The organism is Micromonospora kangleipakensis, assembly GCF_004217615.1.
Classification (GTDB): Bacteria; Actinomycetota; Actinomycetes; order Mycobacteriales; family Micromonosporaceae; genus Micromonospora; species Micromonospora kangleipakensis.
The window spans coordinates 1,014,386-1,071,203 of the sequence record NZ_SHLD01000001.1 but is presented as its reverse complement, the minus strand read 5'-3'; the positions used below and the strand labels follow the sequence as shown (position 1 = coordinate 1,071,203).

At 71.5% G+C, this 56,818-nt stretch carries 55 protein-coding genes, 3 tRNA genes and 1 pseudogene (2 of these 59 cut by a window edge); 28 read left to right on the top strand and 31 right to left on the bottom strand.

The genetic code is table 11. The features are described from left to right. The 8 genes from EV384_RS05180 to EV384_RS05145 all read left to right on the top strand — a co-directional run. On the top strand, window positions 1–228 hold the end of the coding sequence (locus tag EV384_RS05180; RefSeq protein ID WP_130330620.1) for a polyprenyl synthetase family protein. The gene continues 927 nt to the left of window position 1, outside the view; 228 of the gene's 1,155 nt are visible here — the last part of the coding sequence; the start codon falls outside the window, past its left edge; the stop codon is at window positions 226–228. Between the two features lie 28 nt (window positions 229–256). Then, a complete protein-coding gene (crtI, locus tag EV384_RS05175) occupies window positions 257–1,738 on the top strand; it encodes a phytoene desaturase family protein (protein ID WP_130330618.1) in 1,482 nt (493 codons plus the stop codon). After that, a complete protein-coding gene (gene idi, locus EV384_RS05170) occupies window positions 1,735–2,355 on the top strand; it encodes an isopentenyl-diphosphate Delta-isomerase (protein ID WP_130330616.1) in 621 nt (206 codons plus the stop codon). The genes crtI and idi overlap by 4 nt, the downstream gene beginning before the upstream one ends. After that, window positions 2,345–3,292 carry a MerR family transcriptional regulator gene (locus EV384_RS05165; RefSeq protein ID WP_130330614.1) on the top strand — a complete coding sequence of 316 codons (948 nt, stop codon included), beginning with the start codon at window positions 2,345–2,347 and terminating at the stop codon, window positions 3,290–3,292. Before idi ends, EV384_RS05165 begins: the two co-directional genes overlap by 11 nt. A gap of 77 nt (window positions 3,293–3,369) precedes the next feature. After that, complete coding sequence (locus EV384_RS05160) at window positions 3,370–4,161, top strand: polysaccharide deacetylase family protein (RefSeq protein ID WP_130330612.1); 792 nt, start codon at window positions 3,370–3,372, stop codon at window positions 4,159–4,161. A 155-nt stretch (window positions 4,162–4,316) separates the two neighbouring features. Then, window positions 4,317–4,389, top strand: a tRNA-Glu gene (locus EV384_RS05155). A gap of 32 nt (window positions 4,390–4,421) precedes the next feature. After that, window positions 4,422–4,495, top strand: a tRNA-Asp gene (locus EV384_RS05150). A gap of 102 nt (window positions 4,496–4,597) precedes the next feature. Continuing rightward, window positions 4,598–4,671, top strand: a tRNA-Phe gene (locus tag EV384_RS05145). 78 nt (window positions 4,672–4,749) lie between these two features. Here the strand turns inward: EV384_RS05145 and EV384_RS05140 are convergent. Further along, entirely contained in the window at window positions 4,750–5,025 is a 276-nt protein-coding gene (locus EV384_RS05140; RefSeq protein ID WP_207232239.1) for a tyrosine-type recombinase/integrase, read from the bottom strand. 354 nt (window positions 5,026–5,379) lie between these two features. Between EV384_RS05140 and EV384_RS05135 the strand changes: the two genes are divergently transcribed. From EV384_RS05135 to EV384_RS37190, 4 genes are all read left to right on the top strand, one after another. Further along, entirely contained in the window at window positions 5,380–5,772 is a 393-nt protein-coding gene (locus tag EV384_RS05135) for a hypothetical protein (protein ID WP_130330608.1), read from the top strand. A 386-nt stretch (window positions 5,773–6,158) separates the two neighbouring features. Next, complete coding sequence (locus tag EV384_RS05130) at window positions 6,159–6,611, top strand: VOC family protein (RefSeq protein ID WP_130330606.1); 453 nt, start codon at window positions 6,159–6,161, stop codon at window positions 6,609–6,611. A 143-nt stretch (window positions 6,612–6,754) separates the two neighbouring features. Then, window positions 6,755–7,681 carry a transposase family protein gene (locus EV384_RS05125; protein ID WP_423202886.1) on the top strand — a complete coding sequence of 309 codons (927 nt, stop codon included), beginning with the start codon at window positions 6,755–6,757 and terminating at the stop codon, window positions 7,679–7,681. Then, window positions 7,587–7,925: a DUF3349 domain-containing protein gene (locus EV384_RS37190; RefSeq protein ID WP_165440145.1), complete on the top strand. Its 339-nt coding sequence runs from the start codon at window positions 7,587–7,589 to the stop codon at window positions 7,923–7,925. Before EV384_RS05125 ends, EV384_RS37190 begins: the two co-directional genes overlap by 95 nt. Before the next feature lie 403 nt (window positions 7,926–8,328). On the opposite strand, the gene EV384_RS05115 is transcribed toward EV384_RS37190, so the two are convergent. The 8 genes and pseudogenes from EV384_RS05115 to EV384_RS05080 form a co-directional block, all read right to left on the bottom strand. Further along, window positions 8,329–8,862, bottom strand: a complete 534-nt coding sequence (locus tag EV384_RS05115) for a hypothetical protein (RefSeq protein ID WP_130330602.1) — start codon at window positions 8,860–8,862, stop codon at window positions 8,329–8,331. Window positions 8,863–9,147: 285 nt separating this feature from the next. Then, entirely contained in the window at window positions 9,148–9,612 is a 465-nt protein-coding gene (locus EV384_RS05110; protein ID WP_130330600.1) for a RusA family crossover junction endodeoxyribonuclease, read from the bottom strand. A gap of 372 nt (window positions 9,613–9,984) precedes the next feature. Then, window positions 9,985–10,980 carry a hypothetical protein gene (locus EV384_RS05105; protein ID WP_130329442.1) on the bottom strand — a complete coding sequence of 332 codons (996 nt, stop codon included), beginning with the start codon at window positions 10,978–10,980 and terminating at the stop codon, window positions 9,985–9,987. A gap of 669 nt (window positions 10,981–11,649) precedes the next feature. After that, window positions 11,650–12,543 (bottom strand): IS982 family transposase, encoded by an 894-nt coding sequence (locus tag EV384_RS05100; RefSeq protein ID WP_130330598.1) that lies wholly within the window; start codon window positions 12,541–12,543, stop codon window positions 11,650–11,652. Between the two features lie 62 nt (window positions 12,544–12,605). Continuing rightward, on the bottom strand, window positions 12,606–13,367 hold the full coding sequence (locus tag EV384_RS05095; protein ID WP_130330596.1) for an ABC transporter permease: 762 nt from the start codon (window positions 13,365–13,367) through the stop codon (window positions 12,606–12,608). 9 nt (window positions 13,368–13,376) lie between these two features. Then, a pseudogene (locus EV384_RS05090) lies at window positions 13,377–14,163 on the bottom strand (ABC transporter ATP-binding protein). Then, a complete protein-coding gene (locus EV384_RS05085) occupies window positions 14,160–15,023 on the bottom strand; it encodes a DUF4097 family beta strand repeat-containing protein (RefSeq protein ID WP_130330594.1) in 864 nt (287 codons plus the stop codon). The pseudogene EV384_RS05090 and the gene EV384_RS05085 overlap by 4 nt, the downstream one beginning before the upstream one ends. Window positions 15,024–15,095: 72 nt before the next feature. Next, the gene (locus tag EV384_RS05080; protein WP_130330593.1) at window positions 15,096–15,602 is read right to left on the bottom strand and encodes a toxin-antitoxin system HicB family antitoxin; all 507 of its coding nucleotides are present in this window, start codon (window positions 15,600–15,602) and stop codon (window positions 15,096–15,098) included. Between the two features lie 1,349 nt (window positions 15,603–16,951). On the opposite strand from EV384_RS05080, the gene EV384_RS05075 reads away from it, so the two are divergent. Further along, complete coding sequence (locus EV384_RS05075; protein WP_130330592.1) at window positions 16,952–18,043, top strand: IS630 family transposase; 1,092 nt, start codon at window positions 16,952–16,954, stop codon at window positions 18,041–18,043. A 183-nt stretch (window positions 18,044–18,226) separates the two neighbouring features. Here the strand turns inward: EV384_RS05075 and EV384_RS05070 are convergent, their stop codons facing one another. Continuing rightward, window positions 18,227–19,165 carry a hypothetical protein gene (locus tag EV384_RS05070; protein ID WP_130330591.1) on the bottom strand — a complete coding sequence of 313 codons (939 nt, stop codon included), beginning with the start codon at window positions 19,163–19,165 and terminating at the stop codon, window positions 18,227–18,229. 218 nt (window positions 19,166–19,383) lie between these two features. On the opposite strand from EV384_RS05070, the gene EV384_RS05065 reads away from it, so the two are divergent. Next, window positions 19,384–19,899 carry an SRPBCC family protein gene (locus EV384_RS05065; RefSeq protein ID WP_130330589.1) on the top strand — a complete coding sequence of 172 codons (516 nt, stop codon included), beginning with the start codon at window positions 19,384–19,386 and terminating at the stop codon, window positions 19,897–19,899. Between the two features lie 129 nt (window positions 19,900–20,028). Here the strand turns inward: EV384_RS05065 and EV384_RS05060 are convergent, their stop codons facing one another. Together EV384_RS05060 and EV384_RS05055 are read right to left on the bottom strand one after the other, a co-directional pair. Next, entirely contained in the window at window positions 20,029–20,736 is a 708-nt protein-coding gene (locus EV384_RS05060; protein WP_130330586.1) for a DUF2786 domain-containing protein, read from the bottom strand. 38 nt (window positions 20,737–20,774) lie between these two features. Continuing rightward, a complete protein-coding gene (locus EV384_RS05055) occupies window positions 20,775–21,164 on the bottom strand; it encodes a hypothetical protein (protein ID WP_130330584.1) in 390 nt (129 codons plus the stop codon). Window positions 21,165–21,330: 166 nt separating this feature from the next. On the opposite strand from EV384_RS05055, the gene EV384_RS05050 reads away from it, so the two are divergent. Next, the gene (locus EV384_RS05050; protein WP_130330582.1) at window positions 21,331–22,683 is read left to right on the top strand and encodes an ABC transporter substrate-binding protein; all 1,353 of its coding nucleotides are present in this window, start codon (window positions 21,331–21,333) and stop codon (window positions 22,681–22,683) included. Window positions 22,684–22,736: 53 nt separating this feature from the next. Here the strand turns inward: EV384_RS05050 and EV384_RS05045 are convergent, their stop codons facing one another. Next, window positions 22,737–23,480 carry an enoyl-CoA hydratase/isomerase family protein gene (locus tag EV384_RS05045; protein WP_130330580.1) on the bottom strand — a complete coding sequence of 248 codons (744 nt, stop codon included), beginning with the start codon at window positions 23,478–23,480 and terminating at the stop codon, window positions 22,737–22,739. Beyond that, complete coding sequence (locus tag EV384_RS05040) at window positions 23,477–24,334, bottom strand: 3-hydroxyacyl-CoA dehydrogenase family protein (RefSeq protein WP_130330578.1); 858 nt, start codon at window positions 24,332–24,334, stop codon at window positions 23,477–23,479. Before EV384_RS05040 ends, EV384_RS05045 begins: the two co-directional genes overlap by 4 nt. 167 nt (window positions 24,335–24,501) lie before the next feature. Here EV384_RS05040 and EV384_RS05035 point away from each other — a divergent pair, with 167 nt between their 5' ends. Next, on the top strand, window positions 24,502–24,798 hold the full coding sequence (locus EV384_RS05035; RefSeq protein WP_130330576.1) for a hypothetical protein: 297 nt from the start codon (window positions 24,502–24,504) through the stop codon (window positions 24,796–24,798). Between the two features lie 39 nt (window positions 24,799–24,837). Here EV384_RS05035 and EV384_RS05030 read toward each other — a convergent pair whose 3' ends face one another. Beyond that, window positions 24,838–25,620: a class I SAM-dependent methyltransferase gene (locus EV384_RS05030; RefSeq protein WP_130330574.1), complete on the bottom strand. Its 783-nt coding sequence runs from the start codon at window positions 25,618–25,620 to the stop codon at window positions 24,838–24,840. Between the two features lie 54 nt (window positions 25,621–25,674). On the opposite strand from EV384_RS05030, the gene EV384_RS05025 reads away from it, so the two are divergent. Continuing rightward, window positions 25,675–26,055 (top strand): PPOX class F420-dependent oxidoreductase, encoded by a 381-nt coding sequence (locus EV384_RS05025; RefSeq protein ID WP_130330572.1) that lies wholly within the window; start codon window positions 25,675–25,677, stop codon window positions 26,053–26,055. A 90-nt stretch (window positions 26,056–26,145) separates the two neighbouring features. Here the strand turns inward: EV384_RS05025 and EV384_RS05020 are convergent, their stop codons facing one another. Both EV384_RS05020 and EV384_RS05015 read right to left on the bottom strand, forming a co-directional pair. Next, on the bottom strand, window positions 26,146–26,355 hold the full coding sequence (locus EV384_RS05020; RefSeq protein WP_007073996.1) for a BldC family transcriptional regulator: 210 nt from the start codon (window positions 26,353–26,355) through the stop codon (window positions 26,146–26,148). 252 nt (window positions 26,356–26,607) lie between these two features. After that, window positions 26,608–27,447 carry a DUF8083 family protein gene (locus EV384_RS05015; protein ID WP_130330570.1) on the bottom strand — a complete coding sequence of 280 codons (840 nt, stop codon included), beginning with the start codon at window positions 27,445–27,447 and terminating at the stop codon, window positions 26,608–26,610. A 174-nt stretch (window positions 27,448–27,621) separates the two neighbouring features. On the opposite strand from EV384_RS05015, the gene EV384_RS05010 reads away from it, so the two are divergent. Then, the gene (locus tag EV384_RS05010) at window positions 27,622–28,704 is read left to right on the top strand and encodes a Glu/Leu/Phe/Val family dehydrogenase (RefSeq protein WP_130330568.1); all 1,083 of its coding nucleotides are present in this window, start codon (window positions 27,622–27,624) and stop codon (window positions 28,702–28,704) included. Between the two features lie 301 nt (window positions 28,705–29,005). Beyond that, window positions 29,006–29,224 carry a DUF3073 domain-containing protein gene (locus EV384_RS05005; RefSeq protein ID WP_130330566.1) on the top strand — a complete coding sequence of 73 codons (219 nt, stop codon included), beginning with the start codon at window positions 29,006–29,008 and terminating at the stop codon, window positions 29,222–29,224. Between the two features lie 139 nt (window positions 29,225–29,363). Here the strand turns inward: EV384_RS05005 and amcA are convergent, their stop codons facing one another. The 5 genes from amcA to EV384_RS04980 all read right to left on the bottom strand — a co-directional run bounded on the left by amcA (window position 29,364) and on the right by EV384_RS04980 (window position 34,046). After that, a complete protein-coding gene (gene amcA, locus EV384_RS05000; protein ID WP_130330564.1) occupies window positions 29,364–29,600 on the bottom strand; it encodes a multiple cyclophane-containing RiPP AmcA in 237 nt (78 codons plus the stop codon). Further along, window positions 29,569–30,672 carry a cyclophane-forming radical SAM peptide maturase AmcB gene (amcB, locus tag EV384_RS04995; protein ID WP_242623946.1) on the bottom strand — a complete coding sequence of 368 codons (1,104 nt, stop codon included), beginning with the start codon at window positions 30,670–30,672 and terminating at the stop codon, window positions 29,569–29,571. Before amcB ends, amcA begins: the two co-directional genes overlap by 32 nt. A 124-nt stretch (window positions 30,673–30,796) precedes the next feature. Beyond that, window positions 30,797–31,951: a phosphoribosylformylglycinamidine cyclo-ligase gene (gene purM, locus EV384_RS04990; RefSeq protein WP_130330560.1), complete on the bottom strand. Its 1,155-nt coding sequence runs from the start codon at window positions 31,949–31,951 to the stop codon at window positions 30,797–30,799. Window positions 31,952–32,016: 65 nt separating this feature from the next. Further along, on the bottom strand, window positions 32,017–33,558 hold the full coding sequence (gene purF, locus EV384_RS04985; protein WP_130330558.1) for an amidophosphoribosyltransferase: 1,542 nt from the start codon (window positions 33,556–33,558) through the stop codon (window positions 32,017–32,019). Window positions 33,559–33,722: 164 nt separating this feature from the next. After that, window positions 33,723–34,046 (bottom strand): sterol carrier family protein, encoded by a 324-nt coding sequence (locus EV384_RS04980; protein WP_423202944.1) that lies wholly within the window; start codon window positions 34,044–34,046, stop codon window positions 33,723–33,725. A gap of 188 nt (window positions 34,047–34,234) precedes the next feature. On the opposite strand from EV384_RS04980, the gene EV384_RS04975 reads away from it, so the two are divergent. Next, the gene (locus tag EV384_RS04975; RefSeq protein WP_130330554.1) at window positions 34,235–36,292 is read left to right on the top strand and encodes a carboxypeptidase regulatory-like domain-containing protein; all 2,058 of its coding nucleotides are present in this window, start codon (window positions 34,235–34,237) and stop codon (window positions 36,290–36,292) included. Window positions 36,293–36,716: 424 nt separating this feature from the next. On the opposite strand, the gene EV384_RS04970 is transcribed toward EV384_RS04975, so the two are convergent. From EV384_RS04970 to purS, 4 genes are all read right to left on the bottom strand, one after another. Then, window positions 36,717–37,472 (bottom strand): 2-phosphosulfolactate phosphatase, encoded by a 756-nt coding sequence (locus EV384_RS04970; protein ID WP_130340251.1) that lies wholly within the window; start codon window positions 37,470–37,472, stop codon window positions 36,717–36,719. Window positions 37,473–37,476: 4 nt separating this feature from the next. Beyond that, window positions 37,477–40,260 carry a phosphoribosylformylglycinamidine synthase subunit PurL gene (purL, locus tag EV384_RS04965; protein ID WP_242623945.1) on the bottom strand — a complete coding sequence of 928 codons (2,784 nt, stop codon included), beginning with the start codon at window positions 40,258–40,260 and terminating at the stop codon, window positions 37,477–37,479. A 64-nt stretch (window positions 40,261–40,324) separates the two neighbouring features. Then, window positions 40,325–41,008 (bottom strand): phosphoribosylformylglycinamidine synthase subunit PurQ, encoded by a 684-nt coding sequence (gene purQ / locus EV384_RS04960; RefSeq protein WP_130330552.1) that lies wholly within the window; start codon window positions 41,006–41,008, stop codon window positions 40,325–40,327. After that, window positions 41,005–41,268, bottom strand: coding sequence for a phosphoribosylformylglycinamidine synthase subunit PurS (gene purS / locus EV384_RS04955; protein ID WP_130330550.1), 264 nt, complete (start codon window positions 41,266–41,268; stop codon window positions 41,005–41,007). The genes purQ and purS overlap by 4 nt, the downstream gene beginning before the upstream one ends. Before the next feature lie 579 nt (window positions 41,269–41,847). On the opposite strand from purS, the gene EV384_RS04950 reads away from it, so the two are divergent. Beyond that, on the top strand, window positions 41,848–42,309 hold the full coding sequence (locus tag EV384_RS04950) for a YbjQ family protein (RefSeq protein WP_207232238.1): 462 nt from the start codon (window positions 41,848–41,850) through the stop codon (window positions 42,307–42,309). Between the two features lie 105 nt (window positions 42,310–42,414). Here EV384_RS04950 and purB read toward each other — a convergent pair whose 3' ends face one another. The 4 genes from purB to EV384_RS04930 form a co-directional block, all read right to left on the bottom strand. Next, on the bottom strand, window positions 42,415–43,839 hold the full coding sequence (purB, locus tag EV384_RS04945) for an adenylosuccinate lyase (RefSeq protein ID WP_130330546.1): 1,425 nt from the start codon (window positions 43,837–43,839) through the stop codon (window positions 42,415–42,417). A 202-nt stretch (window positions 43,840–44,041) separates the two neighbouring features. Then, window positions 44,042–45,970, bottom strand: coding sequence for a hypothetical protein (locus tag EV384_RS04940; RefSeq protein ID WP_130330544.1), 1,929 nt, complete (start codon window positions 45,968–45,970; stop codon window positions 44,042–44,044). Next, window positions 45,967–46,482, bottom strand: coding sequence for a SigE family RNA polymerase sigma factor (locus tag EV384_RS04935; RefSeq protein WP_130330542.1), 516 nt, complete (start codon window positions 46,480–46,482; stop codon window positions 45,967–45,969). The genes EV384_RS04940 and EV384_RS04935 overlap by 4 nt, the downstream gene beginning before the upstream one ends. 102 nt (window positions 46,483–46,584) lie before the next feature. Further along, on the bottom strand, window positions 46,585–47,877 hold the full coding sequence (locus tag EV384_RS04930) for an acetyl-CoA C-acetyltransferase (RefSeq protein WP_130330540.1): 1,293 nt from the start codon (window positions 47,875–47,877) through the stop codon (window positions 46,585–46,587). A gap of 54 nt (window positions 47,878–47,931) precedes the next feature. Here EV384_RS04930 and EV384_RS04925 point away from each other — a divergent pair, with 54 nt between their 5' ends. From EV384_RS04925 to EV384_RS04915, 3 genes are all read left to right on the top strand, one after another. Then, window positions 47,932–49,317, top strand: a complete 1,386-nt coding sequence (locus tag EV384_RS04925; protein ID WP_130330538.1) for a 3-oxoacyl-ACP reductase — start codon at window positions 47,932–47,934, stop codon at window positions 49,315–49,317. Then, window positions 49,317–50,411, top strand: coding sequence for a MaoC/PaaZ C-terminal domain-containing protein (locus EV384_RS04920; protein WP_130340249.1), 1,095 nt, complete (start codon window positions 49,317–49,319; stop codon window positions 50,409–50,411). Before EV384_RS04925 ends, EV384_RS04920 begins: the two co-directional genes overlap by 1 nt. Window positions 50,412–50,475: 64 nt before the next feature. Further along, window positions 50,476–51,087 carry a DedA family protein gene (locus EV384_RS04915; protein WP_130330536.1) on the top strand — a complete coding sequence of 204 codons (612 nt, stop codon included), beginning with the start codon at window positions 50,476–50,478 and terminating at the stop codon, window positions 51,085–51,087. A 34-nt stretch (window positions 51,088–51,121) separates the two neighbouring features. On the opposite strand, the gene EV384_RS04910 is transcribed toward EV384_RS04915, so the two are convergent. Then, window positions 51,122–51,760 (bottom strand): TetR/AcrR family transcriptional regulator, encoded by a 639-nt coding sequence (locus EV384_RS04910; protein WP_207232237.1) that lies wholly within the window; start codon window positions 51,758–51,760, stop codon window positions 51,122–51,124. A 79-nt stretch (window positions 51,761–51,839) separates the two neighbouring features. Here EV384_RS04910 and EV384_RS04905 point away from each other — a divergent pair, with 79 nt between their 5' ends. From EV384_RS04905 to EV384_RS04890, 4 genes are all read left to right on the top strand, one after another. After that, window positions 51,840–52,292 carry an SCP2 sterol-binding domain-containing protein gene (locus EV384_RS04905; RefSeq protein ID WP_130330532.1) on the top strand — a complete coding sequence of 151 codons (453 nt, stop codon included), beginning with the start codon at window positions 51,840–51,842 and terminating at the stop codon, window positions 52,290–52,292. A 1-nt stretch (window position 52,293) separates the two neighbouring features. Next, the gene (locus EV384_RS04900) at window positions 52,294–53,508 is read left to right on the top strand and encodes an acyl-CoA dehydrogenase family protein (protein ID WP_130330530.1); all 1,215 of its coding nucleotides are present in this window, start codon (window positions 52,294–52,296) and stop codon (window positions 53,506–53,508) included. Between the two features lie 313 nt (window positions 53,509–53,821). Then, window positions 53,822–55,387 carry an AMP-binding protein gene (locus tag EV384_RS04895; RefSeq protein ID WP_130330528.1) on the top strand — a complete coding sequence of 522 codons (1,566 nt, stop codon included), beginning with the start codon at window positions 53,822–53,824 and terminating at the stop codon, window positions 55,385–55,387. A 102-nt stretch (window positions 55,388–55,489) separates the two neighbouring features. Further along, a protein-coding gene (locus EV384_RS04890; protein WP_130330526.1) for a N,N-dimethylformamidase beta subunit family domain-containing protein crosses the window boundary here: on the top strand, window positions 55,490–56,818 show its 5' portion. The gene runs 201 nt beyond the window's last position; the window shows 1,329 of its 1,530 coding nt (coding positions 1–1,329); its start codon is at window positions 55,490–55,492; its stop codon lies off the right edge, out of view.

Below are 56,818 nucleotides of genomic sequence, written 5' to 3'. Positions count from 1 at the left end.
CCGACCCAGCGCCGGGCGCTGGACCGGGCCGGCTCGGTCACCGGGGCGCGCGAGGTGGCCCGGCTGGCCGAGGTGGTCGCCGACACCCGGGCGGCCGCCCGGGTCGAACGGATGATCTCCGACCGGGTGGCCGAGGCGCTGACCGCGCTCGGCACCGCGTCGATCGACGAGACCGCGCGCACCGCGCTGACGGGCCTCGCCACCGCCGCCACCACGCGGCGGGCATGATGGGCAACTTTGTGAGGGAGGTGATCACGTGCGAACCGTGAACGGACGTACGGACCGGGTCGTGGTCGTGGGCGCGGGCCTGGGCGGGCTGGCGTGCGCGCTGCACCTGGCCGGGAGCGGCCGGCAGGTGACCGTCCTGGAACGCGAGCCGGTGCCCGGCGGCCGAGCCGGCCGGCTCAGCGTCGACGGATACGAGTTCGACACCGGCCCGACCGTGCTCACCATGCCCGGCCTGATCGCCGAGGCGCTGGGCGCGGTCGGCGAGGAACTCTCCGACTGGCTCGACCTCACCCCGCTCGACCCGGCCTACCGCGCCTACTACCCGGACGGCTCGACGCTGGACGTGATCACCGACACCACCCGGATGGCGGCCGAGATCGCGCGGGTCTGCGGCGCCCGGGAGGCCGACGGCTACCTGCGCTTCGTCGACTACGCGCGCCGGCTCTGGGAGCTGGAACGGAACGACTTCATCGAGCGCAACCTGGACGCCCCGACCGACCTGCTCACCGGCAACCTGCTGAAGCTGGTCGCCGGCGGGGCGTTCCGGCGGCTCCAGACGAAGATCAACCAGTTCTTCCAGGACCCGCGTACCCAGCGGATCTTCTCCTTCCAGGCGATGTACGCCGGCCTGGCGCCGCAGGACGCGCTGGCCATCTACGCGGTCATCGCGTACCTCGACTCGGTTGCCGGCGTGTGCTTCCCGCGCGGCGGCATCCACGCGGTCTCCCGCGCGATGGCCGGCGCGGCCGAGAAGCACGGCGTGCAGATCCGGTACGGCACCACGGTGAGCCGGGTGGAGACCGCCCACGGCCGGGCCACCGGGGTGGTGACCACCGACGGCGACTTCGTCCCGGCCGACGTGGTGGTGCTCAACCCCGACCTGCCGGTCGCCTACCGGGACCTGCTCCCCCCGGCCCGGGCGCGGAAGCTCACCTACTCGCCCTCCTGCGTCGTGCTGCACGTGGGCTCCAAGCAGGGCTATGACCAGATCGCCCACCACAACATCCACTTCGGACGGTCCTGGAAGGGCACGTTCGACGAGGTGATCCGGCGCGGCGAGCTGATGACCGACCCGTCGCTGCTGGTGACGAACCCGAGCCGGACCGACCCGGCGGTCGCCCCGGCCGGCCGGCACACCTACTACGTGCTCGCCCCCGTGCCGAACCTCCAGCGGGCCCCGTTCGACTGGCGCGGCGACCTCAGCCGCCGCTACACCGACCAGCTCATCGACACCCTCGAGGAGCGCGGCTACGTCGGCTTCGGCGAGGGCGTCGAGGTGCTGCGCACCATCACCCCCGCCGAGTGGGAGGAGCAGGGGATGGCCGCCGGCACCCCGTTCGCCGCGGCGCACAGCCTGTTCCAGACCGGCCCGTTCCGCCCGTCGAACCTGCACCGCACGCTGGACAACGTGGTCTTCGTCGGCTCCGGCACCCAACCCGGCGTGGGCGTGCCGATGGTCCTCATCTCCGGCAAGCTCGCCGCCGGCCGCATCACCGGGGCCACGTCATGACCGCCCGGGAGGAGCACCTGGTCGAGCTGGTCGACGACACCGGGCGCCCGCTCGGGGAGACCACCGTGGCCGCCGCCCACCAGCCGCCCGGTCGGCTGCACCGCGCCTTCTCGGTGCTGCTGGTCGACCCCGACGGCCGGGTACTGCTCCAGCGCCGGGCCACCATCAAGACCCGGTTCCCGCTGCGCTGGGCCAACTCCTGCTGCGGCCACCCGCTGCCCGGCCAGTCGCTGGTCGAGGCCGCCAACCGCCGGCTCCGCGAGGAGCTGGGCGTCGAGCCGGTCGCCCTCACCGAGATCGGGGTGTACGTCTACTACGCCGAGGACCCGGCCACCGGCCGCGTCGAATTCGAGTACGACCACGTCCTGCGCGCCGACGTGCCGGCCGAGCTGCCCACCCTGCCCGACCCCGACGAGGTGGCCGAGCTGCGCTGGGTCGACCCCGCCGAGCTGGAGGCCGACCTCGACGTCGACCCGCGCGCGTACGCACCCTGGCTGGGCGGGGTGGTGAACCGACTGCGGCGCTCCGCGCACCCTGAGCCGGGCACCCCCGGCGCCGCCGCGATCCCGTCCGGCGTTCCGGCGGATGAGGCGTCGGAGCGGTCAGGTGGCCGATGAGGCGCTGAGCGCGGGGGCCGTCGCGCGCCGGTTGGGCGTCGCGGTCACCACGCTCCGCACCTGGCACCAGCGCTACGGTCTCGGTCCCAGCCAGCACGTACCGGGACACCACCGGCGTTACACGCCGGCCGACCTCGCGCGCCTGGAGATCATGCGCCGGCTCACCGCGGAGGGGGTGACCCCGGCCGACGCGGCCCGCTGGGCCCGCCAGGCGCCGGCGGAGAGCGACTTCGACGTCGCCGGGCCGCCGGCCCGGCTGGGCGCCACCCGGGACGGCGGTGGGATGACCATCCCGGTCGGCCGGGCCGGGCCGGTCGCCCGTGGCCTGGCCCGGGCCGCCATGCGGCTGGACTCGGTGGCCATCGGCGAGACCATCGCGCACGCCCTCGCCGCCGACGGCGTGGTCGCCACCTGGGACGGGCTGCTCCGCCCGGTCCTCGCCGGAATCGGTGAACGGCACGCCGCCACCGCCAGGCTGATCGAGGTGGAGCACCTGATGTCCCGGTGCGTCTCGGAGGCGTTCGCGGCGGCGGCCCGGGCGCACCCGGTCAGCGGGCCGGCCCGGATCCTGCTCTCCTGCGCCGACGAGGAGCAGCACAGCCTGCCGCTGGAGGCGCTGGCCGCCGCGCTGGCCGAGGCCGGGGTGGGCTACCGGATGCTCGGCGCCCGGGTGCCGGTGGCGGCGCTGGTCGAAGCGGTCAACCGGACCGGGCCCGCCGCCGTCGCGGTGTGGTCGCACACCCGGGCCACCGCCGACCCGGGCCAGCTCTCCGCCCTGCTCGCGGCGCCCCGCCGGCCGCTGCTGGTGCTCGCCGCCGGCCCGGGCTGGCTGGCCGACACGCTGCCCGCCGGGGTGGTCCGTCCGGTCGACCTGGGCGAGGCACTCTCGCTGGCACTCGCGGTACGCGACTCCCTGAACCAGTCGACAACGGACTGACCGCCCCTCCCGCTCCCGGGCCGCGTCCCGTACCGTCGGGGCGTCCGCCTACCCCGACCCCCTCTCGGGAGCGACACATGCGTTCACGCGCCGTGCTGGCGTTCGGCCTCAGCCTGGTCCTGTTCCTGGCCGGTTGCGGCGACCCCGCCCACAACCCGTCCCAGGCCGGACCGATGCCCTCGGCCGCCGCGACCCCGCCGGCGCCGAAGCCGACCGCCTCGCCGCGCCCCAGCCGCACCACCCCGCCGAAACCTCGGCTGCGGCCGATGCCCACCACGCTCCCGGCCGGGCTGCAGCGGACCAGCGGCGACCAGGCGGTGGCGCTGACCTTCGACGACGGGCCGGACCCGAGGTGGACACCCCAGCTCCTCGACCAACTGAAGGCCGACCACGTCACCGCGACGTTCTGCCTGATCGGCAGCCGGGCGAAGCGCTACCCGGAGCTGGTGGCCCGAATCGCCCGGGAGGGGCACCAGCTCTGCAACCACAGCTGGCGCCACGACATCAACCTCGGGCGGCGACCGGTGGCGGAGATCCGGGCCGACCTGGTCCGCACCGACAAGGCGATCAAGGCGGCCGTACCGAACGCCCGGGTCCCGTACTACCGGCAGCCGGGGGGCCGGTGGACCCCGGAGGTGGTGGCGGTGGCCCGCAAGCTCGGGATGCGCTCGCTGCACTGGAGCGTCGACCCGCAGGACTGGGACCACCCGACCGCGAAGACGATCGCGAAGCGGGTCGGGTCCGCGGTCCGCCCCGGCGCGATCGTGCTGATGCACGACGGAGGCGGCGACCGCCGACCCACGCTGGCCGCCTGCCAGCACCTGATCCCCGACCTGAAACGCCGGTACGGGATCTCCCGGCTCCGCTGACACCGCCCGTGAGCTGCCGTTTTACCCGTAGGTGTGCCGCCTGCCATACCGGTTTGGTCCACCGGCCGGCCATCACGTATGCTTTCCAAGCCTCCGGCGGGGCCGGATGGGAGCAAGTCCGCTTGAAGTTGCGAATGTGCAATGATGGCGGGGCCGCCCTCATCGTCTAGCGGCCCAGGACGCCGCCCTTTCAAGGCGGTAGCACGGGTTCGAATCCCGTTGGGGGCACGGTCCGGCTTCGGCCGGATGCAACAGAGCTAGGTCCTGTGGAGCAGTTGGAGTGCTCGCCGCCCTGTCAAGGCGGAGGTCGCGGGTTCAAGTCCCGTCAGGACCGCAAGCGCTGACGCCGCGTGAAGGTTGCGCGGCGTTCTGCGTATCGGAGCATGTGACCCTCCCGGCGGACGACCCGCCGTCCGGGTAGCATGAGCCGCAGCACGGCCAGGTAGCTCAGTTGGTACGAGCGTCCGACTGAAAATCGGAAGGTCGGCGGTTCGACCCCGCCCCTGGCCACATAGCCTTTCGCCGGGCTACAGCAGCGCCGACCAGCGGAAACGCCGGTCGGCGTTCTGCTTTGCAGATCCGTACGTGTCATCGGATGTCCGTTTCGTCACCGCGCTGACGGCAGTCTGACGACAACGACTCCTTGCCGATGCGCTCATCGAGCCGGGCCAGCGCGCGGTACTTCTCCTCCAACGATGTGTGTGCGTAGATCATCATGGTGACGTCCAGCGCGGAGTGGCCCGCGATCTCTCGGACGATGTGCGGCGGGACGCCGAACTCCAGCAGCAGGGTTTCGCAGGTGTGGCGCAAATCATGGAAGCGGAGCCGAACCCCAGCCGCGTGTCCTCGCGGAATCTTCCACAACGACAAAATTGCCGTATTTGAGTGGTATTTGGACTATCTCCACCAAGGAAGAGATGGCAAGGGCGAAGAAGGGGCCAGTCGAGTTGCGGATCTGCTGAATTCTCTACCGGGCAGGGGAATACCGCACTACTTCGAGGTGAGGCCACGATGGGCGAACTTCGGCGGTGATTCGTACGATGCCGACCATTACCGCTATTACCAAGATCTTCCGTCATATTTTCGCCGATCTGGTTAGTTCGAGCCGTGACAATAGACTGGATCGGATCAGTCACCACGGCTGTGGTTGGTCTCGCAGGCATCGCTGGCACCGCCTGGGCCACCGCCCAGCAGAGGAGGTCGGCATGGGAGTTGTCCGTGGCGGAACAGCAGCGCTTGCAGTCACAGAGGTGCCGCGAGGAGTACGTTTCCTACCTGCGCGCATTGGAGTCGGCGTTCGATCTTCAGAGCAAGATCCGTCACCAGTTTGCCGCTGGTGAGATCACGCAAGACAGCCGCCAGGCAGCTGATGCCAAGCTCGTAGAGCTGATTGAGCATGTTGTACGGCTTCGGCTTTGCGCCCCCGACCCGGTCGTCATCGAAAGGGCGGACAACCTTCGGAAGGTGGTCGCCGGCATGTTCGAAGAAACCCTTGCCAATGGTGGTGCGCTACTGGACATGTATGCCGAAGCGCAGCAGGAGTTGACGGATGCGATGCGTGCCGACCTCGACCGTCAGGAGCGAGCCACTGCTGCAAGATCCGGCACCTAAACGGTTCGGTACAGCCGTCGAGCAGCCAAGCGAGCAGCCAAACCGGCGAGCACGAGCGGACGACCGCGGACCCGGACGTCACCTTTGGCATGAGGCTCAGGCGGTAGGCCAGCGTCGTGGGAGCGACTCGTAATGAGTAGGTCGAGACGTAACCAGGCTGCACCGGCTGACGGTTGCCGCACCTGGGATGCTGGCTGTCATGCTGCCGCCGTACCTACTGCCCGTCCTAGAGGTCTTGCAGAGGGCGTACCCGAGCGGACTGAAGTGATCTCAGCAAGGGGGTTGGACGGCGGTCACACCTCGTGGTCTGCTGGCCGTTGGTGCTGGTGGAATCGGCCGTCGCCAGACCAGGAGACGCTGCTCGTCATGTCTGGCACGCTGTGGGCATGACCGAGGAACCGAAAGATCGTTCCGGCCCGTCCGGCGACACGGTATCCGCTTCACCATCAGTGATCTCTGTGATGCTGATCGTTCCAGACGCAGAGGCTGCGGTTGCCTGGTACAAGACCGCACTGGACGCGACAGAGTTGTGGAACCTTGGTGGCGTGGCCGGCCTTGAGATCAGTGGCGCCCCCTTCTTTCTCCACGAGGTCAATCCCGAGAACCCCACGGAGATCAGTCCCGGCCAGGCGGGCGTCACGAGCACCCGCATCGAGGTGTTCGCCGATGATCCCGACTCCGTCATCGAGCGCGCGCTCGCCGCCGGCGCAACCGCCGGAGCGGGAATCGAGGATCACCGCGTGCCCTGGGGGACGCACCGTCAAGGTGGCTTCACGGACCCGTTCGGTCACAAGTGGTCCGTAGGCGATAAGTCACCCCTGCGCCCGTTCCCAGGCTGATCAAGGGCCGGCCTTCAAATGCGACCCGCTGGATCGCGCACCGCCTCATGTCGCGCGGAGTGGGCCGGCTCTGATGTGAAGTATCACTGCCGTAGCTGGCGTCTGAAAATAGGTCGACACGGACCAAGCGTCCATAGTGGACGGTGCTGGACCTGGGCGTGGAGCCCTCGGTAGAAGAGGTCTGCCAAGATCTACTTCACCAGTCAGGACTCCACGTGATCGCCTATCGTGCCATGCTCGACGTACCCAGGGAACTCGTGCACTACCTCGCCCGCCTACTGGCCGCCGAGCGCCGAGCCCGCGGCACCCGCACCGGCACCGGCACCGGCACCAGGGCATTGACCTGCTTCCGCCAAGCGCTGATGGTGCTGGTCTGGTTCCGCAAAGGCGAGGACAAGCCCCTGCTCGGCGCCGGGTTCGCCGTATCGAGGGCCACCACCTACCGCTACATCGCCGAAGCCATCACGGTCCTATCCGCCCAGGCTCCGGACCTACACACCGCCCTGACCCGGGTCGCCGACGAGGGCTGGTCCCACGTGATCCTCGACGGAAAACTGTTCGACACCGACCGCCTCACGGAGACCACCACCAGCGTCAAAGGCGAACCGATCGACGCCTGGTACTCCGGCAAGCACCGCGACTTCGGCGCCAACATCCAAGCGATCATGCGCCCGGACGGGCTCCCGATCTGGACCTCCGACGCGGCACCCGGCCACCTGCACGATTTCACCTGCGCCCAGCTCCATGACATCACCGGCGCGCTGTACTGGGCCGCCTCCCAACTGGACCTGCCCACCCTCGCCGACTCCGGCTACGAGGGCGCGGGCCAAGGCATCCACACACCGGTCAAACAACCCGCCGACGACGGCCGCCTCGGCATCGACAACCGCACCTATAACCGGCTCCTGCGATCCCTGCGCGGCCTCGGCGAACGCGGCTTCGCCCTGCTCACCGGCCGATGGCACGCCCTGCGCCATACCACCGCCAGCCCTCGAAGCGTCGGCGACATCGTCCGCGCCGCACTCGTGCTCACCCAATTCGAATACCGATACCTACCCAATTGTCGTTGAGATCACCTCACTGCCGGCCAGGGACTACCTGCCACTTCTGGCTGTCCTTGAGGCTGGCCTGTGCGAGGAGAACCTGGCGGCCGTCGTTGCCGAGCTCATCGACGGCGAGACGGTGGTTATCGCCAACGACGCCGCTGCCGCCGCGTCGCTGCGGCGCCCGCCGCCGCAGGAGGTCGAGAGGGTCCGCAGGCGGCTGGTTTCGGCGGGCTACCCGGAGGAGGACTTGTACCCGGACGACTGGTGAGGGCGGAAGGGATACACATCTTGCCAACGGGAGGCGGCGCAGGACTCTTCGCCGCACAGCACAGAAGTACAGCAACGAACGCGACCGCTAGAGCCGCAAACCAGCCAGTAGCCGCTCATGAGCTGCGCACGGAGCCGCGAGCGACCCCCTTCCCGGCAATCCATAGGTTCAGGGCCAGGTGACTGCGCCTGCTCTCTGGACCACTCTCGGAAGCAGCAAGGAAGCACCGAACGTGCCGCCTGCGGTCGACACGTCACGGCAGCAGGCGGGATGGTAGCCGAGCTGAGAGGCACGGGATGACAACCGATGGCAGCAGACGATGCACCGCACCGGCGTTCGGGACGAAGAGCTCAAGCTCCTCCCGCAAGACGGCCGGCGGTGGAAGACCCGCGCATCGCCTCGGCTATCCGCGATGAGTGAACCCTCGCGGGTCGCGCTGCTGCCGGGACGGGTAGAAGCGTCCATAGACCGGGGGGAGAAACAACAGGATCAGGACGATGACCGCCGCGCCCACGAGCAGGGGTGGCGCCAGCGCGTCGCTGATCAGGACCCAGGTTGGCGCGAAGGTATGCCGAGGCGCGATGTTGTTCGGGTCGTCCGGGTCCCCGGCGAAGGAGCCCCTGCCGTTGATGAACATCAGGCCGCAGCAAAGCGCGAACGGGGCGGTCAGGATGCACGTCGTCACATGTGCCCACGTCCTGCCGCGCACGAGCCCTGCTATCGACAGGAGCAGGCCAGCCACGGCTAGGACGGACAGCCCCGTGGCCAGTTGGTCAAAGACTTGGGCGCCGAGGTCTGCAAGGCCATTCCGGTTGGCGGCCACCTCCGGTGGCACGTAGTAGACCACGCCCCAATGCGCAAGGTCGTAGATGATCGTCGCGGCGTTGAGCACCAGGCCGAGCACCAGCAGACTGACCGCGACCGCCGGTGCGAGCACGGGCCATCGCGATATCGACGTCACGGCAAGTCTCGCCGGCAACAGGCGCTCATGAAAATCACTCGACGGACCATACACAAACCGAACTGGTTGGCAACGCAGGTCGATCAACGTCTGACATCAACGCTGACACCAACGGTGGCGGGCCGAGGACGGACATGTTCGTACGGATCTTGCCTCTGGCTCGGACCCAGTGGACGTCAGCGGACGCTGTAAGTCTTGCCGAAAGCGCCTTGTAAACGAGACGTAGGCGGTTCAGTTGAGGGGATGGGGTGCCGAACTCGATCATTGTCCGGCTGCCGGCCCGGGAGCCGCGCCGACCGCTAACGGATGTATTCGTACTGTGTAAGACGGCTGCTCGGCCCATTCCTCCGTGTACCGGATCTGCCTGACCTGGCGGTCATCGAGATAGAGGGCCACCTGCCTGAGGGCGCCCAGATGGGCCAAGTCGAGGTTGCCGGTGGCCTTGACTTGCAGCACGTCGCCAACACCGCCGAGGTAGTTCGTCGCATCCGAGGGTGCTTGATTAGGCCCGCGTACCACCAGGTCAAGCGCGATCTGGCAGGCCAACGGGGACCACCCCAGTCGTGCCGCTGCTTGCCCGGCGGCGTTCAACAGCGCGCGGACCCGCGCGGCGTGGCTGTGACCCGCCGACAGCAGCGAAGTGGCCTCGTTCTTGGTTGGCGGCCATCCCGGCACGTCAAACGCGATCTCCGCGGTTCCCTCGGTGCCATCGGGGAGGTCAGTCATGTCCTCGATTGAACCAGGGTGCATCGGAATTTCCTGGCCGCGTGGATAGCAGTACTTGGACGGCGAGCGATGGACTGGATAGATCATCTGGCACAAGCCGGGCACAATTGACGCCGACAAGGGCCATCAAACGCTGTAAGGCAGCGCGCGACCTCGCGCCGGTCAGCAGGCCGATTCCACCCGATTGCGGATGATCACCTGACTACCAGAGGGGTTCAGGGTTCGAGTCCCTAGCGGCCCACTCGTAGGTCGGGAGCTGCAGTGAACATAGCTCCGAACCAGCTTTTAAGACTTGGCGCTCCGCTGCCAGCCGGATCCCACCTCGTGAGCCAGCCGTACACGTGGGCTCGGGCTCGGTCGGCCCTGGGTCTGTCAACGGCGACGAAGCCTGTCCAACAGCGACCTTTGCCGCGGCGGTGGCGCGGGTGGTCCGCCAAGCGAGACGCTTCCATTGCCTGGCCACTCCTGGGATGCAGCGGTCAGATCCACTGCATGGTTAAGGGTTTCGTTTGGCATGCCTGGGGTTATGTAAACCAGCTGCGCCACGGAAACGCCAATTGTGAGTGGTCTGGTCTCGGCCGCTTCACGCATCATCAGGTATCTGGTCTCGACCAACCCGGCGACGTCTGAGCGGCATGCTGGGTCCACCCAAGCCGCGGTGATTAGCGCATAGAGCGCGGCTTCGGTAATCCAGTCCTCGACACCGTAGGCCAGCTCGATCAACATTTGTCGCCTGGTCGATGTCGGCCACGGTTGCTCCGGTCGATGATGCAGCAGGCCCAGGCAGCACCACGCCTGGATGTAGCGCTCCCACAAGCCTGGCAGGCGATCCCATCGGCCTGCCGGCATCTGCGGCGGATGAACCATGCTGGCCAGCAGGTCCTCTGCCTCAATGTCTGCAAGCGGACCGGCCGCGTCATACATCATCGGCGGTGGCGCCCACGGCAGGCCGGCAAAGTGAGCTGCGATAGCGGCAGAACCAGCGGTGCTCGGCGGGCTCAACGCCGGCGACGCGTTGACACCGTCGAAACGCCACTGCACGATGCCGGGCTTCAACGGTTTCCGCGGATCGGGCTGCCCGGGATCGCCCATAGCGATGACCGCCTTTGGCCACCAACGGCGGAAGGTGGTCAGGGCACTGGGCACCTCCATCGAGGAGATACCGAGCTCGCAAGGCATTGAGCGGGTCTTCGGGTCAGTCTGGGCGAGAATCTTGATGCACGACTCGGTGGCAGCCGGGACACGGCCGAGCCACGGCAAACCTTCGCAGCTGGTGACCAGCTCGAGACGTTCATGGCTTTGCGCTGGTTTGGCTCGTAGGCGATCAGCCAGAGCGATCAGGCTTGCCGCATTGATGTCTTCAGGCATGTCGCCTCCCCGTGAACGCGCAAGGCAACATCTTAGGCCGCAGGCGGCCGGAGTGATCGACGTACAGCACAGAAGTAACAGCAACGCGAGCGACCGCAGGAGCCGCGACGGGTCCGAACCGTGCCTTCCGATGTCGCACGGCACCGCACGAGACTGCGCCGCCGTGACCTACGGACCAGAAGGTGCCGCGTCAGCATAAAGTCAGCGAACGCTGTGCTGCGCGACCGACTCCAATGGTCACAGCCGGCATGACACCGAAGGCAGGACCACAGGGAACGACACCCGCTGACACTGGCCGACAACGCCGACCAGGCTCCCCCCGGCGGGGGTCGAAGCTGCGTCTCGCCCTGGTCGCTGTACTGCACGGAAGTAAAGCAACTCACGCCGGCCGCGCCCCACCGCTTCCGACTGGTGCAGCCCGCTTGACCTCGGGCGGAACCGCACCAGGATCAACCGCCGCGAGTTCGGGACGAAGAGGTCGTCGGTTCGAATCCGGCCACCCCGACCAGAGGTAACCGCAGGTCAAGGCCCCTCCGTGGAGAGGCCTTGATTCGTTCCTGGCCATCACCGGTCGGCCGGAAGCAGCGAGAAGGCATCAAACGACGCGAGCACCCTGCGATCCCGGCGCTACCAAATGCGCAGGGCTAGACGAGTAAGTCCTAATCCTGGTCAGTGGTCGTAGGCGATCAAGGACCTGGTCAGGGGTTGTCCGGTGGTGGGGTTGTGCCAGATGGCGGCGGTCATGGCCAGGAGTCGTTGCGCGACGCGGGCGGCGACGCCTTCGATGCTGCGGCCGCCGTGTAGCTCGAGGTCAAGTTGGCCCTTGAGCGTGTCGTTGACCGATTCGATGAGTTGCCGGATCGGTTTGAGCAGGTGCTCGTCGGGGCGTGGGGTGCGGTTGCGATAGGAGGGTCGCAGCAGCCGCACCCCGCGCTCGGCCAGCCAGCGGTCCAGCTCGGCGGACACATAGCCCTTGTCCGCGATGATCAGCAGGCCTGGGCGTTCGGCCAAAAGGTCCGGGTCGTGTTCGAGGACGGCGGTCAACACCTGCCGTTCGTCGACTTTCGGGTTGGCCAGGGCCCAGGCGACCGGCAGGCCGGCCGGGGTGCAGACCAGGTGTAGCCGCAGACCCCAGAACCAGCGTGAGTGGGACGGGCAGTAGCCGTAGCTGGCCCATCCCGCTAACCGTGAGCGGCGTGCGGTGGGCCGGGACCGGCCGCACTCGACCGGGGTGGAGTCGACCACCCAGGCGGAGTCGGTCCACAGGTCGGTGTCCGCAGCGACCGCCCGGATCGCCCGCTTCAGTAGCGGCAAGGCGGCTCGTAGGCGCTTGTTGTAGCCGGACTGGCCCGGCAGATAGGGAAACGCTCCGGGCAGATGCGCGGGGACGAACCGCAGCCAGCGGGCCTCGGACCGGACCCCGAGCAGCACCTGGGCCACCGCGAGGGTCAACAGTTCGGCGTCTGACAGCTTCGGTGGCCGACCGGACCTGCGGGGCCGCCCCAGCCAGTCGTCGATCTTCACGTACAGTGCGGTGAGAAGGGTGTTGATGTCTGTCGTCACAAACGGATCATCAACACCCTTCGCTGCGTTCGCAGCCCCGGACCGACTTAGGAATTACTCGTCTAGGAGATCTTCCGGCGGTAAGTGACCATGGCAAAGATGTACGCGACGATGAGGATGCCGACACACCAGGCGAGGGCGATCCAGATGTCGGTGCCGACCGGCTGCTGTGTGGACAGGTCGCGGACCGCGTTGACGATGGACGTCACCGGCTGGTTCTCGGCGAAGGCGCGCACGGGGCCGGGCATGGTGTCGGTGGGCACGAATGCCGAGCTGATGAACGGCAGGAAGATGAGCGGGTAGGAGAAGGCGCTCGCGCCGTCCACGGACGTCGCGGTGAGACCGGGGATGACGGCGAGCCACGTCAACGCCAGGGTGAACAGGATCAGGATGCCAGCGACCGCGAGCCACGCCAGCACTCCCGCTCCCGAGCGGAAGCCGATGAGGAGGGCGACGCCCACGACGACCACGAGCGAGATCAGATTGGCGACCAGCGAGGTCAGCACGTGCGCCCACAGTACGGACGACCGGGCGATCGGCATGGACTGGAATCGCTCGAAGATGCCGCTCTTCATATCCAGGAAGAGCCGGAATGCGGTGTAGGAGATGCCCGAAGCAATCGTGATGAGCAGAATGCCGGGCAGCAGGTAGCTCACATACGAATCCGACCCGGAGTTGATCGCGCCGCCGAACACGTAGACGAACAGCAGCATGAACGCAATGGGCATGATCGTGGTCGTGATGATGGTGTCCAGGCTGCGCGTGATGTGGCGCAGGGAGCGTCCCAGCAGGACGGCGGTGTCGCCGAAGAAATGCTTGGTCATCGTGGTTCCTTACTTGTCCGTGCCGGCGTTGCGGTCGCCGACGATGGCGAGGAAGACGTCCTCGAGGGTGGGCTGCTTCTCGACGTATTCGACCTTGGCGGGTGGGAGCAGCTGCTTGAGTTCGGTGAGGGTGCCGTTCACGATGATCCGACCCTGGTGGAGGATCGCGATCCGGTCGGCGAGTTGTTCGGCTTCGTCCAGATACTGCGTCGTGAGCAGCACCGTCGTACCCTGTCCGGCGAGTTTTTTTGACGGCCTGCCACACCTCGATGCGCCCCTGGGGGTCGAGCCCGGTCGTCGGTTCGTCGAGGAAGATGATCGGCGGATTCCCGACGAGGCTCATGGCGATGTCGAGGCGGCGGCGCATGCCACCCGAGTAGGTCGCCACCTTCCGCGCGGCCGCGTCGGTCAGCGAGAAACGCGCGAGCAGGTCATCGGCGATCTTGCCCGGGTTCTTGAGGTGCCGTAGCCGGGCGACCAGCACGAGGTTCTCGCGGCCGGTGAGGATTTCGTCGACAGCGGCGAACTGTCCGGTGAGGCTGATGGACTCCCGCACGTTCGCCGGTTGCTTGGCGACGTCGAACCGATGGACGCTGGCGGTGCCCGCGTCAGCCTTGAGCAATGTGGACAGGATCTTCACGACCGTGGTCTTCCCCGCCCCGTTCGAGCCGAGCAGGGCGAAGATGCTGCCCCGCGCCACGTCGAAGTCCACGCCTCGCAGCACATGCAGCTTGTTGTACGACTTCTGCAAGCCCTGCACCTGGACCGCGGGCCCTTGGACCTGATTGGGGATCATTTCGATGCTTCCCTTCGGGGGGTGGTGATGCGGCGGATGATGACGTTGCCGTAGTTCGCGTGCAGGTGAAGTTCGACCGCGCGGTCGCTGGCGGCGGCGGCCGGGTCGGGGGTGAGTTCGTTGCGGACCCGGCCGTGGGCCGAGCCGGCGTCGATCCAGGCCGCGATGCCGGTCGGGACACCGACGTCGACATCGGCGTGGCCGTTGTCGAGCCGGATCGTTCCGCCGCTCACTTCCCGGATGCGGATGGGTCCGTGGGCGCTGCGCGCGGTCACGTCGCCGAGGGCCCGGTCGATGGTCAGTGCCCCGGACGTGGCGGCTTCCACGTCGCCGGCGGCGGTACCGAGCTCCATGGTTCCGTGCGAAGCGCGCAGCCGAGCATCGCCGTGAACCTCGGCAATGCGCACCACACCATGGCCGGCGGTGACGTCGAGCCGGCCGGTCACCTCGGCGATATCGGTGCTGCCGTACGGCGCTTCGAGGACGAGGTTGGCGACGGTGTCGGCGGTGACGCCGCCGTACTTCGCGACGATGCGACAGTCCCCCAGCACGCCGCGGGCCCGGACCGACCCGTAGGCGGTCTCAATCGTGACCCGCGACCCGGTCGGCACCTCACACCGGACATCGACCGAGTCGCTCTTGCCGAACAGGTTGAGCCGACGCGGGACCTTGACCCGCAACACACCACTGTCGAACGAGACCGTGGCCTCGCGGGCGAGTGACTCATCGCCGCTGCGGCCGGGTTTGCTCGGCACGACCTCGGCGACGGCATCGGTGCGATCCGAAGCGACGATGTCGACGAAGCCGACACCGGCCGTGACGTCCAGGTCGATCGGACCGGAAACGTCGTAACTGGGCATGACTGACCTCCACATGGGCGTGCCGGATCAGTCCCGCCTCGCGACGGGACGATGAAGGGGGATGGATAGGGACTAGCGGGCCCAGCCGGTGAAGCTGTCTCCCTGCTTGGTCTCGCGCCGCGGGGGGCGGCGGACGTTTGGTTCCAGGGCGGCGGCGATCGCGCGGACGAACCACGAGTTCACCGAAATCCCCTCCTCGGCCGCGGCCTGCTCGACCCGGGCCTTGAGCCGGTCTGGCAGCCGCAGCGTGGTCCGAGAGGTCACCGTGTCGTCGAGCGGCTCGGCCGGTACGGCGACCTCGGGTGTGGACGGACCAGTTGCATCCGTCTCCGACGCCTCGGGACGAGTCACCATCAGGTGTGGATCACGCCCCCGCAGCACGACATCGACCGACCCGGGTGCGATCTCACGGGTGATCTCGCTGGCCGCGTCGCTCAGGACCCCCAGCACCATCAGCCGTACCGCGGCGTCGAGGGCGGCACTGAGCTGCTCGGCGACGGCCCGGGCGTCCGCGTCACGATTCTCGGCCGCCGCAGCCAGCTGCGTCTGGAGTTCGGAGACGTACCGGTCAAGGTCCATGACACCATGGTAGGCCCCCGATGGTGTCATGGCAAGGCGGAGTGACACCGCCTGACACCATCGCGTGGTGTCAGACACGCTGACCCTCATACCCGACGGCGTGCGCCCCGCTAGCGTGCACCGCGCTTCACGGCCCGCTGTCGGACCGGACTGATCATGACGACGGCCCCAAATCACGACGCCGCACCGTAGGCAGCAGAGAGGCAGCAAACTCGTCGGTACGGCGCAGCGAGGGACGCGATAGGACCGCAAACGACCTGCACGACGGCACAGCCGACAGCGACAGACAACATCGGTTGCCACACCGTCACGGCGTTCGGGACGAAGAGGTCGTGCCGCCGCTGCCAGCCGAGGCAGCGACAAGGCAGCGAAGCCCCAAGCGACAGGCGCAACATGGGCTGCCCATGACGACAGCATGACGGCAACAGGAGCCGACGCCGAGCACGTGGCCCTGCACCTGGCGGTCGGCCGCGGATCGCCGGAGTGCCCGCGACCACTGCCGCGTGGATCTGAAAATCGGAAGGTCGGCGGTTCGACCCGCCCTGGCCACATAGCCTTTCGCCGGGCTACAGCAGCGCCGACCAGCGGAAACGCCGGTCGGCGTTTTGCTTTTGCGCCCCGGAAGCCCGGCCGTCCGGTCTGACCCTCGTTGACCCCGGAATCCCGCTGATGGCCGCCCCTTGTCGCACGTAGATCGCACGGCCCCTCGTCATGCCGGTCGGCCGGGAGAGCGTCGCCGACCCCTGCCTTGCAAAGATCGGGACTGCTGTCGGCGGCCGTCGGTGGCTGACGTTGACCTGCTCGCCGAGTCGTCCTGCGTCTGCCTATGACCGGCTGGGTCGGCCGGCTTGGCTGTACGGATGGGTGTACGGCGACCATCTGATCCGTAGATCCCCAAGACCACTCCGGAGCCGTTCGGCAAGTCCGCGTCGCCCTGGTCGCCGCGATCTCGGCAACTGGATCGCCGGTGGCGGTCTACCAACCGGGTGAGGAGCCGGATCCGGCCCGGGTGGCCGGGGTGGACCTGGGGATCATCCACCCGTACGCCGTGGCCGGCCCGGACGGGGAAGGGTTGCTGGTGAGCTGTTGTGTTGCCGGAGGTGGTCACGCACCGTCGAGCCGGCCGGCACCTGCCCGGTGCCGGCCGGTCCCGACGTGACCCCCGCCGCCCACCCCGGGCGGCGCGAGGATCAGTTGGCCCGCGGAGGCCCGCCCCACCCACCGGTGGGGAGTCGCTCGCCCCCAAGGCGAGGATCCACAACACCCACCGCAAACCCGGTGAACGTTAGTGGACACCGCACTAGTGCGGTGCGCCAGAAATTCGCCTGATAAGTGGGTATGGTGGTGGGATGCCGAGGACTGGGCGTCCCACCCCGCCGCTGACGTTGACCGATGAAGAACGTGCGACGTTGACCCGATGGTCGCGGCGGGCGAAGACGGCGCAGGTCCTCGCGATGCGTTCCCGGATCATTCTGTCCTGTGCCGATGGCGGCTCGAACACTGATGTGGCGGCGGCTGTGGGCGTTCATCTGTCCACGGTGGGCAAATGGCGTCGGCGATTTTTGAAGCTGCGCCTGGACGGAGTGATCGATGAGCCGCGACCGGGCCGTCCTGCGTCCATCGGTGTGGACCGGGTCGAAGAGGTCGTCGTCGCCACCTTGGAGCAGACGCCACGTAACGCCACCCACTGGTCGCGTACCTCCATGGCGGAGAGGTCCGGACTGTCGAAGTCCACCGTCGGGCGGATCTGGCGGGACTTCGGCCTCAAGCCGCATCTGGCCGACACGTTCAAGCTCTCCACGGATCCGCAGTTCATCGAGAAGGTCGTCGACGTGGTCGGGCTCTACCACAACCCGCCCGAACGGGCCGTGGTGCTCTGCGTGGATGAGAAGTCGCAGATCCAGGCCCTGGACCGGTCCCAGCCGGTGCTGCCGATGATGCCCGGCATGCCCGAACGGCGCACCCACGACTACGTCCGCAACGGCATCACCAGCCTGTTCGCCGCGTTCAACATCGCCGACGGCACCGTCATCGGCGAACTGCACCGCCAGCACCGCGCGACCGAGTTCAAGAAGTTCCTGGCCACGATCGACAAGGCCGTGCCAGCCGATCTGGACGTGCACCTGGTCTGCGACAACTACGGCACCCACAAGACCCCCGCCGTGCGGGCGTGGCTGGCCCGCCATCCCCGCTTCCACATGCACTTCACACCGACCGGTTCCTCCTGGATCAACCAGGTCGAACGCTGGTTCGGCTACCTCACAGAGCAGAAGATCCGCCGCGGCGCCCACAAGAGCGTTCACAGCCTGGAAGCCGACATCCGCACCTGGATCGCAGACTGGAACACCAACCCCAGGCCCTTCACCTGGACCAAAACCGCCGAGGAGATCCTCGAATCACTGGCACGCTTTTGTAGGCGAATTTCTGACGCACGACACTAGCCGCGTGAGCGGATCTCCGAGGAGGGCCGGGGGTTCGGGGCGGAGTCCCGAGGGCTTCAAAGTCCTGTCGTTTCGCAGGGCGGCCGCGGCGCGACCCTGGCCGATCTCACGAATACCGGAAGCCTCTCACCTGCGGCCAACGTGGTGAGGGGCTCGCCCTGGTCGGAGCGCACCGGGCAGTCGTCAGCGCTTCGGGCGCTCCTGCCGATGCTGGCCCATGCCGCTCTGGATCGCCTCCCAGACGCTCCGGCCGGCCTGTCGCAGCGTCTCGCCGGCCTGGCCGGCCACCTGGGCCGTCCCCGGGCCGCCCGGCGGCCGCGCACCGGCCCGTCCACCCTCGGGGCCCTCGCCCTCGGCGCCACCCGACGGCTCCCCGGTCTCCGCCCCACCCGCGGCCGGTCCGCCGGCCGTCGGACCCCCCGACGGCTGCTGCCCCGCACCGGCACCGCCACCAGAGGGGCCGGCCTGCCCGCCACCGGAGGGCCCGGCCTGACCGCCGGCGGGCGGCCCGGTCGGTGGCTGCGGCGGCCGGGCGCCGGACGGCGGTGACGGTGGAGTGGGCGTGGGCTCGCCGGCGCGCTCCCGCAGCGACCGGTCCGCCACCGCGCCGACCCCGCCGACCTGCTGCCCCACCTGACCAGCCTGCTGACCCGCCTCCTGCACGGCCTGGCCGGCCTGCTGCACCGCCTGGCCGAGCAGTGGGCTCGTGCCCCCGGCGAGCTGCTGGGCGGACCGGTTGACGTCGTCGATGCTGGTCTGCACCGTCCGGGCCAGCGCCTCGAGAACCTGCGGATTGCGGTCGATCGTGCTGAGCGCCCGGTCCAGGATCGTCACCAGCTTCTCCAACCGCACCTTGAGCATCGCCTCGGCGTGCACGCCGGTGATGTCCAGCTCCACGCCCTCCAGGTGCACCCGGACCCCGGCATCGATCTGAAGCAGGTTGGCCAGCCGGGCGCGCAGCGACAGGTCGGCGTCGAGCCCGTCGACCGCCAGCCGGATCGAGTCGACCGACACCTTCGGGATATCGAGCAGGACGTCCGGCTCGGTCGAGCCGGTCTGGTGGTGAGCCAGCCGGTCGCTGGTCGGGTCCGGTTCCCGTTCGGTCGCTCCGCTCTCGCTCATGCTCTCCGCTCCAAGCTGGCCCGATCCGCCGGGCCGGATCAGCCGCGGTTACCCGCTTTCCGGGCGGCCACCCGTGGCGGCGCAGGCCCGGCCGTACGCGGGGAAAGGGTCCGGAGGGCCACCGGCCACGGCCGGCCGGGAGAGCGGTCTCACGCTGTCCGGAAGCGGGCACACCGCGAAGCTGCACACCCGGGCATCAGCCGGTATGGTCCGGGCCTATGGGACAGGAGATGGCCGATCCGGATGAGGTCCGTCAGGATGTCGCTCGGTTCTCGCTACGCAGCAGCCTTCTCACCCCAGCCTCCGCGGAGCAGGCGTTCGCCGTGTTCACCGGGGCGCTGACCGACTGGTGGGTACGCGAGTACACCTGGTCCGGTCCGGAAGCGCTGGCCGAGCTGGGGATCGAGCCACGCGCCGGCGGCATGCTCTACGAGATCGGCCCGTACGGCTTCCGGGGCGACTGGGGCCGGGTGCTCACCTGGGACCCGCCCCGCCGGCTGGTCTTCACCTGGCAGCTCGGCCCCGACCGGGTGCCGGTGCCCGATCCGGCGCGGGCCAGCGAGGTCGAGGTCCTCTTCGTCCCCGAGGGCGACGGGCTGACCCGGGTGGAGGTCGAGCACCGGCACTTCGACCGGCACGGCGAGGCGGCCGAGGGCTACCGCAAGGCGTTGACGGCCGGCTGGCACGAGCTGCTCTGCCGCTACCTGGCCACGGTGGCCCGCACCGGCTCCTGATCCGACCGGTGAGGGCCTCAGCCCAGGTGGGGGCGGCGGCCACCCGCTTCGGGACCACCATCCGCCACGCCTCCACGACCGGCATGAGGAACTTCGCCGGCTCGGCGGCCACCAGCCCGGCCCGTTCCGTCACCATCCGATGCCCCGCGCCGACGCCGGGCCGGTGGTCACCCTGGCGCCGTCCAGGTCGGCCCGCCGGCCCGCCTCGACCCCGGAGCCGAAGCCGGTGCCGGCCAGCCGGCGGGGCGCCGCGGTCCGCAGCCGCGGGTAGACCTCGGCGAGCCGGCGCCGCACCCGGTCGGAGCGGTCGGCCAGCACCAGCGCCATGGAGGGTGCGCCGGACCCGGCGACCGCGCCGGCCTCGGCGGCCCGCAACCGGTCGCCGACCACATGGGCGAAGCCGGCCAGCCAGGTACGGCGGAAGGCGGCCGGATGTTCACCGGCCGGTGCGACGGCGCCGGCCAGCCCGTGCGCGGCCTGCACCAGCAGCGAGGTGAAGAGCAGCTCGACCCGTTCCAGGTCGCTGGCGAAGCCGAACAGGTGCATCGCGAAGCCGTCGCCCTGGCGGCGGCGTACGCAGCGGCAGCGCAGCGGGTCGGCGACCGCGGCGAGCAGGCCGGCCTTGTCCCGGGCGTACGGGGCGACCACGTCGACCACCCGGTCACCGACCGGGTCGGTGGTCGGGTCGCGGGCGGCGAGCAGCGCCCGATCCACGCCGTAGCGGGCGATCAGCTCGGTGGCCTTGGCGGTGAAGGCGGCCGACTCGGCGGGCGTGCAGGCCGGGTCCTCCGCCTGGGCGAGCAGCTTGCGGACCTTGCTGAGCATCGCCTCGGACATGCACCAGAGGTATCACAGCGGTAGGACGCGCCGCGCGGTCAGTCGGCCCGGCTGCGCAGCGTCGCCACGGTCGAGCCGGCGAGGGTGAGCAGGCAGTCCGGCAGCAGCCCGTCGGCCATCGCCGCGCCGAAGAGCGCCTCGCCGGTGTCGGCGTCGTCGTTGGCGTACGCGCTGACGAAGCGGGCCACCCAGCGGGTGTCGTAGTCGGCCTGGTCGATGCCGGGGAAGTCGAGCGCGCAGGCCCCGGCGGGGGCGACGTCGCCGACCATGGTGCCGGCGAGGCACCAGGCCACCCCGTACGCCCCGGCGAGTCCGGCCCGGTCGACCACCGCGTCGAAGGTGCCCACCACCGCGTCGCCGTCCCCGGCGAGCGCCGAGCGGAGCACGGCGGTCGCGTCGTCCAGCGTCTGCTGTGCTTCGTCGGTCACGTGCGGCACAGTAGGACGGCCGGTCAAGCGGTCACCAGGGCACGGTCCGACCGTCACGCTCCGTAAGGCAATTGGTCGGCCTCCCGACCGCACCGACCTCCACGGTCCCGCCGTCCGCGCCGGCACGCTAATGTGCCTGCGGACCGTTGGCGGAGGAAGGACGACCATGCTCGTATCACGCGGTTCGCGCGCGGCCGTGATCACGGCCTGTGCGGGGCTACTGCTCGCCACCAGCGCCTGCGGCAGCGACACGACCGGAGACGGCGCCACCACCACCCAGGCGCGCCTCTACGGCACCGATGGCAACATGCTCAACTCGTACGCGGCGGAGCTGAAGGACCGCGCCGATCTCGTGAACGGGATGAAGGGGACCACCCCACTGACCCCGCTCTCCGAGAACTTCAAGGAACGGCTACTCACCGTAGACCCGAAGCTCAGCGACTACCTCTACTCCGCCGAGACGTACGACGCGGTGGTGATCAGCGCGCTGGCCGCTCAACTCGCCGGCAGCACCGATCCGGCCGCGATCGCGAAGCAGATCGTCGGAGTGACCACCAACGGTGAGCGTTGCGAGGACCCGGCGACCTGCCTGGAGCTGGCCCGGCAGGGGCGGGACATCGAGTACCGGGGGGTGTCGCTCACCCGGGCCGGGTTCACCGACGCCGGCGAGCCGGCCACGGCCAGCTACGCCACCCTGCACTTCGACGACCAGAAGATCGACGACGGCAAGACCGAGTTCGTCGGCGCGGGCGACGAGTCGGGGGTGAGCACCAAGGCACCGCCGCGGGCGAAGAAGCAGCGCGGTGGCACGTCGGACAAGAGTGACGGCTCCCCGCTGGTCCTCGGCGGGCTGCTGCCGAAGACCGGTGACCTGGCACTGGCCTACCCGCCGATGGCGGCCGGCGCGGCGCTGGCCGTCAAGGAGGTCAACGCGGTCGGCGGGGTGCTCGGCGAGCCGATGGTCTGGATCGACGGCGACGATGGCACCGACCCCGCGGTCGCGAAGGCGACCGTCGCGTCGCACATCCAGGAGGGCGTGCCGGTCCTCATCGGCGCGGGCGCCTCGGGCATCTCCCGCGCGGTCCTGCCGGACGTGGTCGCCGCCGGCCGGGTGCTCTTCTCCCCGTCGAACACCGACGCCGGGCTGACCACGGTGGCCGACAAGGGTCTGTACTTCCGTACCGCCCCGCCGGACAGCCTCCAGGGCCGAGCCCTGGCCGACGTGATCCTGCGCGACGGGCCGCACAAGATCGTCATCGTGGCCCGGAAGGACTCCTACGGCGAGGGCCTCCAGGAGAACGTGCGGGCGGAGCTGGAGCGGGCCGGCATGGGCGCCGACAAGGTCAAGCTGCTGACCTACGTGCCGCCGGCTGGCGTGAAGCCGCCGCCGGTGGACTTCAGCTCCGGGGCCAAGGAGATCAAGGACTACGGGGCGGACGCCGTACTGATCATCGGCTTCGGCGAGTCGGCGCACGTGGTGACCGCGCTGGCCGACGCCGGGGTGCAGATCCGGCACTGACCGACGACGAAGGCCGCACCGGGCGAACCGGTGCGGCCTTCGTCGTGTCCGGGTCAGCGGGAGCGGCGCCGCTCCAGGAACTCGGTCATCCGCCGGCGCTTCTCCTCGTCCTCGAAGAGCACCGCCTGGCTGACCAGGTCGAGCTGCGGATGGGCGGCGGGCGGGGCGTCCACGGCCAGCTTGGTCAGCCGCAGCGCCAGCGCCGAACCCTTGGCCATCTCGTCGAGCAGCCCGTGCGCGGTGGGCAGCAGCTCGACGGGCTCGGCCACCACCCGGTTGACCAGCCCGATCCGCAGCGCCTCGTCGGCGTCGACCCGGCGGCCGGTGAAGAGCAGCTCCTTGGCCCGGGCCTCGCCGATCAGCGCCGGCAGCCGGTGCGTCGCACCCGCGCCGGCCAGGATGCCCAACCGCACCTCGGGCTGCCCGAAGATCGCCCGGGCCGTGCACACCCGCAGGTCGCAGGCGTACGCCAGCTCGGCGCCGCCGCCCAGCGCCGGACCGTCCACGGCCGCCACGGTCGGCATGGGCAGTGCCCGGATCCGGGCGAAGGCGGCCGAGTTGATGGCGGCGAGGGCGTCGAGGCGGCCCCGCTCGCGGAGCTGGCCGATGTCCGCCCCGCCGGCGAAGATGCCGTCGGCCCCGCCGGTGAGCAGCAGCAGCCGCGGCCGGGCCTCCAGCTCGGCGCAGACCGCGTGCAGCTCGCCGATCAGGTCGGCGTCGATGGCGTTGCGCTTCTCCGGCCGGTCCAGGGTCACCACGAGCCGGTCGGGCAGCTCCTCGATCCTCAGTCCGGTCACTTCTTCACGCCGCCTTCCCAGGTGTAGAAGCCCTGGCCGGACTTCTTGCCCAGCTTGCCGGCGGCCACCATCTCCGCGAGCAGCGGCGGCGGCGCGAACCGGTCCCCGTACGCGGCCTGGAGGGTGCGGGCGATGTCGAGCCGGACGTCCAGCCCGACCAGGTCGGTCAGCTCCAGCGGGCCGACGGGGTGCCGGTAGCCGAGCACCATGGCCTTGTCGATGTCGGCGGGGCTGGCCACCCCGTCGGCGACCATCCGGATCGCCTCCAGCCCGAGGGTGACCCCGAGCCGCGAGGTGGCGAAGCCCGGCATGTCGCGTACGACGACGGGGTCCTTGCCCAGCCGGCCGGCGAGCGCGACGGCCGCGTCGGTGGTCTCCGGCGCGGTGGCCGGGCCGACCACGATCTCCAGCAGCGCCATCGCCCAGACCGGGTTGAAGAAGTGCAGCCCGAGGAACGCCTCCGGCCGGTCCAGGCCGGTGGCCAGCTCGGTGATCGGGATGCTGGATGTGTTGCTGCCCAGCAGGGCGGGGCGCCGCGCGGCGGCCTCGCGGAGCACCGCCCGCTTCAGGTCGAGCCGCTCGGGGACGGCCTCCACGATCACGTCGGGCCCGGGCGCCACCTCGCCCAGCGCCGGGCGCAGGACCACCCGCTCCCGGTGCCCGGCGGCCTCCTCCGCGCCGAGCTTGCCGCGCTGCACCGCCCGCTCCCAGAGCGCGGCGAGCCGGACCGACGCGTCCGCCGCCCGCCCGGGGTCCACCTCGACCAGCTCGACGGCGTAGCCGGCGCCGGCCGCCACGTAGGCGATCCCGAGCCCCATGGTGCCGGCCCCGACGACCACAAAACGACCACTCATGACGTCCCCTCGCTGCGGGCGGCGACGCGCGGGGTGTCCGCCACGCCCGGCCGCTCGCTCCGCTCGTTCCTGGGTGCGACCCTAGGCGGCACCGGTTCGTCGGGGATGCGTGGGGGCGCGCCGGATCGGGTACAGACGGCCGTCAACCGAGGGAAGGACCAGCCGACATGAGCCAGGCACCGGAGAACGCCGCCACCACCGAGGACACCGGGACGGTGGAGACCCGCGGCGACGAGCGGGTGGACCTGCTGCGCGCGGACACCAACAACGACGGGAAGACCGACGTGTGGGTGGTGGACACCGACGGCGACGGCAAGGCTGACCTGTTCCAGTTCGACACGGACGGCGACGGCAAGGTGGACATCACCATGGTCGACATCGACGAGGACGGCACCCCGGACGAGGTGGTCGACGGCGACGGCGGCCTCCCGCCGGAGGAGCACTCCCCGACCGTCCAGGTCTGAGCCACGACGCCGGCCCCCGGGTACGCCCCGGGGGCCTCGTCACGCCCCGGTCAGCTCGAGGGTCGCCAGGTAGTAGGGGCGGTCGGCGTCGTCCACGTCGACCAGTCGCCACGCCGAACCGTGGATCAGCTCGGCCAGCTCGTCGACCGAGCACACCAGATAGTCGAACCACTCGGTGCCGAGCTCCCGGTAGCGCAGCCGCAGCCGTAGCTGCCCGCCGAGCCGACCGCGCCGCCGGTTGAGCTCGTGGTAGCCGGTGTGCACCGGGTCCCTGGTGCCGTACGGGTCGGTGCCGTGCGCGATGATCCGCGCGCCCGGTCGGGCCAACGCGGCGAGCGCGGCGAGGAACCCGGGTGCCCGCTCCCGCCCCTCGATCAGGCCGAGGTTGTTGCCGAGCAGCAGGAAGGTGTCATACCGGCGGCCGTCGACGACGTGCTCGTCCACGGTGCCGAGCACCAGGTCCCGTACGCCCCGGTGCCGACACACCCGCAGCGCCCCCGCCGAGGTGTCCAGCCCGGTGACCGGCGTCCCGCGCTCCTGGAGGTGCAGCGCGATCCGGCCGGCACCGACGCCGACGTCGAGCGTCCGGCCGCGGACCCGGTCCACCGCCCGGTGGTCGTGCGGCGGCCACGCCTGCGGCGGGTCCAGGTAGTGGGCGGCGGGTGCGCCGTTGACCAGTCCGTCGTCCCGCTCGATGATCTCGATGACCGGCCGGGGCAGCCGCCCGCCGGCCAGCGGCCGGGGTCCGATCCCGGTGGCCACCGCGTACGCGTCGCGGATCATCTCGCCGAACACGTCGCCGATCGTCGGTTCCCCCGTCACGGCGCTCACGCTATCCGGGCTGCTAACGGTTGTCGCGGCCGTATCCTGAGCGACGTGACCGACCTGGACCGCCTCGCGGCGGAGAAGTACGTCCTGCTGACCACCTTCCGCAAGGACGGCCGGGCGGTGTCGACCCCGGTGTGGGCGGTCCGGGACGGCGACGCGCTGGCGGTGTGGACGGCGTCGGACTCCGGCAAGGTGAAGCGGATCCGGCACGACGGCCGGGTGACGGTGGCCCCGTGCGACGTGCGCGGCAACCCGCGCGGCGAGGCGGTGCCGGGGCACGCGACGATCTGCGACCTCGCCGGCACCCGCCGGGTACGCGACCTGGTGAAGGGGAAGTACCGGCTGCTCGGCCGGCTCGGCCTGCTCGGCAGCCGGCTGCGTCGGGGCGAGCGGGGCTCGGTCGGGCTCCGGATCACCCTGGACGAGTGACCCCGGACGCGATTCAGGGGCGGCGGATCGTCGCTGTCGCGTACGTCCGGCCGCCCCTGAATCGGAACGCCTGATGAAACGTCCGGGTTGTCAGTCCCCCTGACGCTGCTGCGGGATCTGGCCCTGCAGCAGGGCCCTGACCTCCGACTCGCGGTAACGGCGGTGGCCGCCCAGGGTCCGGATGGCGCTGAGCTTGCCAGCCTTGGCCCACCGGGTCACCGTCTTCGGGTCGACACGGAACATCGACGCCACCTCGGCCGGCGTGAGTAGCGGCTCTGGTTCGTGCGTTCGCGATGCCATCGGGTCACTCCTCCACGTGTATAGACATCGGCCGGGGTCCCGCCGGCCGACGCGCCTCCCATGGTCCGGCTAGTCCCCGATGTCCGACATGGGCCGAACGGCTGAAGGTCCCTAGACGGACGGATGAACCATGCCCGATTTTTACGACTTTTACACCGCAGAAGGTGCCTTAATCGGACTCATGATCACGGTTCGTGATGCGTCAACCACGAGACACTCTCGAATTGGGAGCGCTCCATGGGTGATTTGCGGTTAGTTACACCGCTCCAACAACTGCACCGCGCGCCACCGGGCGACCAGCTTGTCGTACGCCGCCGAGGCCTCCTCCGCCTCGCCCCGGGAGAGCCCGGCCAGGCCGGTCGCCACCAGCTCGGTCGAGTCGTCGGCCGCCAGGGTGTCGTCCGGCAGCAGCTGCACCAGGCCGCCGTAGTCCAGCTCCACCACCGACCGCGGGTGGAACTCCTCCAGCCACCGGGCGGCCTCCTCGACCGCCTCCGTGATCGGCGCCTCGCCGACCGACTTGCGCAGCACCGACAGCGCCCGGGACGACCGGCGGCGGGCCTTGGAGATCTCGGTCCGGTAGCGCAGCGCCCGGCGACCGGGGTCGGTGACCAGGTGGCGCTCCGCCGACTCGAAGAGCACGAACCAGCGCAGCGGCACCCCCCAGGTGGCGATCTGCTCGTGCACCCGGGGCACCCCGTGCTCCAGCACCCGCGCCCCGCTGCGCCAGTCCTCCACCACCGCCTTGGCCTGCCCGGCCAGGATCGGCGGGACGAACGCGTCGGCCAGCACCGACGGCACCCCGTCCCGGGCGCTCAGCGCCGCCTCAGCCACCCGGATCCGCAGGTTCCACGGGCAGACCAGCAGGCTGTCGTCGGTCTCCAGCACGTACGCCTCGTCCGGCAGGTCGGGCAGGCGGGTCCAGCCCGCGCCGAGCGCCTCGATCACCGCCGTCCGCTGCCGGACCGGCCCCTCCAACGGGGCCACCGCGCGGCCCTCGTTGACGTACCGGCGCCAGAACGACTGGCGGTCCCGGTCGAAGGCGGTCAGCGGCTCGTACACGCGCAGATAAGAAGCGAAGAGCGACGGCACGGCGCGATCCTCCCACGAGACGGAACCCGCACGCCGTCAGCGTGGCGGGGACACCTGACGCGGGCGGCGGTACGGCTTCGGCCGATATTAGGCTCAGCAGCACCGGCAGCATCCCGCCGGCGTGCCACCAGGGTCCGCGCCCCACAAGGGCGCCCACCGTCACAGGAGTCAGCCATGGGCGTATTCGCCAGCACCGACGACCCGGGATCGACCGGTCACGAACAGGTCGTCTTCTGCCAGGACAAGCAGTCCGGCCTGAAGGCGATCATCGGGATCTACTCCACCGCACTGGGCCCCGCGCTCGGCGGCACCCGGTTCTACCCGTACGCGAGCGAGGACGACGCCCTCGCGGACGTGCTCGACCTCTCCCGCGGCATGGCGTACAAGAACGCCCTGGCCGGGCTGGACCTCGGCGGCGGCAAGGCGGTCATCTGGGGTGACCCGGAGCAGATCAAGAGCGAGGCGCTGCTGCGCGCCTACGGCCGCTTCGTGGAGTCGCTGGCCGGGCGCTACTACACCGCCTGCGACGTCGGCACCTACGTCGCCGACATGGACGTGATCGCCCGGGAGACGAGCTACGTCACCGGCCGCAGCGTGGAGCACGGCGGCGCGGGCGACTCCTCGATCCTCACCGCCTGGGGCGTCTTCCAGGGCATGCGGGCCGCGGCCGAGCACGTCTGGGGCACCCCCTCGCTCGCCGGCAAGCGGGTCGGCGTGGCCGGCCTCGGCAAGGTCGGCAAGTACCTCACCGGGCACCTGCTGGACGACGGCGCCGAGGTGGTGGCGACCGACGTCAACCCGAAGGCGCTGGAGTGGGTGCGCGCCACCCACCCGCAGGTCGCGCTGGTCGACGACGCCGCCGCGCTCGTCGCCGCCGACATCGACGTGTACGCCCCGTGCGCGCTGGGCGGCGCCCTGAACGACGACACCGTGCCGGCGCTGCGGGCGAAGGTGGTCGCCGGTGCGGCGAACAACCAGCTCGCCCACCCCGGCATCGAGAAGGTCCTCGCCGACCGCGGCATCCTCTACGCCCCCGACTACGTGGTGAACGCCGGCGGCGTGATCCAGGTCGCCGACGAGATCGAGGGCTTCAACTTCGACCGGGCCAAGCTGCGGGCCACCCGGATCTACGACACCACCCGGGAGATCCTCCGACTGGCCGACGACGAGGGCGTCCCGCCGGCGGTCGCCGCGGACCGGCTCGCCGAGCGGCGGATGGCCGAGGTCGGCCGGCTGCGCACGATCCACCTGCGGTGAATGTCACCCGGGGGCGGGCCGTCGGGTCCGCCCCCGGGCCGCGGATCGCGCGGCGGCGGCGTTAAGCTGGAGATTGGGAAGCTTCGTACCGGTTTGACCGCTGTCACGGCCGGTCCCGGGTTCGCTCCTTACCGGGTACACTTTGTGACGGCCGGATCACTGCAACGCGCAGGGCCGGCTGACGGTAACCCGAGGTGCCGAACGGTGGCATCCCCATGTACCGTAAGAGCCACGAGAGATGCCTGACGTCATCGGGGCCCGCCTTCGGGCTGCCCCGCATTCTGTGCGAGGGGGTCGAGCCATGGGGCGCGGCCGTGCTAAGGCCAAGCAGACGAAGGTGGCCCGGGAGTTGAAGTACCACTCCCCGAACACCGACCTCACCGCCTTGCAGCGCGAACTGGCGGGTGCTGGTGGGAAGTCTGAGCAGCACTTCGACGACGACTACAAAGAGTATGTCGACGACGATGATGAGGATCACGCGGACGAGGACCCGGACACCTGGGTTCGTCCGACCCGCTGACCTCCGGACGCAGCTGAGCACGCGGTAACTCCCCGCGTGCTCACGCATGTGCCCATCAAAGCGGCGTAACCGACGATCAGGGACCTCGCCATGCCGGAGCTCTCCGGCTGATCGGCGGGTCCCTGATCTCGGACGCCCCTCAGCGGGGCCGGTTGTTCCAGTTGTAGAACGTCGGGATGTTCTCGAAGTGGTTCCACGCGCAGACCGCGCTGGCACCATCGCCGCCCGCCACCTCCGCCCGCAGCCGACGCGCGGCCTCGGCCTCGTGGAGCAGTGCGGTCAGCCCAGCGGCGGCTTCCCGCACCCGGTCGCCGACCGGATCCGGGTCGGCTCCCCCGACGCCCTCAGGCTGCCGGCGACTCGTGGTCTCTGGCATGCTCCAACACTCCCTCCAGTAGGCGGATCTTGCTGTTGCGGCAGTGCTCGGTCTCCGTACCGTCGAAACGCCCCAGCTCGAAGTAGCGGTTGGCGGCGTGACCGCCCCCGCAGAACCCGAAGTAGGGGCAGGACGACCGGCACGCCTCCACCCCGGCGAGGAACTCGCCCACCCAGGGCGTCCGGCCGGCGGCGGCCAGGATCTCGACCAGCGGCGTGGCCAGCACGTTGCCGCTGCTGAAGTCGCCGTAGCGGGGATCGGTGAAGCCGGCCAGCTCCGGGGAGAGCACCACCACCGAGCCGTCGTGGGCGACGGTGGGGATCGGGTCCAGGCTCCGCGGCAGCAGCTCGTCCGCCGTGCCGGCCAGGACCGCTCCGGCGTACCGGAGCGACCACTCCACCTCCCGCAGGTGGATCCGGGGATCCCGGCGCCAGGCCGCGACCAGCTCAGCCCAGAACGCCGTGACCGCGCCGGCGTCCCGGGCGTTCGTCCGCGTGTTGACCCCCTCGGTCTCCTCGATGTTGACGCCGAGCACGTCGCAGCCGAGGTCGAGGAAGTAGTCGTACAGCTCGGTGGCGAGCCCGGGGCCGGGCCGGGAGACCACCGCGAGCGCCGAGAAGGCCACGCCGTGGCGGCGCAGCGCCGCCACCCCGGCCAGGATCCGGTCGTACGCCGGCCGGCCGCCCCGGGTGACCCGCTCGGCGTTGCGCTCCCGCGGCCCGTCCACGCTGACGCTCACCCGGACACCGTGCTCGGCGAAGAACGCGCACCAGGCGTCGTCGATCAGCGTGGCGTTGGTCTGGACGTGGTGCTCCACCTCCGGCCCGAACGGCGCCAGCAGCGCCGCCAGATGCTCCCTACCGGCCGCCAACGGCTCCCCGCCGTGCCAGACCACCGAGAAGCGGCCCGCGGCCGCCCACGGGTTGACCGACGCCGCCACCGCCTCGGCGACCGCCACCGGCATCCGCCGGTCCGCCGCCCGCATCGGCAGGTAGCAGTAGACGCAGTCCAGGTTGCAGAGAGTCGTCGGCTGCATCACCACGTACGAGGGGACCGCGGCGATGCCACGCATCCCCGTGTGCGTACGAGCAGCCATCAACCCTCCCCCGTCTAGCCCGAAGTGCCCTTCAGGCTAGGCGGCGGTGGCCACTCGGGTGAACCCCCGATCAGGTGCCCGGATGATCACCAGAGCGTGATCAGCCCCGGGTGTGCTGCCCGATCATCTGCACGTTGCCCGAGCCCTCGATGATCTCGCCGGCCTGCCAGGCGTCCACGCCCCGGCCGGTCAGGGTGGCCAGCGCGCGGTCGGCGTCCTCGGCCGAGACGATCGCGAACATGCCGACGCCCATGTTGAACGTCGCCTCCATCTCCGGGTCCTCGATCCGGCCCTTGGACTGGATCAGGTCGAAGATCGGCTGCGGCTTCCAGGTGGAGCGGTTCACCACCGCGTCGACGTGCTCGGGCAGGACGCGGACCAGGTTGCCCGGGATGCCGCCGCCGGTGACGTGCGCGAGCACCCGCACCTCGGCCTCGGCGATCAGCTTGAGGCAGTCCTGCGCGTAGATCTTGGTCGGGGTGAGCAGCTCCTCGCCGAGGGTCCGCTGCCGGCCGAAGTCGTCGATCACCACGTCCAGCCGCATCCGGCCCGCGCCGAGCAGCACGTGCCGGACGAGGGAGTAGCCGTTGGAGTGCAGACCCGAGGAGCGCATGGCGATCACCACGTCGCCCACCTCGACCCGCTCCGGGCTGAGGATCTCGCTCTCCTCGACCACGCCGACGCCGGTGGCGGAGATGTCGTACTCGTCGGGGCGCAGCACGCCGGGGTGCTCGGCGGTCTCCCCGCCGAGCAGCGCGCAGCCCGCGTACCGGCAGCCGTCGGCGATGCCGGCGCCGATCTCGGCGACCTTGTCCGGCACGACCTCGCCGGTGGCGATGTAGTCCAGCAGGAAGAGCGGCTCGGCGCCGCAGGCCACCAGGTCGTCGACGACCATCGCGACCAGGTCGATGCCGACCGTGTCGTGGATGTCGAGCTGCTGGGCGATGACCAGCTTGGTGCCGACCCCGTCGGTGGAGGAGGCCAGGATCGGGTTCTTGTACTTCTTCGTGTCCAGCCGGAACAGGCCGGCGAAGCCGCCCAGGTCGCCCATGACCTCCGGGCGACGGGTCTGCTTGACCTTGGACTTCAGCAGCTCGACCGCGCGGTCACCCGCCTCGATCGACACCCCGGCGTCGGCGTACGAGACCGAGCGTTTGCGCGGCGAGCGGCTGGTGCCGGCCGTCCAGGGCTGGCGGTCGCCGCCGGCGCCCGTCGGGCTGCTTCCTGCGCCGCTGCGCTCGGACACGTGCGTCACGGTTCTCCCCTTTGTGGTTCTCGCGGGGCCGGCGTTGCGGTAGCCGGGTTCCGCGTCGGGTGGTGCTATGGGCGGTGGGTGGCAACGCCGCCCGGAGTGGCGACGAGCGGAGGGGTGGTGTGCCCGCCGGCGGCGGACGCCTCGGCGGCGACCCGGCGGCCGACTCCTTCGAGCACGTGCTTGCCGATCAGGTTTCCGGCCGGCAGCTCGATCGGGTATTCCCCGTCGAAGCACGCCCGGCAGAGCCGGGTCTTCGGCTGCTCGGTCGCGGCGATGAGGCCGGGGAGCGAGACGTAGCCCAGCGTGTCGGCGCCGATCGAACGCCGGATGCCTTCGTTGTCCAGTCCGTTGGCGAGCAGCTCGGCCCGGGTGGCGAAGTCGATGCCGTAGAAACAGGGCCAGTTGACCGGCGGCGAGGAGATCCGGACGTGCACCTCCAGCGCCCCGGCCTCGCGCAGCATCCGGACGATGGCCCGCTGGGTGTTGCCGCGGACGATCGAGTCGTCCACCACCACCAGCCGCTTGCCCCGGACGTTCTCCCGCAGCGGGTTCAGCTTCAGCCGGATGCCGAGCTGGCGCAGGGTCTGCGACGGCTGGATGAAGGTGCGCCCGACGTACGGGTTCTTCATCAGGCCGGCGCCGTAGGTGATGCCCGACTCCTCGGCGTACCCGATCGCGGCCGGCGTGCCGGACTCCGGCACCGGGATCACCAGGTCGGCCTCGACCGGGTGCTCCTTGGCCAGCTGGCGGCCGATCTGCACCCGCGCGGCGTGCACGTTGCGGCCGGCGATGGTGGCGTCCGGGCGGGCGATGTAGACGTACTCGAAGAGGCAGCCCTTGGGCTCCGGCGCGGCGAACCGGGTCGAGCGCAGCCCGTCCTCGTCGATCGCGATCAGCTCACCCGGCTCGACCTCACGGACCACGCTGGCGCCGACGATGTCCAGCGCGGCGGTCTCGCTGGCCACCACCCAGCCGCGCTCCAGCCGGCCGAGCACCAGGGGACGCACGCCGTGCGGGTCGCGGGCCGCGTAGAGCGTCGACTCGTCCATGAAGACGAAGCTGAACGCGCCGCGCAGCTGCGGCAGCACCTCCAGGGCGGCCGCCTCGACCGAGAGATCCGGCCGGCTGGCCAGCAACATGGTGACCAGCGAGGTGTCGTTGGTCGAACCGTCGGCGCGGAGCCCGCGGTCGGCCACCTCGCGCTGCAGCTCGGCGGTGTTGACCAGGTTGCCGTTGTGGGCCAGCGCGATGGTCGTGCCGGAGGTGGTCGAGCGGATGGTCGGCTGGGCGTTCTCCCAGGTCGAGCCGCCGGTGGTGGAGTAACGCGCGTGGCCGATCGCGAGGTGGCCGCGCAGGCTGGCCAGGGTCGGCTCGTCGAAGACCTGGGCCACCAGCCCGAGGTCCTTGTAGACCACCACGCCCGACCCGTCGCTCACCGCGATGCCGGCCGCCTCCTGGCCACGGTGCTGGAGGGCGTAGAGCCCGAAGTAGGTGAGGTTGGCGACCTCCTCGCCCGGCGCCCAGACGCCGAAGACGCCACAGGCGTCCTGCGGGCCGGGTCGCTGGGGGTCAAGGTCGTGGCTCAGCCGGCCATCGCCTCGGGGCACGTGCCGCTCCCTCATGCTGCTCTGGACTGGCCTGGGCGGAGTCGGGGGGCAGCTCCGCACGGTCGGCCGGGACCGTCGTCGCCTGACAGTGTACGCGAATCAGAGTTGATACTGATAGTCACGATTCGCCTTCATATCGTGACTGGAGCGGGACATCCGCCCAGCTAGAGGGGAAGGTGGCCGGAAAGGTCCGCCCGGATTCCGCTGGTGCGTACGCGACCCTCGGTGACCGCCTCCGACCATCCGAGACGGCCGGTGGCCAGCGCGAGCCAGGTGGCCGGGTCCATCTCGACCACATTCGGTGGCGTACCGCGGGTGTGTCGCGGGCCGGCCACGCACTGGACGGCACCGTAGGGTGGGACACGCACCTCCACCGATCGGCCGGGGGCGCGCTCCGCGAGGACGGTCAAGAGAGTACGGACCGCTTCCCGGTACACCGGCCGTTCGGGCGTACGCCCCTCGTCCAGCGCCGTCAATGCCGCAACCACCGCGGCGGACTTAATGTGCGGAGAGGACACGACGGGACGATACGACCCGGGATCGGCAGCCGCGACGCCGGCCCTGGGTCGCGCTTATCCCGTCCGACAAGGCATAGTTGCCGACGGCGTATTCGTACCGTGATGATCCCCGGCCCGGCGCCCGCCGGCCAGGGAAGTCAGACCGGAAGGCGGTGGACGTGTCAACACACCGACGTGCCTGGAAGCATCGGGCCGGTGTGGTCGTAGCGCTGGTTGCCGGCGCGCTGCTCGCCGTCCCCGCCACACCAGCCCTCGCGGCCGCGCCCGCAGTGCAGATCACCAACCTCTCCTCGGGCACCATCACCAGCGGTCAGAGCGCGACGCTGTCCTTCCGGGTGACGAACAACAACGTCAAGCTGCCACCGGACAACTCCGATTCCGTCACGGTGAAGATCACCACGTCGTTCGGGGAGCTCTCCTGCAGCGGCCGCTGCGACTTCACCGAAGAGATCAACCGCGGCGACTCCAAGAGCTACAGCGTCACGCTGGTGGCGGGCAACGTCGCCGCCGGCGAGACGAAGTCCGGCAAGGTCCAGATCACGGCGGCCGTCGGTGGCGAGACCGGGAGCGCGGAGCGGGACGTCACGGTCAAGGGACCCGCGAAGCAGGAGATCCAGACCGTCAAGGTGATCTCCGGCAAGGTGGTCGCCAGCGCCAACGGCGAAGCCGTGCCGAACGCCACGGTGATGCTGCTCGACTCGCAGCAGCACCGCCAGACCGCCACCACCGACGGCAGCGGCAACTACCGGTTCACCGGCTCCGCGACCAACCCGATCTCGCCGGGTCGGATTGAGCTGGGCGCGATGAAGGACACGATCCAGGCCACCAAGTCGATCAGCGCGACCGCCGGGCAGAGCTTGACCGGCCAGCGGATCTCCCTACCGATCAAGGTCGAGGTGAGCCCGAGCGCCAGCCCCTCGGCGAGCGAGGAGGCCGTGCCGACGGACGAGGCGACGGACGACGCCGCCACCGACGAGCCTGCCGCCGATGCCACCGCCGGCCAGCAGCAGGCCGCCGCCGACCAGGACTCCGGCACCTCCTGGCTGCTGATCCTGCTCGGTGGCCTCTTCGTGGCGGTGGGCGTCGGCACCATCGTGCTGCTCTACATGCGGCGCAAGAACGACGGCGACGACGTCGACGGGGACGGCCCGGGCGGTCCGGGTCCCGTCGCCGGCGCCGGCGCCGTGCCGGGCGCCCGGGGCGGCTACCGCGGCGCGGACGACCAGACCCGGGTGGTGAACGGGATGGGCGCCGGTCCGGCCCCGACCATGGTCGGCGGCGCCTCGCTCAGCGACGCGCCGACGATGATGCACCGACCGATCGTCGACGACGTCCCGCCGGACCCGTACGGCGCTCCGCCGCCCTCGTACGGCCCGGGTGGGCAGCCGGGCTGGGCCGGCAACGGCTACGGCGAGGAGGCGCCCGGTCAGGGCGGCTACGGCGCCGCCAACGGCTACGGCAACGCCCCCTCCTCGGGTGGCGGCTACGGCAACTCGCCGTCCTCCGGTGGCGGCTACGGCAGCCGGGACTACGGCGCCGGGGCGGCGGGCTACCCGCCGGCCCAGGGCGCCGGTGGCTACGGCGAGCCCGCCCAGGGCGGCGGCTACGGCGAGCGCTACGACGAGCCGACCGGCCGCTACGCGGGTGACGGCACGCAGTCGTACGCCCCGCCGGCCGACCCGTACCCGACCAGCACCTACCAGCCCCCGGCGGACCAGGGGCGGGGCTACGGCCAGCCGGACCCGGGCCAGTACGGCCGCGGGCCCGAGCCGACCAACGGCTACGGCGCCGGCGCCGGTGCCGGGTACGGCGCGCCGGCCGGCGGCTACGACAGCGCCCCGGCCGGTGGCGGATACGGCAACGCCCCCGCCGGTGGCGGCTACGACAGCGCGCCCGCCGGTGGCGGCTACGACAGCGCCCCGGCCGGTGGCGGATACGACAGCGCCCCGGCCGGTGGCGGCTACGACAGTGGACAGCAGCAGGGCTACGACGGCTACGACCAGCGCGGCGGCTACGGCGGCGACGGGTACGGCCAGCCCCAGCAGGGCGGGTACGGCCAGCAGGGCGGCTACGGCCAGGAGCAGCCCCCGCCGCAGCAGCGTAACGGTGGCTACGACCAGGGCGGCTACTACGCCGACCCGGCGCAGGCCGGTCGGGGTCGCCCGGACGCCCCGCAGGAGCGCGGCGGACGTCGGCTGGACTGGCTCGACGACTGACTGGTCCGGGGCGTGACCGCCCCGCTCATCTCGACGATGGCCGTCCGGGACTCCCCGGACGGCCATCGTTGTCCGGTCCGGCCGACCCCGGCGGAGCGGTGGATCCGGGGTGCCTCCGGGCCGCTACGAACCTGATGTCGTGAACGGATCGAGATCCACACCTGTCGGCCCGGGCCACGCTGATTGACCCGGCGTGCCGCGGCCGTCCTCCTGACGCGGCCCGAGTCATTCACGTCATCAGGTTCGTAGCGACCAGTCCGTTCCCCGGCCCGGCGAGGGCGGGCCGGGGTCAGGCAGGACCAGGGACGGCGGACCGCAGTCAGGGCGGGACCGGGGTCAGGCGGGACCAGGGACGGCAGGCCGTCGTCAGGCAGGACCGGAGGACGGCAGACCGGTCGGGCAGGATCAGGGAACGGACCCGCCGTCAGGCGGCGGCGAAGAAGTCCTGGCGCAGCACCGGCACGACATCCGAGACGTCGATCTGGACCGCGACCTCCACGTCGGCGGCGAAGCCGCCCTCGACGAGTTCCCGGCCGGAGACGCAGCCCCGGACCGCCGCCGGGACGTCCGGCGTGCTGGCCAGCGCGGCCAGCGCCATCGCCGCCTCCACCGAGAGCCCGCCCGGCACGCCGGCGAGGGCGTCCAGCACGCTGGCCGCCCCGAGCTGGTCCTCCACCGAGGGGCGCAGCGAGCCGTCCGGCCAGCGTTCGCCGGCGGCGACCACGCCGACGGGGGCGTCGGTCGAGCCGTACCCCTGCGCGCGCAGCCATCGCCCGACGGCGCGCGCGTTGCGCAGGCACGCCGCGACCACCGGCACTCCGGTGGCGCTGGCGGCGGCGCTGATCGCCGAGCCGTTCGGCGAGGGCAGCACCAGATCGGCGACGGCCGGCGCGGTGCGCAGCGCGGCCGGCGACAGCGACCACGGATGTTCCGGGGTCATCCGCCGGCGGCCGACGGCCGCGACGGCACCGACCCGGCGGGCGTACTCGGCCGCCTGCTCCCCCCAGGGGAACGGGTACACCCGCATGCCGCGGCCGACCGCCACCTCCACGGCGGTGGTGAACGAGAGGACGTCCACCACCACCAGGGCGGCACACACCCGGCCGAGTTCGGCCGCCCCGGTCAGCCCCCAGTCGAACCGGGCGCCGGAACCGGGCTGCGCGTAGACGGCCGCGGCCAACGCGTCAGCGCTGATCGGGCGCGGCGGGCTGGTCCGGGTCACCGGAGGAAGCCGTCGTGGACCCTTCCGGGCCGGTGCCGGCCGGCTCGGTCGCGGCGGGACCGCCGTCGGTCGCCGTCTCGTCGGCGGCGGCCTCGGCCGTGGTCACCGTGCCCTCGGTGGGCTGGTCCAGCGGCTCGACCGAGCTGGCACCGACGGCGTCGGTCACCTCGGCCGCCGGCTCGGCGGACCCGTCCCCGGTGCGGGCCGGCGCCACGTCCACCGGCTGCTCGGCGGTGGCCGGAAGGACGGTGGTCGTCCCGGTCCGGGCCGCCTCCACCTCCACCTGAGCCGCCTCCTGGCCGCCGAAGAGCCGGGGCAGGGTCTCGGTGTGCGCCGCACGCAGCTCGTCGAGGCCGATCCGGAACTGGCCGTGCACCTCGAGGGCGCCGCCGGCCGGGTCGGTGACCCCGATGAACTCCCACGGCACCCCGCGCTCGGCGCAGAGGCCGGTGAACGCCTTTTCGTGCCCGCGCGGCACCGACACCAGGACGCGCCCGGCGGACTCGCTGAACAGGTAGACGAACGGCATCGAACCGCCGGTGAAGTGCTCCGGCACCGCGATCCGGGCGCCGACGCCCCGCCGCAGGCAGGACTCGACCAGGCTCTGGGCCAGACCGCCGTCGGAGAGGTCGTGCGCGGAGCTGACGTGCCCCACCCGGGCCGCCTCGGCCAGCAGCTCGGCGAGCTGCCGCTCACGGGCCAGGTCGACCTGCGGCGGGATGCCGCCCAGGTGCTCGTGGGTCACCCAGGCCCACTCCGACCCGGAGAGCTCCACGTGCGTCTCACCGAGCAGGAAGAGCTGGTCGTGGTCGCCGGCCGGCCGCGGCACGAAGCCCATCGGCACCCGGTCCGCGACGTTGTCCAGCACGCCCAGCACGCCGACCACCGGGGTCGGGTGGATGGCCGCCGCGCCGGTCTGGTTGTAGAAGCTGACGTTGCCGCCGGTCACCGGGATGCCCAGCTCCAGGCAGCCGTCCGCCAGGCCGCGGACGGCCTCGGCGAACTGCCACATCACCCCCGGGTCCTCCGGGGAGCCGAAGTTGAGGCAGTTCGTCACGGCGATCGGCTTCGCGCCGGTCACCGCCACGTTCCGGTACGCCTCGGCGAGCGCCAGCTTGGTGCCGTGGTACGGGTCGAGACGCGCGTACCGGCCGTTGCCGTCGACGGAGAGGGCGACGCCGAGGCCGGTCCGCTCGTCGATCCGGATCACGCCGGAGTCCTCCGGCTGGGCCAGCACGGTGTTGCCCAGCACGTACCGGTCGTACTGCTCGGTGACCCAGGTCTTGTCGGCCAGGTTCGGCGACGCGATCATGCGCAGCACGGTCTCCCGCAGCGCCTCCGGGTTGCTCGGCCGGGGCAGCGTCTCGGCCCGGTCCGCCTGGAGCAGGATCAGGTCCGCCGGCTCGCGCATCGGGCGGGCGTAGACCGGCCCGTCGTCGACCAGCGAACCCGGCGGGACGTCGACCACGATCTGGTCGCGCCAGGTGATCAGCAGCCGACCCGGCTGGCCGTCCGGCGCCGGCGGGGTGACCTCACCGATGGCGGTGGCGAGCACGCCCCACTTGTCGGCGGTCTTGAGCACCGCCTCCAGCTTCTCCGGCGTGACGACCAGCAGCATCCGCTCCTGCGACTCGCTGGCCAGGATCTCGTGCGGCTCCATCGAGGGCTCGCGCAGCGGCACCCGCTCCAGCAAGACCCGCATGCCGGTGCCGGCCGACGCGGCGGTCTCGGTGAGCGCGCAGGTCAGCCCGGCTCCGCCGAGGTCCTGGATGCCGACGACCAGCTCGGCGTCGTACAGCTCCAGGCAGGCCTCGATCAGCAGCTTCTCGGTGAACGGGTCGCCCACCTGGACCGACGGGCGGCGCTGCTCGCTGCCCTCGTCGAAGGTGGCGCTCGCCAGCACCGACACGCCGCCGATGCCGTCCCGGCCGGTCTTGGCGCCCATCAGCACCACGACGTTGCCGGGGCCGGCGGCGTCCTTCTTCTGCAGCCGGTTGACCGGCAGCACGCCGAGGCAGAGCGCGTTGACCAGCGGGTTGCCCTGGTAGCAGGGGTCGAAGACGACCTCGCCGCCGATGTTCGGCAGGCCGAGGCAGTTGCCGTAGCCGCCGATGCCGGCGACCACGCCGGGCAGCACCCGGGCGGTGTCCGGGTGGTCGGCCGCACCGAAGCGCAGCGGGTCCATCACCGCGACCGGGCGGGCGCCCATGGCGAGGATGTCCCGGACGATGCCGCCGACGCCGGTCGCCGCGCCCTGGTACGGCTCGACGAAGCTCGGGTGGTTGTGCGACTCGACCTTGAAGGTCACGGCCAGCTCGTCGGAGACCTGGACCACGCCGGCGTTCTCACCGATGCCGGCGAGCAGCCGGTCACTCGGCGGAGCCTTCTCGCCGAACTGGCGCAGGTGCACCTTGCTGGACTTGTAGGAGCAGTGCTCGCTCCACATGATCGAGTACATGGCGAGCTCGGCCTGCGTGGGCCGGCGGCCGAGGATGTGCCGGATCCGGTCGTACTCGTCGTCCCGGAGGCCCAGCTCGGCGTACGGCTGGAGCTCCTCCGGGGTGCCGGAGGCCCGGGGCACGGTGTCCACGCCGAGCGCCCAGTTGCCGGCCGGGGCCGGGTCGGCGGTGCGGACGGCGTCGGCCGGGCCGGCCTGCGGCAGCACGGCGGCCGCACGCGGCTCCGCCGGGGCCGCCGGGTAGGCGCCCGGTGTCTCCCGTACGGCCGGGTCCGGATGGGTGGTCATGACGTCTCCTCGCTGCGCTCGCCGCCGTACCGGCGGGTGAGCCGACCGATGATCCCGCGTACGGTCACGCCGGCGCCCCCACCAGGTGCTTGAGCACCGAGGTGAAGAAGCCGAGACCGTCCAGGGAGGGGCCGGTGAGCGCCTCCACCGCGTGCTCGGGATGCGGCATGATGCCGACCACGTTGCCGGCCTGGTTGGTGATCGCGGCGATGTCGCGCTGCGAACCGTTGGGGTTGCCGCCGAGGTAGCGGGCGACGACCCGGCCCTCGGCCTCGAGCTGGTCCAGCGTCGCGGTGTCGGCGACGTAGCAGCCCTCGCCGTTCTTGACCGGGATCAGCACCTCCTGGCCCGGCTGGAACGTGTTCGTCCAGGCGGTGCCGGCGGACTCGATCCGCAGGATCTGGTCCCGGTTGCGGAAGTGCAGGTGCTGGTTGCGGGTGAGCGCGCCGGGGAGCAGGTGCGCCTCGCAGAGGATCTGGAAGCCGTTGCAGATGCCGAGCACCGGCAGGCCGCCCCGGGCCGCGTCCACGATCGTCTCCATCACCGGGGCGAACCGGGCGATGGCGCCGCAGCGCAGGTAGTCACCGTAGGAGAAGCCGCCGGGGAGGACGACCGCGTCCACCCCGTGCAGCTCCGGGTCGCCGTGCCAGAGGCGCACCGGCTCGGCGCCGGCGATCCGGACGGCACGGGCCGCGTCCCCGTCGTCGAGCGAGCCGGGGAACGTCACCACACCGACCCGGGCGGTCACTGGCGCGCGTCCACGGTCTCGTCGGCCTCGACCAGGCGGACGGTGAAGTCCTCGATGACCGGGTTGGCGAGCAGCTTGTCGGCGATCTCCCGGGCCCGGTCCAGGTCCGGTTCACCGGTGAACTCGATCTCGATCCGCCTGCCGATCCGGACCGAGGCGACGTCGCTGACGCCGAGCCGGGGCAGCGCGTTTGCGACGGCCTGGCCCTGGGGATCGAGGATCTCGGGCTTGAGCATGACGTCGACGACGACGCGAGGCACTGGGCACTCCTGACTGTGTACGCAGTTGGGTGCCGACCCACAACGGGCGAGCGCAGCCAGCCTACCTGGCAGATACCGCCCCGGCCGCACCGGCCGGGCGCGGTCCAGACACTGATCAACATAACCGGCGGGGAGCGGGCCGGCACGCCGTCCGGTCGGCCGCGAAACCTGCCCGTACCAGGCGATTCGCGCCCCGACAGGTGGCCAAATCGTTACATCGGCAGTCGTCCCGCTACCGCATGTCGCACACCCCACAACCGGCGGAGCGCATCGGCGGACCTCCATACCGGCGGGCCCGCCGGGGAGATCCCGGCGGAGGGTGCCGAGCCGGACCGGGCCGGGCGCCATCCGGCGAGTCATGTCCCGCGGTGTCGGCTCCGGCCACTTTCGGGGTGGATCATGCTTTCTCGGACACTCGCCACCGCCGCGACCGGCGACCGCCCCACTGGCCGATCTCCGACAGTTCCCGTCGTACCGGCCCGACACGGCCCGGCCGACCCCGGCGGGTGGTTTTGCAGCATCCGATCAGGTGAACAAGCCTCACGAACGGTCCGCTCTCCGGCTGACAGCATCGGAAACGTGCTGGTCGTGACGACGGATCAACTGCCCGGCTACGAGATCCGCCAGATCCTCGGCGAAGTGGTTTCCTCGATGGCCAGGACCCGGAACCCGTACCGCGAGGGGGTCAAGAACCTGCGTGGTGGCGCCTACGACCCGATGGCGCCGGACAACCTCACCCGCTGGCGTACCGACTCGGTGGCCCGGCTCGGTGAGGAGGCCGAGCGGCTCGGCGCGAACGCGGTGATCGGCATGCGCTTCGACAGCCGGGACTGCGGCGAGATGTGGATGGAGATCTGCGCGTACGGCACGGCGGTGATCGTCGTACCCAAGATGCCGGACGTCATGCCGGCCGACCAGCCCGTGGTGGCCGCGGAATCCGCCCACGAGCCGGAGATCGTCTCGGCCCCCGGCGGCATCGCCGAACCGGCGAGCGCCCCCAACCTCTCCTCCGCCGCCGAAACCCCCACCCGCGACTCCTGACCGAACCCTGCCCACGTGAGTTGATCATGAGGTTGTTGCCGCCGCCGTCGGCGTGTCGCGGCAACAACTTCATGGTCGACACCGGCTCCCGGGGGCCGGAGGGGGTCAGAGGATGGGGGGTGGGGAGTAGGCGGCGGCTTCGGGGTGGGCGGCGACCACGTCGGCGATGCGGGCGGTGATCCGGTCCACCTGGGCGGCGGCGGCCCCGACGAACGCGTTGTGGTCGGCGACCAGGGCGTCGATCTCGGCGCGGGTGAGGCCCAGGCGACCGTCGGCCGCCAGTCGGTCGAAGAGGTCGTTTTCGGGCGCGCCCTTCTCCCGCATGGCGAGGGCGACGGCGACCGCGTGCTCCTTGATCACCTCGTGCGCCACCTCCCGGCCGACGCCCCGGCGGACCGCCGCGACCAGGATCTTGGTGGTGGCCAGGAACGGCAGGAAGCGCTCCAGCTCCCGGTTGATCACCGCCGGGTACGGCCCGAACTCGTCCAGCACGGTGAGGAAGGTCTGGAAGAGCCCGTCGGCGGCGAAGAACGCGTCCGGCAGGGCGACCCGGCGGACCACCGAGCAGGAGACATCCCCCTCGTTCCACTGGTCGCCGGCCAGCTCACCGACCATCGACAGGTAACCCCGGATGATCACCGCGAAGCCGTTCACCCGCTCGGAGGAGCGGGTGTTCATCTTGTGCGGCATCGCGCTGGAGCCGACCTGACCCGGCTTGAAGCCCTCGGTGACCAGCTCCTGGCCGACCATCAGCCGGATCGTGGTGGCCAGCGACGACGGCGCGGCGGCCACCTGGGCCAGCGCGGAGAGCACGTCGAAGTCCAGCGACCGGGGGTAGACCTGGCCGACGCTGTCCAGCACCCGGCTGAACCCGAGGTGCTCGGCCACCCGGCGCTCCAGCTCGGCCACCTTGCCGGCGTCGCCGTCGAAGAGGTCGAGCTGGTCCGCGGCGGTGCCGACCGGACCCTTGATCCCGCGCAGCGGGTACCGGCCGATCAGGTCCTCCAGCCGCTCGTACGCGATCAGCAGCTCCTCCGCCGCCGACGCGAAGCGCTTGCCCAGCGTCGTGGCCTGCGCCGCGACGTTGTGCGACCGGCCGGTCATCACCAGGCCGGAGTACTCGTGCGCGTGCCAGGCGAGCCGGACCAGGGTGGCCACCACCCGGTCCCGGATCAGCTCCAGCGAGGCGCGGATCTGGAGCTGCTCGACGTTCTCGGTGAGGTCGCGGGAGGTCATCCCCTTGTGCACGTGCTCGTGCCCGGCGAGCGCGCTGAACTCCTCGATCCGGGCCTTCACGTCGTGCCGGGTTACCCGCTCGCGCTCCGCGATCGAGGCCAGGTCGACGTCGTCGACCACCCGCTCGTACGCCTCGACCACCCCGTCCGGCACCGGCACGCCCAGGTCCCGCTGGGCGCGGAGCACGGCCAGCCAGAGCCGGCGCTCCATCCGTACCTTCTCCTCCGGTGACCAGAGGGCGACAAGCTCGGGCGAGGCGTAACGGTTGGCGAGCACGTTCGGGATCGTCGTCACGGCGCCATTCTCCCGTACGCGCCGTCCTCCTCAGGGCAGGGTCACCGCCAGCGGCCCGGTGGGCTCGCCTGCCGGTGCGGCCGACCTGTCTTCGCAGTTTCTTGGTTGGCACGACGGGTTCAGCCTGGGTCGCGGCAGCGAAGGACCAAGTCGGCGTTGCCGGGGTCGGCGGTGGGCCGGCCCCGGGCAACGCCGACGCCGGTCAGGGCAGCATGTTGACCAGGTCCGGATGTCCGGCCAGCTTGGTCACCTGCTCCAGGGTCAGCGGGGGGCTTGCCCCGCCCTTCGCGCCCTTCGGCCAGACATGGTTCAGCTCGTCTCCATCCGGCATGTCCGTGGTCGCTCCGGTGTTCGGCCGGTTGTCGAGCAGCACCTCGACCGTGCCCCGGTCCGGTCGCTGCACGAACACGTCGTACATGACCGTCCCGGACGAGCGGGACACGATGGAGACGACCCGGTTGCCGTCCGGGCGGGTCGACTCCGTGCACTCACCGTCGTGGGGATGCCGTTCATGGCGGTCGGCGGACAGCGACCGTACCGTGTCGCAGCTCACCGTGACGCCCATCCGGCGCTGGACGAGGATCTCACCGTCACCAGCCGCCCCGGCCCCCTGCACCAGGAACGCGTAGGACACGTAGCTGGTGCCCAGTCGGTCATACGCGCCACCGTCGAGCGTGAGGAAGATCGTCCCGTCGGACGCCACCCCGTCCAACGCGGCGGTGGCGGCGGTCAGTTCCGCTCCATTGTGGTGCAGAGCGGGCGTACCGACGTTCTGCCCGGTGCCGACCCCCGGGGGTGGCGGAGGTGCCAGGGCCAGGGCGGGGTCAAGGGCAACGTCGATCAGCTGAGCCAGGGACAACGCAGGCTTGTCCTGAGCCAGGGACAGGTCCACGAGGGTGCCATCCGGGCGCAGCACCTCGACCTGGAGATTATTGTTCAGAACGGGCCGGTGCAGGTCACCCGGCCGACCGAAGTCTCCCAGCAGCTGCCGGGCCCGGATCTTCTCGCCGTCCGGTCCATCGGTGACGCTGCAGTTGCGGCCGGCCAGGCCGGCGGTGGGGCAGGGTACTGCGCTCTCCCAGGCAGCCCTGCCATCGCGCACGAGACGCAGAGTGATTCCTCCGGCTCGGCCGCCCACCCGGAACGGGGCGGACAAGGTCGGTGCGTTCATGCTGAGCCGCCCCTTCGGTTCGGACACGAGCGGCGTGGGGCTGTCCTTCCCGCCCCACTTGGTCGTCCAGGTAAACCCGGCCGCCTGCCGTCGGAACGCGGCCGTCACCGCCTCGTCGAGCCGGGTGGCGTCCTGCTGGGTGCCGGCGACGGTGGTGACGGTCGAGCGGGGAGTCAGGGACGGAGTGGGCGCGGGGGCGAGAGCGATCGCCGGAGCGAGGGTTACCGCGGTGAGCTGCTCGACGCTGAGCGGAAGCCGGGAATCCTCCCCCGTCGTCATCGCGCTCGTTATGACCAGCGACCCGTTCCGGCGCAGGGCCACGACCTGCCCGCCCCCGTAGCGACTCGGGACCCGGTCGCGCAACGCCGACGGGGCCTTCTGCTCCCAGACTCCCCGCTCGAATTTGATCTTCTCCCCGTGCGGGCCGGTCCGCTCCCCGCACTCCACGGCGGCGGTCGAGCAGGGACGGCGGCCCTCGTTCTCCCAGGCGGCCGCGCCATCGCGCTCGATCTGCACCCTGACGAACAGGTCCGTGCCGCCGATCCGGAGACCGCCCTCACCGCGGTAGCCCGAGGACGCGGTCGCGTTGGGCAGCAAGCCGCCGGGCCGCGACTCCCAGTTCGGCGTCGTACTGGCGGGGCCACCCTTCGCCGCCCAGGTCAGTCGCGGCTCCGCGCGCAGCAGGGCGGCGACGACGGCAGCGTCGATCCGGTCCAGGTCGTGGTTGGTGCCCGGGACGGTGGTGACGGCCGGCGTCGGCGTGGTGGTCTGGGCGTGCGGCTTGCCCACCAGGGTGGTCGTGCCGAGCACCACCGCGACCACCGCCGCGGCGACCGCGGTGGTTCCGGCGCCGATCCGCAGCCGGCGGGCCCGGCGCTGCCGGCCGATCACCCGCTCCACGTCCACCGTGGAAACCGGGGACTCGCCGATCACGTCGTCGAAAAGCTGCTGGTACGTCATGACAGCTCCCCCCTTGCCGACTGGGCGCCGGTCATCAGCAGGCGCAGGGCCGCCAGCCCGCGGGCGGCCTGGCTCTTCACGGTGCCGGTGCTGATGCCGAGGATGCCGGCGGTCTCCTCGACCGACAGGTCGCAGTAGAAGCGCAGCACGATCACCGCCCGGCGGCGCGGAGGCAGCTGGCCGAGCAGGTCCAGCAGCATCTCCCGGTCGGCCAGCGACGGCTCCGGCATGACCAGGTCGGCCTGCTCGGGCACCTCGTCGGTGCTCCGCTCGCGCCGCCAGGGGCGACGCCGCTCGTCCAGCCAGGCGTGGGTCAGCACACCCCGGACGTACGCGTCGACGTTCTCCGCGGCGCGGACCCGCCGCCAGTGCCGGTAGAGCTTGCCGATGGTGATGGAGACCAGGTCGTCGGCGGTGTGCCAGTCCCGGCAGAGCAGGTACGCGGTGCGGCGCAGCGGCTCCAGCCGGGCGGCGACGAACTGCCGGTACTCGTCCTCGTCGGCCCGGTTCACGATCCGGGGCCTGTCGCTCGCCTCATGCCCAGGTGACGGAGGAGGGCACTGTTTGGGTTGCCCATACGGCGCAGGTCCGCTCCGGTCCGGCCGATTGACCGGTCAGCGCTCCAGGATCGCCGTCACGCCCTGGCCGCCCGCGGCGCAGATCGAGATCAGGCCCCGCCCGCTCCCCTTCTCGGCGAGCAGCTTGGCCAGGGTGGCGACGATCCGGCCGCCGGTGGCGGCGAACGGGTGCCCGGCGGCCAGCGAGGAGCCGTTGACGTTGAGCTTGTCCCGGTCGATCGATCCGAGCGGCGCGTCCAGGCCCAGCCGTTCCTTGCAGAACTCCGCCGACTCCCAGGCGGCCAGGGTGGCCAGCACCTGCGAGGCGAACGCCTCGTGGATCTCGTAGTAGTCGAAGTCCTGGAGGGTCAGCCCGGCCCGGGCCAGCATCCGGGGCACCGCGTACGCGGGGGCCATCAGCAGCCCCTCGTCGCCGTGCACGAAATCGACCGCCGCGGTCTCGGACCAGCTGAACCAGGCCAGCACCGGCAGGCTGTGCTCCCGCGCCCACTCCTCCGACGCCAGCAGCACGGTCGAGGCGCCGTCGGTGAGCGGCGACGAGTTGCCCGCGGTCATGGTGGCCCGCTCGGCGTCCGGGCCGCGGTGGCCGAAGACCGGCTTGAGCGAGCCGAGCTTCTCCAGGCTGGTGTCGGGGCGGAGGTTCTGGTCCCGGGTCAGCCCCAGGTAGGGGGTCATCAGGTCGTCGAAGAAACCCTTGTCGTACGCGGCGGCGAGCCGCTGGTGCGAGCGGACCGCCAGCTCGTCCTGGGCCTGCCGGTCGACGTTCCAGCGCAGCGCCGTCCGGGCGGCGTGCTCCCCCATCGACAGTCCGGTACGCGGTTCGGCGTTGCGCGGGATCTCCGGCTTGAACGGCTGGTGCGGGCGGAGCTTCGCGGCGACCTTCAGCCGCTCGCCGAGGGTACGGGCGGAGTTGAGCTGCAGCAGCGTGCGGCGCAGGTCCTCGTTGACGGCGAGCGGTGCGTCCGAGGTGGTGTCCACGCCACCGGCGATGCCCACCTCGATCTGCCCGAGGGCGATCTTGTTGGCGACCAGGATGGCCGCCTCCAGCCCGGTGCCGCAGGCCTGCTGGATGTCGTACGCGGGGGTGTGCGGGTCGAGCCGGGAGCCGAGCACCACCTCGCGGGTGAGGTTGAAGTCCTTCGAATGCTTGAGCACCGCGCCCGCGACCACCTCGCCGACCCGCTGGCCGGACAGGCCGAACCGGGCGACCAGCCCGTCCAGGGCCGCGCCGAGCATGTCCGCATTGGACGCGTGCGCGTACCGGGAGTTGGACCGGGCGAAGGGGATGCGGTTGCCACCGATGACCGCGACCCGCCGGACACTCTGCACGATCGGCCTCCTCGAAGCTGTTGCCCGAACCCTACTCGCCAGTAGGCTACGCCCATGACCGACAGGTACGCGAGCTTCGTCCAATCGGGGGCCGGTCGCGCGCTGGTCAAGCGCCTCGGGCTGCCCGACCCGCCTCGACTGCGCCGGCACACGCCGGGCGACCCGCTCGTCCCCGGACCCGTCCTGCTCGGCTCCTCGGCCGACGGCCGGCTCGCCGAGCCGGTCACCAAGATCCTGACCATCGCCGGGGTCGAGCTGCGCGATCCGGCCGCCGCCACCGACGCCACCGCGCGCTACGCCGCCCTGGTGTACGACGCCACCGGCATCACCGACTCCACCGAGCTGCGGCAGCTCTACGACTTCTTCCACCCGCAGGCCCGGGCGCTGCTGCCCAGCGGCCGGGTGATCGTGCTCGGCACCCCGCCCGGCGAGTGCGGCTCGCCGCGCGAGGCGACCGCGCAGCGCGCCCTGGAGGGGCTGACCCGCAGCATCGGCAAGGAGTTCGGCCGAGGCGTCACCGCCCAACTGGTGTACGTGACGAAGGCCGCCGGTGATGGCCCGGACGGCCAGGACCTGTCACCTGGCACGCTGGCCAGCCTCGAATCGAGCCTCCGGTTTCTTCTCTCCGGGCGCTCCGCGTACGTCTCGGGCCAGGTGATCCGGGTCGGCGCCGGCACCGCCCAGCCGCCGGCCGACTGGGACCGGCCGCTGGACGGGCAGGTCGTGCTGGTGACCGGCGCGGCCCGGGGCATCGGTGCCGCGCTGGCCCGGGTGCTCGCCCGGGACGGCGCCCAGGTCGTCGCGCTGGACATCCCGGCCGCCGGGGACGAGCTGGCCGCGGTCGCCAACGAGATCGGCGGCACCGCCGTCCAGCTCGACCTGACCGCCCCGGACGCCCCGGCCCGCCTCGCCCGGCACCTCGCCGACCGGCACGGCCGGGTCGACGTGGTGGTGCACAACGCCGGCATCACCCGGGACAGGACGCTGGGCCGGATGGACGCCGACCGCTGGGATTCCGTCATCGACGTGAACCTCTCCAGCCAGGAGCGGATCAACGACGTGCTGCTGGAGCGTGCCCTGATCCCTACCGGCGGCCGGATCGTCTCGGTCTCCTCGATCGCGGGCATCGCCGGCAACCGCGGCCAGACCAACTACGCCACCAGCAAGGCCGGGGTGATCGGTCTGGTCGACTCGCTCGCCCCGGCGCTGCGCGAACGCGGCATCAGCGTCAACGCGGTCGCCCCCGGTTTCATCGAGACCCGGCTGACCGCGCGCATCCCGCTGATGCTCCGCGAGGCGGGCCGGCGGATGAACAGCATGTCCCAGGGCGGCCTGCCGGTTGACGTGGCCGAGACGATCGGCTGGCTGGCCTGGCCGGCGAGCGGCGCGGTCAGCGGCAACGTGGTCCGGGTCTGCGGCCAGAGTCTGCTGGGGGCGTGATGGCCAGGCGGAAGGACCGGTCGGCGGACGGCCCGACCGAGGACCTGTCGGTCCACGAACTGATCGACGGCCCCACCCAGAACCTCTCCGGCCTCGTCGTCACCCCCGACGCGGTCCAGGAGCTCGGCACGCACGACCTGAGCGTCCACGCCACCCAGGACCTCTCCGGTCTCGACCTGACCCACGGGGGAACGCCGGCCCCGACCGGGCAGGTGACGACCACGGAGGGCGGCGGTCCGGTCGGCCGGGCCCTGGTCGAGCTGCCCCGGATGCCGGCGGCCGGCGCGCTGTACCGGCGGGCCCTGCTCGGCGCGCTGCCGGGGGTGGGCGGCCGGCGGAGCGACACGCTGCCGGCGGTCGAACTGACCGTGACCGGCGTCGCCGTGGACCGGGCGCACCTCGCCGACTACGACCGGCTCTGCGGCTTCCGGCTCGCCGACCGGCTGCCGGCGACGTACCCGCACGTCATGGGCTTCCCGCTGGCGTTGCGGCTGATGACCGCGCCGGAGTTCCCCATCCCGCTGACCGGGGTGGTGCACGTGGCCAACCGGATCACCGTGCACCGACCGGTCGAGGCCGGCGAACGGCTGGACTTCCGGACGTACGCGGAGAACCTGCGCCCGCACGACCGGGGCCGGCAGCTCGACGTGGTGCTCGTCGGGTCGGTCGACGGGGAGGAGGTGTGGCGCGGCGTGTCGACGTACCTCGGCAAGGAGCGCACGGCCGGCGGCGGTGAGCGGCGCGACCGGGGTGACCGGCCGACCCCGCCGGCCCCCTCCGCGCACTGGCGGCTCACCCCCCGGGTCGGCACGGACTACGCGCGGGTCTCCGGCGACCACAACCCCATCCACACCTCCCGGCTGGGCGCGCGGCTGTTCGGCTTCCCCCGGCCGATCGCGCACGGGATGTGGAGCAAGGCCCACTGCCTGGCCGCGCTGGAGAGCCGGCTGCCGGACGCCTACACGGTCGACGTGGCGTTCAAGCTGCCGGTGCGGCTGCCGTCGACGGTGGCGTTCAACGCCACGCCGGGCTGGGACTTCGCGCTGCACGACGCCCGGTCCGGCCGCCCGCACCTGGTCGGCACGATCCGCTGAGCGAGGGGTCCCGCATGTGCGGGAAGGAGCCCCTCGCCACCCGCCGGCCCCCGAGCATGGGGGCATGGAGTCCGTGCTCGACCTGCTGCACCACACGGTCACGTCGCCGTGGGTGTACCTGGTGGTCTTCGTGGTCACCGCGGTCGACGCGTTCTTCCCCGCCGTGCCGGGCGAGACGGTGGTGATCACCGCGGCGGTCTTCGCGGCGGGCGGCGAGCCCAACGTGGTCGCGGTCATCGCGGTGGCCGCGTTCGGCGCGCTCGCCGGTGACCACGTCTCCTACGGCATCGGCCGGGGCGGCGGCGCTCACCGGGTGGCCCGGCTGCCCGCCGACAGCCGCCGGCGGGCCGGCTCCGAGTGGGCCCGCCGGGCCGTCGACCGGCGCGGCGGGATGATCCTGACCACCGCCCGGTACGTGCCCGGCGGTCGCACCGCGGTCACCCTGACCATGGGCGCGGTCCGCTATCCGCTGCGCTCCTTTGTGCTGTACGACGCCCTGGCCTGCGGCAGCTGGGCGGTCTACTGCGGGCTGCTCGGCTACTTCGGCGGCCTGGCCTTCGCGCGCGACCCGGTCAGGGGCCTGCTGGTCGGCATCGGCCTGTCGATCGCGGTTACCGGCCTGGTGGAGGTCGCCCGCTGGTCCCGCCGCCGCGCCCGCGCCACCGCCCGCCGCTGACCCGGCCCGGCCGGCCGGGCGGAGATGTGGGCGGTCAGGGGGTGGGTGGGTGCCAGGTGGTGCCGTGCAGGAGCTGGGCGGCGCCGAGCCAGGCGACGTTCATCATCCGGGTGGCGGTCTTCTCCGGGTCGGCCTCGGTGTGGTCGGCGAGCCAGTCCGCGAGCGACTCGGTCGCGCCGACCAGGGCGTACGCGACGACCTCCAGGTCGGTCGGGCCCACCTCGCGTCCCTCGGCGCGCAGCGCGTGGTCCAGCATGCCGGCGACCACCTCGACCAGCCGGCCCCGCATGGTGGCCAGCTCCCCGGCGAAGGGCTGCTCGCCGCGGGCCTGCCGGTAGAGCACCGCCCAGCCGTCCCGGTGCGCGCCGACGAAGCGGAAGAAGGCGCGCAGGCCGCGCCAGAGCCGCTCGTCGGCGGGGAGGTCGGAGGCGGCGGCCCCGGCGATCGCCTCCATCATCCGGGTGCCCTCGCGGTGCAGGCAGGCGACGAAGAGCTCCTCCTTGGTGCCGAGGTACGCGTAGACCATCGGCTTGGAGATCCCAGCGTCCTCGGCGATCTCGTCCATGCTGGCGGCGTGGAAGCCGCGGCGGGAGAAGACCTTGACCGCCGCGTCGAGCATCTGCTGCTCGCGGACGGCCCGGGGCAGGCGCTTGAAGGTGGGTGTGCTGGACACTCTTGCGAGCATACCTACTCGTGCGTAAGGTTACGCGAGAGTAACCAAAGTCGGCCCGCTCCGAGAGGTGCATCCCCCAATGACTGACTTCGACCCGGCCAACTTCGCGAACGTCGGCCCCAAGGAGTTCGCGCAGCTGGTCAAGTCCACCCCCGACGACAAGATCGCCGAGGTGATGTCGGGCGACCTGCGCGGCAAGGTCCTCAGCGCGGTCTTCGGCCGGATGCCGGAGCTGTTCCGCGCCGACCGGGCCGGCTCCACCAACGCGGTGATCCACTGGAACATCACCGGACGCCCCGACGGTGGCACCGACACCTACGAGATCGTCATCGAGAACGGCACCTGCGCGGTCAACGAGTCCGCGACCCGCGACCCGAAGCTGAGCCTCACCATGGGCCCGGTCGAGTTCCTGAAGATCGTCTCCGGTGGCGCCAACCCGGTCATGATGTTCATGACCGGCAAGCTGAAGGCCAAGGGCGACCTGGGCCTCGCCGCCAACATCGCCAACCTGTTCGACATCCCCAAGGCCTGACGTGGCCGAGTTCTCGCTCGACCTGAACGAGGAACAGCGGGATCTGCGCGACTGGGTGCACGGCTTCGCCGCCGAGGTCGTGCGCCCGGCCGCGGCCGAGTGGGACGCCCGGGAGGAGACCCCCTGGCCGGTCATCCAGGAGGCGGCGAAGGTCGGCCTGTACGGCTTCGAGTTCCTCGCCACCTGCTGGGCCGACCCCACCGGCCTGTCCCTGCCGATCGCCAGCGAGGAGCTCTTCTGGGGCGACGCCGGCATCGGGCTCAGCATCTTCGGCACCGGCCTCGCCGTCGCCGCCATCTACGGCGCGGGCACCCCGGACCAACTCGTCGAGTGGGTGCCGCAGTGCTTCGGCGACGTCGACTCCCCGGCCGTCGCCGCGTTCTGCACCAGCGAACCGGAGGCCGGCTCGGACGTCGGGTCGATGCGCACCCGGGCGGTCTACGACGAGGCCACCGACGAGTGGGTGCTGCGCGGGCAGAAGGCGTATGCCACCAACGGCGGGATCGCCGGGGTGCACGTGGTCACCGCCTCCGTCGACCCGTCGCTCGGCTCCCGCGGCCAGGCCGCGTTCGTCGTACCGCCGGGCACGGCGGGGCTCAACGCCACCCGCAAGCTGCGCAAGCTGGGGTTGCGCGCGTCGCACACGGCCGACGTCTTCCTCGACGACGTACGGGTGCCCGGGCACTGCCTCCTCGGCGGCCGGGACGCCCTGCTGGAACGGCTCGACCGGGCCCGCTCCGGCCAGCGCGCCTCCGGCCAGGCCGCGATGCGGACGTTCGAGCTGTCCCGGCCCACGGTCGGCGCGCAGGCCCTCGGGGTGGCCCGGGCGGCGTACGAGTACGCCCTCGACTACGCCAAGGACCGGGTCCAGTTCGGACGGCCGATCATCGAGAACCAGGCGGTCGCGTTCGCGCTGGCCGACATGAAGATGGAGATCGACGCGGCCCGGCTGCTGGTCTGGCGGGCCTCCTGGATGGGGCGCAACAACCGGCCGTTCACCGCGGGCGAGGGCTCGATGTCCAAGCTGAAGGCCGGCGAGGTGGCGGTGTCGGTCACCGAGAAGGCGGTCCAGCTGCTCGGCGGCGCCGGCTTCCTCCGCGACCACCCGGTCGAACGCTGGTACCGGGACGCCAAGATCTACACCATCTTCGAAGGCACCTCCGAGATCCAGCGGCTGGTCATCTCCCGCGCGATCTCCGGGGTGCAGATCCGCTGACCGCGGCCGGGTCCGGACCACGGTCCGACCCGGCCGCCAGCGCGCGCCCGACCCGTGGCGACGCCGCCGTGCCGGGCGGCGTCGCCGCGGCGGGCACCCCCGTCCGAAGGTGACCGGGCGTCGCCGGCCGGCGACGCGGGTGATCCCGTCCTCACCTTCCGTTCCGGCCCGGACGACCCACGGTGTCCGACGGGTGGGCAGGGCGAACGCCGGCTGGGCTCCCCGCCGCCGCGGGTGCATGATCGAGAGGACACGCTCGGCGTGGCAGGGCTCCTCCGGGGCCCTTCCGTGCTCCATTAAGGAGGGTTGCGGCTTGGACCTGCCGTTCATCGTCGCCACGCTGACCCGGCGCGGGCTACTCACCCCCGGCCGTCCCATCCGGGTCGCCTCCCAGCTCGGCGCGCTGCGCAAGTGGGGCTGGAGCCTCGCCGGCGAGCTGCGCCAGGCCGCCGCCCGCGACCCCGGCCGGACTGCCGTCGTGGACGAGCAGGGCGTCGAGCTGACCTACCAGGAGCTGCTGGACCGGGCCGAACGGCTGGCCCGGTCCATGCGCGCCGGCCTCGGCGTCCAGCCCGGGGACCGGATCGGGGTGCTCTGCCGCAACCACCACGGGCTGATCGAGGCGGTCGTCGCGGCGAAGCTGCTCGGCGCGGACGCCGTCCTGGTCAACACCGGGCTCTCCGCCGCGCAGCTGACCACCGTCGCCGAGGAACAGTCGCTGCGGGTGCTGGTGCACGACGCCGAGTTCGCCGAGCGGGTCCTCGGCCTCCCCGCCGACGTGCAGCGGGTCGACGAGCGCGGCCAGGAGGAGCTGATCGCCGGCGCCCTCCCCGGTGACCAGCTCCAGCCGCCCGAGCGGGACGGCCGGACCATCGTGCTCACCTCCGGCACCACCGGAACGCCCAAGGGCGCCCGGCGGCCCACCCCGCACGGCTTCGGCCCGCTGGTCTCCATCATCGACCGGATCCCGCTGCACGCCCGCGACACCGTGCTGATCGCCGCGCCGCTCTTCCACACCTGGGGGTACGCGGCCCTGCAGGTGGCCTTCGCCCTGCGCTCCACCATCGTGCTGCACCGCCGCTTCGACCCGGCCGCCACGCTGGCCGCGCTGGCCGCCCAGCCGTGCGACGCGCTCTTCGCCGTGCCGGTGATGGTGCAACGGCTGCTGGAGGTGCCGCCGCCGAGCCCCCGACCGCCGCTGAAGGTGGTCGCGGTCAGCGGATCGGCCCTGCCCGGCGGGCTGGCACCGAGGTTCATGGACGTCTACGGGGATGTCCTCTACAACCTGTACGGCTCGACCGAGGTCTCCTGGGCGTCCATCGCCGGCCCGGCCGACCTGCGCGAGGCCCCGACCACCGCCGGCCGCCCGCCGCACGGCACCCGCCTGGAGATCCTGGACGAGGCCGGCGAGCCGGTCCGGGACGGGCGGGTCGGGCGGATCTTCGTGGGCAACGAGATGCTCTTCGAGGGGTACACCTCGGGGGCCCGCCGGGAGACCCACGACGGCCTGCTGGACACCGGCGACCTGGGCCGGCTCAACGCCGAGGGTCTGCTCTTCGTCGACGGCCGGGCCGACGACATGATCGTCTCCGGGGGCGAGAACGTCTTCCCCTCCGAGGTGGAGGACCTGCTCGCCCAACTGCCGCAGGTCCGCGAGGCCGCCGTGATCGGGGTGCCCGACCCCGAGTACGGCCAGCGCCTCGCCGCGTTCCTCGCCCTGCACCCCGGCGAGACGCTCGACCCGGAGGCGGTCCGCGAGTACGTCCGGCACTACCTGGCCCGCTTCTCCGTGCCCCGGGACGTCATCTTCGTGAAGTACCTGCCGCGCAACGCCACCGGCAAGGTGCTCAGCCGCGAGCTCCGCCGCTACTACGGCTGAGGCGGCGGATACGAGGGAGCCACACGTCCGGCGGCCGGTGGTACCTTCTCATCCGCCGCCGGTCCCGGCAGGTCCCTGCTCACTCGTTCCAGGAGCTGCTCGATGGTCCATCTCCGCCGGCGCTGGGCACTCGGTCTCCTCGCCGGCGGCGTCTCCGCCGCGGCGCTCGGCAGCATCCAACCGTTTCTCGGCCGCCGCCGCGGCGGAATGCTGGTCCGCCGGCAGCCGCCCCCGGTCGAGGTGGAGAACCGCGCGGCCGGCACGCCCTGGTGGCCGGAGGACGGCCCCCGGGCCGCGGACGACCGGCACCGCCAGATCCAGGGGTACGCCTCGGCCACCAGCGTCGCCCCCGGCGAGTCGATCGACTTCCACGTCGCGGTCAACCCGGCCGGCCGGTACCGGATCTCGATCCACCGGCTCGGCTGGTACGACGGCGCGGGCGCCCGCACGGTGCTGACCAGCCCGGAGTTCGACGGCGTGCCGCAGCCGGTGCCGCCGGCCGACCCGGCGACCGGGGCCATCGCCTGCCGCTGGCCGGTCTCCTGGACGCTCCGGGTGCCGGACGACTGGGCCTCCGGCCTCTACCAGGCGGTCTTCACCTCGGCGGACGGCTGGCGCGCCTGCACCCCGTTCGTGGTCCGGGACGACCGGCGGGCCGCCGCGCTCTGCGTGGTCCTGCCGGTCACCACCTGGCAGGCGTACAACCAGTGGCCACTGGACGGGCGGACGGGCAAGAGCCTCTACAACGGCTTCGCGGCGACCGGCCGCCGGGATCCGGCGGTCCGCGCGCGCGAGGTCTCCTTCGACCGCCCGTACGCGGACGACGGCATCGCCATCCAGCTCACCCGCGACCACGACGCCATCCAGTGGCTGGAGCGCAACGGCTACGACGTCAGCTACGCGACGAGCTTCGACCTGCACTCCGGGCGGCTCGACCCGATCCGGCACCGGGGCATCGTCTTCGCGGGGCACGACGAGTACTGGTCGGTGCAGATGCGCCGGGCCGCGGGGCGGGCGGTGGCCGCCGGTCACAGCCTCGCCTTCCTCGGCGCCAACAGCGTCTACTGGCACATCCGGGTCCGCCCCACCGCCGACGGCCGCCCCGAACGGGTGGTCGCCTGCGCCAAGACCAACCCCGACCCGGGCCAGGACGCCGCTGGCCCGACGGTCAAGTGGCGCAGCCTCGGGCAGCCCGAACAGGCGCTCGTCGGCGTGCAGTACAACGGCATCGTCGGCGACCCGCAGCCGCTGGTGGTGCAGGGCGCGGACCACTGGTTCTGGGCCGGCACCGGGCTGGCCGACGGCGACCGGATCCCCGGGGTGGTCGGCGGCGAGGCGGACGGCCTCAACCCGAAAGGGCCGCGGCCCGCCGCCACCGCCACCCTGCTCAGCGCCTCGCCGTACCGGACGCGAGAGGGCGGGCAGCAGGTG

Coding starts and splice junctions, on each gene's coding strand:
- EV384_RS05095 (WP_130330596.1), bottom strand. CDS start 13,367: ATGACCAAGCATTTCTTCGGCGACACCGCCGTCCTGCTGGGACGCTCC.
- EV384_RS05010 (WP_130330568.1), top strand. CDS start 27,622: ATGGGCGTATTCGCCAGCACCGACGACCCGGGATCGACCGGTCACGAA.
- amcA (WP_130330564.1), bottom strand. CDS start 29,600: ATGCCAGAGACCACGAGTCGCCGGCAGCCTGAGGGCGTCGGGGGAGCC.
- purL (WP_242623945.1), bottom strand. CDS start 40,260: ATGACCACCCATCCGGACCCGGCCGTACGGGAGACACCGGGCGCCTAC.
- EV384_RS05085 (WP_130330594.1), bottom strand. CDS start 15,023: ATGCCCAGTTACGACGTTTCCGGTCCGATCGACCTGGACGTCACGGCC.
- EV384_RS05110 (WP_130330600.1), bottom strand. CDS start 9,612: ATGACTGACCTCCCCGATGGCACCGAGGGAACCGCGGAGATCGCGTTT.
- EV384_RS05040 (WP_130330578.1), bottom strand. CDS start 24,334: ATGAGTGGTCGTTTTGTGGTCGTCGGGGCCGGCACCATGGGGCTCGGG.
- EV384_RS05005 (WP_130330566.1), top strand. CDS start 29,006: ATGGGGCGCGGCCGTGCTAAGGCCAAGCAGACGAAGGTGGCCCGGGAG.
- EV384_RS04925 (WP_130330538.1), top strand. CDS start 47,932: ATGACCGACAGGTACGCGAGCTTCGTCCAATCGGGGGCCGGTCGCGCG.
- EV384_RS04905 (WP_130330532.1), top strand. CDS start 51,840: ATGACTGACTTCGACCCGGCCAACTTCGCGAACGTCGGCCCCAAGGAG.
- idi (WP_130330616.1), top strand. CDS start 1,735: ATGACCGCCCGGGAGGAGCACCTGGTCGAGCTGGTCGACGACACCGGG.
- EV384_RS05130 (WP_130330606.1), top strand. CDS start 6,159: ATGACCGAGGAACCGAAAGATCGTTCCGGCCCGTCCGGCGACACGGTA.
- EV384_RS05035 (WP_130330576.1), top strand. CDS start 24,502: ATGAGCCAGGCACCGGAGAACGCCGCCACCACCGAGGACACCGGGACG.
- EV384_RS05060 (WP_130330586.1), bottom strand. CDS start 20,736: ATGTCCGAGGCGATGCTCAGCAAGGTCCGCAAGCTGCTCGCCCAGGCG.
- EV384_RS05065 (WP_130330589.1), top strand. CDS start 19,384: ATGGGACAGGAGATGGCCGATCCGGATGAGGTCCGTCAGGATGTCGCT.
- EV384_RS04940 (WP_130330544.1), bottom strand. CDS start 45,970: ATGACGTACCAGCAGCTTTTCGACGACGTGATCGGCGAGTCCCCGGTT.
- EV384_RS05160 (WP_130330612.1), top strand. CDS start 3,370: ATGCGTTCACGCGCCGTGCTGGCGTTCGGCCTCAGCCTGGTCCTGTTC.
- EV384_RS05075 (WP_130330592.1), top strand. CDS start 16,952: ATGCCGAGGACTGGGCGTCCCACCCCGCCGCTGACGTTGACCGATGAA.
- amcB (WP_242623946.1), bottom strand. CDS start 30,672: ATGCGTGGCATCGCCGCGGTCCCCTCGTACGTGGTGATGCAGCCGACG.
- EV384_RS04920 (WP_130340249.1), top strand. CDS start 49,317: ATGGCCAGGCGGAAGGACCGGTCGGCGGACGGCCCGACCGAGGACCTG.
- EV384_RS05070 (WP_130330591.1), bottom strand. CDS start 19,165: ATGAGCGAGAGCGGAGCGACCGAACGGGAACCGGACCCGACCAGCGAC.
- EV384_RS05080 (WP_130330593.1), bottom strand. CDS start 15,602: ATGGACCTTGACCGGTACGTCTCCGAACTCCAGACGCAGCTGGCTGCG.
- EV384_RS05020 (WP_007073996.1), bottom strand. CDS start 26,355: ATGGCATCGCGAACGCACGAACCAGAGCCGCTACTCACGCCGGCCGAG.
- EV384_RS05105 (WP_130329442.1), bottom strand. CDS start 10,980: ATGCCTGAAGACATCAATGCGGCAAGCCTGATCGCTCTGGCTGATCGC.
- EV384_RS05050 (WP_130330582.1), top strand. CDS start 21,331: ATGCTCGTATCACGCGGTTCGCGCGCGGCCGTGATCACGGCCTGTGCG.
- EV384_RS04915 (WP_130330536.1), top strand. CDS start 50,476: ATGGAGTCCGTGCTCGACCTGCTGCACCACACGGTCACGTCGCCGTGG.